Below are 57,671 nucleotides of genomic sequence, written 5' to 3' on the forward strand. Positions count from 1 at the left end.
AGACGCCGCTGACCGGATGTGCTGGGTGACATGTTCCAGATAAGGAGCGTTGGTTTGATCGCGACCCTGTAAAATGGCTGAGGTACTGGCCCGGCTCACAGCTCTCACGGCCTTGCCTGTTTGGCAGGCATAGATAGATACAACGGCCTAGGTGGAATCATGGAAACCGGACTGGCTTTCCCTATTGTTGAAAAGGCAAAGCCTTGGTCTTTCAGGGGTATTTTCATTAAAATTGGAATTGGAAAGAGGCGCAGAGAGGGACCGCCTGGCCGCGAATGCGACCCCTTGATCAGACCATTGCGCAGCGGGTCCTGATCCAAGGCTCTTTCACTTGCCAAAGTCCTGTTTCCGCTATTCGGAAGGCTTTCGCAAACAGGGAGGATATTATTTTGTGATCTGTTTCAGGAGTTTATGGAACTTTTACGATTGAGGCTGCGCTTTTGGAAAGTGCGGTATTTCAACATGGAGCGCCTGGAGCCTGAAACGGGCCCCGAAACGGGACCTCAAGATGGCCCTCTGGCCTGCCTTGATCAGGCACAGGCAAGAGGCGCATGCGCTAAGGTCAAAAACACTCAGAAGCTGAGTGTCTGCATTAAGGTAATCCTGTATTAAGGAGACTATGGTCCTGTGCCCGTATAGGTTTTTTTGAGGAGCGAAACATGAAGTTCGGAATTGCAGCAATTATGTCTGCGTCATTATTTTCTCTTTCGAGCACCGCAATGGCAGCCGAGGTCAAGGTAATGGCAGGTGATCTGCCTCCTATGGTTCAAAAAGACGGAACCGGGCGGGAAGCCGAAATCATTTCGACCGTGCTTGGGCATTGCGGACATACAGCGGTTTTTGTTGTGCAGCCTTTTACCCGTCATTGGCAGTCCTTTGAAAGTGGCACCGGTGATGCCGTTGCGACCGTGCCTGTTGGAATGCCAACTGCCGGAACGCAAACCCAATCTTATATTTCGTACCAGAATGGGGTTTCGTATTTGACCTCTTCCGATCATGAGGCAGCGTCTCTGTCTGACCTGAATGGCTGGAACATTGTCGCCTTTGAGGGCGCCAGCAATATTATTCCGGGCCTTGGCGGCGAAACTTCCGCGTTCAAATCCTATCGTGAAATGGCGGATCAGAAAACCCAGAGCAAACTGCTCTATGGCAAGCGCGTCGACGGTATCCTGGGCGACGGTATGCTGTTCGCTGAGTTCGCGCGCCAGCTGCAGGAGGCAGGGGCCTCTGCGGGTGTCGATGCAAGCCAGGCCATTGAATTTCGAGCAATTTTTGAGCCAAGCCCCTATGCTATGAGCTTTAGGGATCCGGCAATGGCAGCCGATTTTGATCGCTGTTTTTCTGAGCTGGATCAGGCCGGGACAATTGCCGAAATCAACACAAGGTGGACAGACAAGTATCGTGCCGCTTTGGGCGACAACTACATGTCTTACTAAGGGTGTACCGCTGTTCTTTGACCTGTTTGCATAAACAGAGATCTGAACAGCGGCGCCTTCTCTTTTAGCCAGAGCCACAGCAAGGCCAAACCCGGTCTGGAGCGTTTGCGAGCCGTCGCATGCTTTGCCAGAATGCTACGCAGACCAAACTATCGCAGCAGACCAGCCCCCACAATTGGAGCAGAAAATGATACGCCGGATAAAAAGCCTTTTGGTATGTCCATAAAGAAGAAACTGCTCCTGCCAATTTTGGCCTGCATCGTCGTTTCAAATGTCGCCTATACGGTTTTTTGGGCGTCAAAACACAGCAGCGCATTGATCGAGGCTTTTGATAAAGAGGTGCGATTGGCACAACGGTTCGTCAATCCGCCTGTTGCTGCTGCGGTTTGGGATTTTAACAGTGACGCCGCCCTCGGGGCCATTCAGGGTGTGGCCGAGATGAAAACTGCACTATTCGCCCAGGCGGTTGTGGACAATGCAAGTTTCGCCGAAGTCTTCGTGAATGAAGAGCGGCGCGAAGAGTTTACACAAGAAATTGCGACCATTCTGGCAGACGAGAGTGCTGAAAAAACGATAGAGATCAACAAGGTCGTCTATGTGAAGTTTCCGCTGGTACTGGCTGATGGAACCTTGGTCGGGCAGATGGTGATGGGTTTTGACATCAGCGGCATTCATGAAACCGTGTCATCTCTCTATATCCAATGTGCCATTATCGGTCTGGCTGTCGTGCTGCTGATTGGGGTGATTGTCTACCTGTCTGCGGCCTCCGCTACGCGTCCGCTGGATCGCATTGTTGACCGGATTGACACCCTGCGCAGTGGTGATTTGGAAAGCCTGGTCCCTGAAAAGCGCCGTAGTGATGAGGCTGGGGCGTTTGGCGGCTGCGGTTGTCGAATTTGTTGACGCCATGCGTGCCAATGCGGACATGGAAGAAAAATCCCGTGCCGATGCGGCTGAACAGGCCGGTGTGGTTGTTGAATTGGCAAATGGCCTGAACAACTTGTCCAAGGGCAATCTTTCGTACCGTATCAACAAAGAGATGAGCCCCCAATATACCTCCCTGCGCTCTGACTTTAACAAGACCGCAGAAACGCTTGATGATCTGATTGGCCGGGTTCTGGTCACCATTTCGCAGATGGACCAGCAGATTGGCGAAATGGCCTCCGGGACGGATGATTTGTCGCAACGCACCGAAAATCAGGCTGCAACTCTCGAAGAGACGGCGGCTGCAATGGACAGCATTACCTCAAGCGTCCGCACAGCGACCACGCAGACAAAAGAGGCGAAGGCACAATTCAGGACACCACAACCGAAGCGCTGCGCAGTGGCGACATCGTGAAACGTACGGTGCAGGCAATGAAGGAAATTGATGAATCCTCTGAACAGATCTCTGCGATCAACAGTGTGATAGATGATATTTCCTTCCAGACCAGTCTCCCGGCGCTGAACGCCGGGGTAGAAGCGGCCAGAGCCGGCGAAGTTGGCCGTGGCTTTGCGGTTGTTGCCTCCGAAGTACGCTCGCTGGCGCTCAAATCGGCCAATTCGGCCAATGAAATTCGTGAACTCATTCGAACCAGTTCGGAAAAGGTAAAAGTGGGTGTGGAATTGGTCGATGAGGCCGGTAAGTCTCTGGATGAGATCATTGCGAAAATCCAGTCGGTCTCCGCGCTTACGACCCAGATTGCAGCCTCCTCTGGCGAACAGGCCTCGACGATCTCTGAGATCAACGCAGGCATGATAGAGCTGGACCGGGTCACGCAACAAAACGCCAGTATGGTGCTGAAGTCGAGCGATCAGGGCAAAAGCCTCCAGCAGGCCGCCTCTGAGCTGGCGGAACTTGTGGCGGGGCTGAAACCTTCGGCACAGGGGGCTGTCACGGAGACGCAGGCTGACAGTGGAGCCGAGACGCACAGCGACGCCGGTTGGGGAGACGAAGGCTGGGACGATGGTTTTGACCCCCAGGGCTTTGATCAGGACAAAAAGGCGGGCTAAGCCCCGCCAGGCGGCGCAGCAGGAGAGCTGCTCGCGCCCGTAGCTTGCCTGTGGGTTGCCTGAGTTTGGGCGGGCTTGACCTGATAATCTCTCCAAGTCACGCGCTCAACTGAGCGCTCAGGTAAGTGCTTCGCCTAAGACTGCAGCGCGCGACGATATTGATCGGGCGCGCGCTGCTATTACGGTCTGTCAAAAGAGTGCCTGTAAACCCCACGATATCTGGGGGGCGACAAGGAGGCACTATGAAGCTGAGTTCAAACTGGAAAACCATTTTGTTCGGATCCTGGTCTGTCTGGTGCATCACCGCAGGCCTTATCTCGCTGATGGGTTTTTTCTTCGCCCTTGTCAGTCCCGGCCTTCTGGGGTGGAATTCACTATATTTCGCAATCACATCGGCGGTTTTTCAGGCCCTGGCTATTCCTGCCCGGCTGATCCTGCAGAGGCGGTTTTCGGGGTTGTCTCAATTTCGCAGTGACCTCAGCGGCATGGTGAAAACCCGCAGGGTGGGGGCGATCGCCGGCAGTGGTGTTGCGCTGGCGGCTGCGATCACCTTTATCGGCGGCTGGGAGGGTCTGCGCACCGAGGCCTACCGCGACGTGGTCGGAGTCTGGACCGTTTGCTACGGCGAGACCCGCGGCGTGCGCGCACAAGATCGCTACAGCGAGGTCGAGTGTGATGAGAAACTGGCGTTGCAGATCACGCGCTATGAGGCCGCGCTGGATAAATGTCTCCGGGTGCAAGTTCCTTTGGGGATGAAAATTGCTCTGGTCTCCTGGACGTATAATGTCGGGGCAGGGGCTGCCTGCAGCTCTACCTTGGTGCGCAAAGCCAATGCCGGAGATCTTGCCGGAGCCTGCGACGAGCTAAAGCGCTGGAACAAGGCGGGCGGGCGTGTCTGGCGTGGCCTCACCAGGCGACGGTTTTCGGAAATGGAAATGTGCCATGCTGCCCTGAGAGAGGCCGGCCTGAGAAACACTGGCCTGAGAGAGCCCGCATGATCCCGTTCTGAGCGCGCGCGCGCTTCCGGCGCTGACGCTCGCGCTCGCTCTGGCAGGTGCCGGGTGGTGGCTGATTGATGTGCTCTCCGACCGGACCCGGCTGCGCGGTGAGCTGCGGCAAACGCAACCCCGCCTGACGCAGGCCCATGCCGCGCTGGAGCGCGCCGCCGATGTCGCCCGCATTCACCGTGCGCATCTGTCCCGTGCGGCCAATGAGAGCCGCCGCTGGTCTGATCTGTTCCATGAATTACAACTGATGGAGGGCCGCGATGCGCCTTTGTCTCCTTTGCTTGGCGCCACTGCTGAGCGCCTGTTCGCAACCGCTCCCTGACCCAATTCTGCAGCCGCCCAGTGTGCCGCAGGATCTGCTGGAGCCTTGTCCCGGATACACGGGTCTGGTGCCGCGCACAGAAGGACAGCTCTCGGATGCTCTGCTTGCCGAAGCGCAGGGGCGGGCCTGTGCCAATGGCAGGCTTGCGCCCCTGGCTGAGATCCTGACAGACCCGGAACACCCGCAAGGCCATCCCTAGGCATTCACTGGTTCTCACCGGATGAAACCTGTTGCGACGGAAGGGAACTAGGCGCAACGCCTGCGCGCTGGCGATGAAGCCTTGACCTCGCTCACGCGGTGCTTAACCTTTGGGCAAAATCAAAGGAAAAGTTATGATTGGATATGTGACTGTTGGCGTCTCGGACATGGAAAAGGCCAAGGCGTTTTACTGCGATCTCTTTGCCGACCGTGGTGCAAAAGTAATTATCGATGCCGGACGCATTGCGATGATCGGAGCAACCCCAAAAGAGCCGATGATCTCGGTTTGTGTTCCCTATGATAGCAATGACCCTCAGCCGGGGAACGGAACCATGGTGGCGTTTCGGGCCGAGAGCAAGGAAGAGGCGGATGCGCTTTATGCCAAGGCAATTTCTCTGGGGGCGAGCTGCGAAGGCGCGCCAGGTCAGCGTATTCCGGACCGGTTTTACGGGGCCTATGTGCGTGACCCTGACGGCAACAAAATGACCTTCTACGTCTTTGGCTGATGCGCCGGTGATGCTGGCCGGCAAATTTGCCGCATTCGCGAAGATCTGATCGGGGCTGGACCCCGGACCGAAGTCCTGCGTGCATACCGGCGGGCTTTTGCGGGCCGCAGGGAAGGCGGCCTTGCTTGCCAGCGCCCTGGTTTGTGCCTAGGACTGATCCAGTCCTGCTCATTTGAAGTGATCCCTTTATGTTTGATCTTGGTGTTGTTGTTCTTGGGCTTTTTTGCCTGATTTTTCTGCTTGGTGTGCCCTATCTTCTGTGTCACATGCGCGGCTTAAGACGCGCGTCGGTGCTCTGGAGGCTGAACTGCAACGCCGCAACGCGGCTGCGGCTCAGGACCTGACCTCAGATGAGGCGCACAGCGCCAAGGCGGCGCCACCGGCTGCCAAACCCGCGACGCCCTGGGGCGAGGCCCAGTCGGTTCAGGCGGCCAAGGCGGTCCAGTCGGCCACTGAGACTGCTGAGGCTGCGGTGGCGGATGGGAATGCGGCGCAGATCCAGCCAGACCACAAGAGCCCTTCTGGTGATCTGACTGATACCGCGCCAGAGGCAGTGCTGCCTCCCCGGGCTTTTGTTTTACGGCAAGACCTCCTTGAGGGATTAAAGCTCTGGTTGCGGGAAAACTGGGTGCTGGCAGCCGGGGCAGCCTCGCTGGCGCTGGCCGGGGTGTTTTTGGTGCAATATGGCGCGGAACACGGCATGCTGACCCCGTTCTGGCGGGTCATGGCAGCTCTGGCCTTTGGCATTGCGCTTATCGCGGGCGCCGAGGTGATCCGACGGCGTTTTGGCGATGAAACAGAGGGCGCGGCGCAGTATCTCCCCTCGGCTTTGGCCGGAGCCGGGCTGATTACTCTGTTTGCCGGGTTGCTGTCGGCGCGGGTGATGTATGCGCTGATCGACGCGGGGCCAGGCTTTGCAGCGCTCTGTCTGGTTTCGGTGCTGGCGCTGGTTCTGGGCTGGTTCTATGGGGCCTTGCTGACCGCTTTGGGCATACTGGGAGCCAGTGCGGCACCGTTTCTGGTGGGGGGGCAGTCGCAGGTGCCCTGGATGCTCTATTACTATTTTGCCCTGATCGCACTGGTGGGGCTTGGCGTTGACACGATAAAGCGCTGGGCCTGGATTTCTGTCCTTGCGCTGGTGGCCCCGCTGACCTCATGCCTGTTGCTCTATCTGTCTGGGGCGGGTGAGCTGCATTTCCTGTCAGCCCTGCTGTTGATTGCGGCCGCCACCCTGATCATTCCGGAACGCAGCCTGTGGCCACGCCATCATGGAGCCGCGGTCTTTGATCTTATTGGGACGCCTCAGGGCAGGCTTCAGGGCGGGCGTAAGTATCCCGAGTTCCCAACCCGGTTGTCTGCGGCCATTGTCTGTGTGCTCAGTGCTGCGGCCTTTATGGTGGCGCTTCAGGCCGAACAAGCTGCCGCAGTTAGTCTCGCGATTGCGACATTGTCCGTTCTGTTGCTCGCCACGTTGATTTGGCTGCGCGCGGCGCCAGCCCTGTTTGATCATGCGCTGGTGCCCGGGCTGGTGCTCCTGGCTGTGATCCTGGTCGAAGGTCTTGGCTTTGGCCCGCTGTTCCTTGAGTTTCAGGCCGCGTTGCAACGTCCGCCCGAGACCGCGCCCCCGCAAACGGTTTGGGCTCTGGTCGCCATTGGCGCGCTGGGTTCGGTCCTGGCCTTTCAGCGTATGCGGTGGACATTGTTTGCGACCGATGCTGAAGGCGGCGCCAAAAGCGCGCAAAGATCACTGTTCTGGGCCCTTTCGGCGGCGGTTTTTGCCCCGGCGCTGGTCCTGGTTCTGGAGTTCTCCTGGGCGCCCGCTGTGGTGCATGGCACCTATCCCTGGGCTGTGGTGGTCTGGCGCTTGCGGCGCTGATGACGCTTTTGGCAGAACGCTGCGCCCGTGGCCTGCAACAGGCGCTGCTGGCCCCGTACGTGAACCTGCGCGTGGCACTCTTTGCCATTGCCGCGCTGACGCTGATCGCCTTTGCCCTTTTCCTGCTGTTGTCCAAGACCGCCTTGACGCTGGCGCTGGCGGTTATGGTGCTCCCTGGTGGTTCTGATTGACAGAAAGTTTGACCTGCCCGCGTTGGGGGGCTTTGTGCTGGTTGGCGTGGCGGGTATCACCTATCGGCTGGGGCTGGACCCGGGGGTCGCATTGGCGCTTGCGCGGGACTACACGGACCAGAACGTCGACTACGTGACGCCTCTTTTGCAGATCATTCTGGCCTATCTTGGCGGTCTTTGTTTGTTGAGCCTTGCCGGGATGCAGGCGCGCTTGGCGCGCGAAAAGACGGCGCTGGTGCTGGAAAGTGCGGCCGCCACTATTGGCGCGGTTTTCCTGAGCATTCTTATCCAGCGGCTGCTGCCAACAGAGATGCGCGACAGTCATGCCGGTCTGGGGCTGCTGGCGACGGTCTGGGCTGCCTCCTGTCTTAATCAACTCTATAGGTTGCAGGCAAGCGGTCGGTTCTCACGGTTGCTGCGCAGCCTGCTGGCCCTGATCTATGGCGGTGTTGCGCTGCTGAGCATTCTGGGGCTTTTTGTCCTGAGCAACCCCTTTCTGAGCTCGTCTGAGCGTGCTGTCGGGCCGCTGATCCTTGACAGTCTGGCTGCGGCCTATCTGCCGCTGGCGGTGGTCTTTGGCATCGCCGCCTGGCAGCTGCATGCGTTTCGCCGTTCGGTGCGCGCTGGCTGTGCCGTAGCGGCCAGCTTGCTGGCGGCCTTTTATGTCGCGCTTGAAATTCGCCGGTTCTGGCGGGGCGATGATCTGAGTCTTCCGGGCGTCAGTGATCCTGAGCTCTATTCCTATACTGTGGCCATGTTGCTGGCCGCTGCTGGTCTGCTGATTTTGGCCTTCTGGCGGCGCTCGACCGCTCTGCGCAAGTTGGCTATGGCCGGGGTGGTGCTGACCATTGCCAAGGTTTTCCTGTTGGATATGAATGGCCTGTCTGGGCTGACGCGGGTATTCTCATTTATGGGGCTTGGGTTGGCACTGGTGGGTCTTGCCTGGCTTAGCCGGGTCATGACGGCGCAATGGCAAAAGGGCGAGACGCCGGCACCTGAGCCATAAAAGACCTGTCTTGACCTGTCAGTCGAACCGGCCAGCTTGCCTACCAGTTCAACCTGCCGAGTGAGCTGTCCTGGCAGCCAGATTTCCGTACGGGGTTTTCTCTGGTCGCGAAGCGTAAGTCCCGTCTGGCAAGTCCTGTCTGGCAAGTCCTGTCTGGGAAGTCCTGTCTGGGGGCTTCCATATCGAGATCTCGCGCAACAGGTGCCTCTCCCAAAGAAGGGCCCGCTTGATATGGCGGGGGATTCTCTGGGAGAGGCGGTGTGTATATCTGGGCAAAGGTTACTTGCCAGCGTCCAGTGTCTCAAAGGTCAGACCCGCTGCGGTGCGCGGTGCAAAGCCTTGCCAATGGGTGTGGTCCGCAAGCTCTTTGTCGGCATCGTCTTTCGAGATGACACCATCTGCCGCGCGGGTGACAAGCTCCAGATAGCTGGCTTTGCCGGCATCAGATTTGAGGTGCAGATCCATAAAGGCGGTGGCGAAATGCTGGGTGATGTTGTTCATCCGGTTGGTATCCCAAACCGCATCCGCATAGTGGTCAAAGGGGGCATAGCCCAGGCTCTCCGAATGCGCCCAGCTTTCGATTGGCGCGGGCATGGGGGCGGCGGCATTGTGGTTTGCGTTCTCGAATGTCAGCAGGTGGCGATTGGTATTGACCATGCCTTCAAAGATCTTGCGCATCGCGGCATAGATCGAAACATCATCGACGCTGCCTGCCATCATCATCAGCGGCTTTTTGACGCCGGCCAGGCCAGTAGCATCCCAAAACCCGGTGTTCATGCCCCAGGGACCGATGGCAATGACGGCTTTGACGCGCTCATCCACAATGGCCGCATGGCTCTCGGATCCTGCCTGGTGACGGGCCAGCAGCCCGGCCGGGGTACCCCATGCGTATTTGGTCGAGGCTTCGGTGACGCCAGCGCCGGCAAAGATCAGCGCGCCATAGCCGCCCATCGAGTAGCCAATGACCCCGGTCTGGTTGGTGTTGATGATTGCGCCCAGGGGCCCCTCAAGCGCTTCCATCTGGTCGATGACAAACCGTTGGTCGATAGGGCGGTTCAGCAGGGTAGAGCCAAAGGCGGCCTTGTCGGAATAGGTGCTGTCGCGGTGATCAATCGAGACGGTGACATAGCCTTTGGTGGCGAGGTTTTCGCCCAGGTGAGACATCAGGAAGCGGTTGCCGGGATAGCCATGTGAAATCACCACCAGAGGGTAGCTTTCGCCACTTGGCAGGCGTGGCGTCGCGGGCGGCGCGGCCCGCAAGAGTGACCTCGGTCTTGCCATCGCGCAGGATGGCACGGTAGCTGCCGCCCGGCACGGTGCCGGCAGCGGCCGGATACCAGACCTCAACCGTCAGGTCGCGATCATAGACCGGCTGGGCTTCATCCGTTGTGTTCAGGATATCGTTCTGGCCCGGATTGGTGAACTCCAGCGTCTGCACGCCGATGGGATGGGCCCCAAAGGCGGCCAGTTCCGGCGCGTCCGGGCGGATGCGGTCGATACGGTTCTCTGCATTCGCCGCCGAGGGCAGGGCCGTGGCAGCCAGGGCGCCCGCAGCCAGTGCAAGGCCTATCCCTGCTGTGGTACTTCTCTTTGACATGTTGCTCTCCTAAATCTTTGTATCTTTGACTATTGCGGTACCGAGTGCTGGCGGGACTGCGCCAGTTTAGGGATGCGATGTAACAGCTTTGTCTGCTGCCGGGTGTCTGTGCTGCGCTCTTGCAGAGCAGCGGCCAGAGGCACGAAGGGGCACGAAGGGGTTCGAGCCAGCAGGTTAAAAGACCTGCCACGGCTCGCCTGCTAAGCCGCAGCGCAGGGCGCGTTGGACTACAAAATATGAGGTGGTCGCGCGTCACCTGAGAGCAGATGACTAGGCGGAGGGGCGTTTGGTCAAGATGCGGCAGGCCGCATAAGGGAGTAACGCTGCGTTTCACCTGATGGAATATTTCCGGGCCGACAGGTCTGAGATGCCTGTCTTATCTCACGCGACTGCTGGGACTAGGGCACAGCAGGTGCGGGGCGGGGGCAGTCATTTTGGCTGCTCTCCTGCTGGTAAGAGGGTGACATTTCCCTTGTTTTGGTGCTGTTATAATGGTCAAAAGTGATAATTTTGATCATACCAATGTTGCAGGTATTCCTATGGCACAGCCTCCTTTGAGACAGCTCCCTTTGACACAGGCTCCTTTGCGACAGACACCCTGGCTGGGGTTTGCTATCGATCGTTCCGCCACAACACCCGTGTTCGAGCAGATCTGTGCCGCCATCCGCAGTCAGGTGGCTTCTGGCGATATGGCGCTGGGCAGTAAACTGCCGCCAACCCGCGTTTTCGCCACCGAATTGGGGGTGTCGCGCTCCACAATCGTCACCGCCTACGAGCAATTGGTCGCCGAAGGCTATCTGAGCAGCCAGCAAGGGTCAGGCTATCGTCTCTGTGCATCCGGGGAGGTGGAGCTGGCGCAAAGGTCTGACAAGACCAGGAAGCTACCAGGTTCGGTGCTGCACCCACAGGTGCCTCTAACGGCTGACACAGCGTCTGAGGCCGCCAGATTGGCAGGCGAGAGGGCGCAGGACACGGGTGGTGGGCCTTCTGTCGCCCAGACTGATATAGGCCTGCGCCCCTTTCGCGCTGGCAACCCGGACATGCGGCTGTTTCCCTATCGGCAATGGGCCAAGACAGTGGCGCGCATCTGCCGCTCCAATCCGCAGCCCATGTTTGTCGGCAGCGGCGGCTTTGGCTCTTTGCCTCTGCGCCAGGCCATCTGTGATCATGTGGCGGAATGGCGCGGCATTTCAGCCCGTCCCGAGCAGGTCGTTGTGACGGCGGGGGCGACAGATGCGCTGGAGATCTGCCTGCATACGCTCAGCAAAGCCGGCGACAGCACAGCGCTTGAGGATCCGGGGTATAAGCCCCTGCTGTCCTTTATTCAGGGGTTGGGAATGAAACCTGAATATCTGCGAATTGACGAGAATGGTGCGGTTTTGCCCGCAGAGCCGACTGCCTCTCGTCTGGCCATATTGACCCCCTCGCATCAGTTCCCCCTGGGCGGCGCGATGTCTCCGTCCCGGCGGCTGGAGTTCATTCAATGGGCCGCCGAGACAGATGCCTGGATCATCGAAGACGACTATGACAGCGAGTTTCGCTACGCGGGTCGGCCAATCCCTGCAATGGCCGGTTTTGACCAGCTGCACCGCACGCTCTATATTGGCAGTTTCTCCAAGATCTTTTCGAATGCGCTGCGTCTTGGCTATCTGATCCTGCCCCAGTCGCTGGTGCAGCGGTTTCACCACGGCATTCAGCGCTTTGGCCCAAAGGTCAGCAGCATGCCGCAACAGCCGCTTGCGGAGTTTATCAACAGTGGTGAGTTTTACCGACATCTGCGCCGGGTCAGGCGGATCTATGCAGAGCGCCGCCGGTTCTTGCTGGAGCGGCTGCAGCAGGATTTCAACGCCTTTGGCTATTGTGTTGATCATCAGGCGGGCATGCAGGTGGTCTTTCACCTGACCTGTGGTCTGCGCGATGATGTGATATGTGCACGTGCTGCGGAGCTGGGGCTCACGATTGACGCGCTGTCGGGGTTTGTGCAGGGCGCAGTTGGGCGAGACGGGGGCTACAACGGGGCGAGCAACGGGGCCTACAATGGTTTGGTGCTGGGCTTCTGCGGCTACGATCAAACAGAGCTGGATCAGGGACTGCAACTCTTGCAGCAGATTTTTTAAGGAAACTCAAATGTAAGACGCCGCCGCGGGCCTGGATTTTGTTCGTTTTGTCGCGCGCGTTGCATCGGGAGGAGACATCGTCCTCTCCCGCTATGCGCATCGGGATTTGTTGACGTTTCTTCGATCATTTCCGTGACCTATTCTTTTCCGCAATTCGAGCTACTTTTTTTCTGTGCGGACTATGCACAGAAATGTGGAAATAAGAGAATCTTAGGACACCTCAGATAGGCAGGTATTCAAAATAGCTCCATTGAAGGACCTTACGAAAATGCCACAGATGTTGTTCCGGTTACCAGTGCGGATCTATGCCCTCTCAGCCCTCGCAGTTGTTTTGGCTGCAATGCTGACCTTTGTCTTGTTGTCCCGTGCCGTGGATAACGCCTATGAGATGCGTGCCAACGAGCTCGACAGTATTGTTGATGTGATGCTCAGTTCTCTTTCTGATCTGGATGAACAGGTGCAGGCCGGTACCCTTTCTCTTGAAGAAGCCCAGGAGTTGGGCAAGCAGCAAGTCGAGCTCCTGCGGTTCGGCTCGGCCGGCTATTTCTTTGCCTTTGACCGCAACAACTTAATGCTGGCACATCCGACTGCCAAGAAACTGATCGGCAAGGATCAGTCGGCCTATGAGGATGTGAATGGTGTCCGGATCTTTGAAGAGTACAATAAGGTCATTGATGCCAATGGTGCCGGTCCTTTGATCTACCACTTCAACAAACCGGAATCTGACGTCCCCGAAGCCAAAATGGGCTACGCCAAACTCTTTGAGCCTTGGGGGTGGGTTGTTGGGACCGGGGCCTATGTCTCTGACATCGAAACCGAGTTGGGCTTTATGCGCCTGACCGCAATCGCTGCCCTGGCAATCAGCCTCGCTATTCTTGCTGTGGGTGCTGCCGTGATTACCCGTAGCGTGACAAAACCTGTCAATGCGCTGAAACACCGGATGCACACGATGGCCGAGGGCGATACGGATGCCGATATCCCAGCCACCGAAAACAGAAGCGAAATTGGCGATATGGCGCGCCAAGGTGGATATTTTCCGCCAGTCTATGATCCGTCAAAAGGAGCTGGAAGGCGAACAAAAAGAGCGCGAGCGCGAACAGGCCGAAGTTGTGTCGACATTGAGCACCAGCCTGGCGTCACTGTCGCAGGGTGATCTGACCGTCAAGAATTGGCGATGATTTCCCGGCGGACTACGCTCAGCTGCGCCGTGACTTCAATCAGACGATTGAAACGCTCGGTGGTACAATGGCGAAAATGGTCGAAGCCACCACATCTATTCGGAACGGCGCCAATGAAATCAGCCATGCCACCGATGATCTGTCGCATCGCACCGAGAGCCAGGCGGCGACACTGGAAGAGACAGCTGCCGCGTTGGACGAGCTGACCGCCAGCGTGAAATCCGCCGCTGACGGCGCACGTAGCGTGGAAAACACCATGGAAGCCGCCAAGAAAGAGGCCGAAGTCAGTGGTGAAGTGGTGCAAAGCGCTGTCTCCGCGATGACCGAGATCGAGCAGAGTTCGAACCATATCAGCCAGATCATCTCGGTGATTGATGACATCGCCTTCCAGACAAACCTTCTCGCCCTCAACGCGGGTGTCGAAGCGGCACGCGCCGGTGAAGCCGGTAAGGGCTTTGCTGTTGTGGCCTCGGAAGTCCGGGCCCTGGCGCAGCGCTCTTCGGATGCGGCAATGGAGATCAAAACCCTTATTGGAGACAGCTCTAAACAGGTTGCACGCGGTGTGGATCTGGTTGGCAAGGCAGGTGAGGCCCGCGACAGTATTGTGGGCCAGGTCAGCCATATCTCTAAACTGGTCTCGGGCATTGCCGAAGGTGCTGTGGAGCAATCTACCGGCCTGAATGAGATCAACACAGGTGTGACCCAGCTGGATCAGGTCACGCAGCAGAACGCAGCCATGGTTGAAGAGGCGACAGCTGCTGGTCATTTGCTCAATACTGACGCGTCCAAGCTGGCTGATCTGATCGCAATCTTCAAGGTTGGGAGCACGGCGTCCGTAACTCGGATGCCACAGGCCGCAGCTCCGGCTAAAGCTCAGGCTCCGGCAGCCCCAGCAGCAGCGCCATCGGCGCATGGCGATGATGATTGGGATCTTGAGGCAGCGCCTTCTGCACCGGCTCAGGCGCAGGCCAGCTCTAATGGCAACGCCGCCAAGGATTTGTGGCAGGATTTCTGATCCGGCTATAGCCTGACAGATGAGGTGGCACAGCTGCTGTGCCCCTCCTTCTGTGGCCCTCACTGGACTAAATGCTAAAAAAGCGCCCGGCGAATTCGCCGGGCGCTTTTTTAATCTTTGAGGGGCACTCTCACATCCAGAGGGGGCGGGCCTCGTGCCTCACGCAGGTCTGGTGCCTCACAGTGTGTTCATCGGCCCCAGATATGGGAGACCAGATCCAGCCCCGATCAGAACCTGAGGTCGGGGCTGAAAGAGAGATCAGTCGATAATCGCATTCAGTGTGGCACTGGGGCGCATCACGGCGGCCTTTTTTGCAACATCGGGGTGGAAGTAGCCACCGATGTCTGCAGCAGGACCCTGGGCCGCTGCCAGTTCCGCCAGGATCTTGGCTTCACCTTCGGTCAGTGCTGCGGCGATCGGAGCAAAATACGCCGCGATTTCAGCGTCGTCGCCTTGGGCTGCGAGGGCATCGGCCCAGTAGCGGGCAAACCAGTAGTGGCTGTCGCGGTTGTCGGGCTCGCCGACTTTGCGCGAAGGCGACTTGTTGTGGTCAAGGATCCCCTGGGTCGCAACCTCGGCAGCAGCGCCAAGCACGCCCGCCTTGGCATTGCCTTTGCTATCGGCCAGGAAGTTCAGGCTCTCGCCCAGGGCGCAGAATTCTCCCATTGAATCCCAGCGCAGGTGGTTTTGCTCTACCAGCTGCTGCACGTGCTTGGGGGCCGAGCCGCCAGCACCGGTTTCAAACAAGCCACCGCCCTGCATCAGTTTCACGATCGACAGCATCTTGGCTGAGGTGCCCAGCTCGAGGATCGGGAACAGATCGGTGAGGTAGTCACGCAGCACGTTGCCGGTGATGGCAATGCTGTCCTTACCGGCGGTGATGGTTTCAGCGACTGGGCTGTTGCCTCACGGGGAGCCATGATCTTGAACAGATCGGCCTTGCCCGCAGCTTTCAGGGCTGGGGTGACGTATTTGATCAGCTCAGCATCATGGGCGCGGTTTGCGTCCAGCCAGAAGATCGCCTCGGTTCCGGTCAGACGCTGGCGGTCGAGGGCCAGTTCGATCCAGTTCTCAATCGGTGCCTGTTTGGCGGTGCAGGCGCGCCAGATATCACCGGCCTCTACCTCATGCGAATGCAGCGTCTCACCATTGGCCAGAACCACACGGATGGTGCCATCTGCTGCGGCCTCAAAGGTGGTGGGGTGGCTGCCGTATTCCTCAGCCTTTTGCGCCATCAGACCCACGTTGGCGACAGAGCCCGCCGTTGTGACGTCCAGCGCGCCATTGGCTTTGAAGAAGTTGATGGTCTCGTCATAGATGGTGGCATAGCAGCGGTCGGGGATGACACAGTTGGTGTCGCCCTTGTTGCCTGCGGCATCCCAGCCCTTGCCACCGGCGCGGATCACGGCCGGCATAGAGGCGTCGATAATCACATCGGATGGCACGTGCAGGTTGGTGATGCCCTTGTCGCTGTCGACCATATACATGGCGGGACGCGTACCGGTCACGGCGTCAATTGCGGCCATGATATCGGCGTTGTCTTTGACGCGGTCCAGCAGGTCGCCCATGCCAGAGTTTGCATTCACACCCAGCGCATCCATCTCAGCGCCGAATTTGTCAAACACGGGCGCCAGCCAGGCTTTTACCGCATGGCCAAAGATGATCGGGTCGGAGACCTTCATCATGGTGGCCTTCATGTGCAACGAGAACATGGTGCCGTCGGCCTTGGTGTCCTCAATGGCGCCCGCCAAAAAGCTGCCGAGGGCCTTGGCGGACATGAATGTCGCATCCGCAATGGTGCCAGCGTCCAGAGGCCAGCTGTCTTTCAACAGGGTGACAGCGCCATCTTTGCCAACAAACTCGCTCTTGGCGTTGCCGGCCTGCGCGGCCGTGATGGTGGCGGCTTTCTCGTTGGCGTAGAAATCATTGCCGGGCATGGACGAGACCTTGGTCTTGCTGTCCGAAGCCCAGGCACCCATCGAATGGGGGTTGTTTTGTGCGTAGTTTTTGACGGCGCGGGCGGCGCGGCGGTCAGAGTTGCCTTCGCGCAGATCCGGGTGCACCGCCGAGCCTTCCATGCCATCATAGCGCGCACGGGTGGCTTTTTCGGCATCCGTTGCGGGCTCTTCAGGGTAGGAAGGGATGTCATAGCCCTGGGCCTGCAGCTCTTCGATGGCGGCCACCAGCTGTGGCACCGAGGCCGAGATGTTTGGCAGCTTGATGACATTGGCATCGGGGGTTTTGACCAGCTGACCCAGCTCGGCCAGATCATCAGATTGACGCTGCTCGGCGCTTAGACCTTCGGGGAAGGCGGCGAGGATGCGTCCGGCCAGGGAAATATCCTTGGTGCCAACGCTGACATCAGCAGCCGATGCGAACTTGCGGATGATCGGCAGAAAGGACGCCGAGGCCAGCTCGGGGGCTTCGTCTACGATGGTATACAGAATGTCGGGGTTTGAATTTTCTGTCATAGTTCACAACCTTTCAGCGATAACGGAAGCTTTGTTGAGTTCGTGCAGCGGCGCTACATCTCAGAAGAAACTGAACAGACCACAGGCAAGAAACGGATTTCGGGCCAGGACCATTTATGGCTTTCATTTAGAGCAGGAGCGGCCCCGGTGCAATCGCTAGGATGCCCATTTGCATCGTCAGATTGACGCGGCGCAGCATTTTACGGCCCTTCTGGGCCTTTTCCCTATCCTTTTGGCGCAGCGGCTAGCGATTTTGCGCCGGGCCGCTCTGCCAAGGCGGCTTTGGGGAATCTGGTTAAAGCGCTTTAACCTTGAATGCATAGGGGCTGAAAAAGCTCCGCCGGTAATCTGCTGACAAGCCGCCGGTAATCTGCCGACAAGGAGACCCCACTGATGCCTGACACGCCGCGCCTCCCCAGCCTGCTGATCTACGCTCCGGTGCCTTTGCATCTGTATCAGGGCCGGTTTTACATCGAGTGTCAGGCCGTCAACGGGCTCCGGCTTTGGGCGCAGCATTTTCACCCGGTTACGGTCATGATGCCGGTCAGCGCAGAGGCACCTCCACAGGGGTGGGAGCCATTGGGGGGCCATCTGAAAGATCTGGCGGAGGTGAATATCGAGCCGCTGCCGATGGCCTATCGTCCGGATCAATTTGCCCGCGCCCTGCCACGCAGTTTGCGCAGGATCCGGGATTTGATTGCGCAGGCTGACTATCTTAGTTTTGCCATTGGTGGCCTGTTTGGCGACTGGGGCGCGGTTTCTTGCCTTGCCGCGCACCAGATGCGGCGCCCCTTTGCCGTCTGGACCGACCGGGTAGAGTCTGACGTGATGCGTCAGGCGCAAGAGCGGGCATATGACAAGGCACTGGACCAGACCACCCGGCGCAGCCGTCTGCGGGCGCGGCTGTATCACCGGCCGATGGCCTGGCTGGAGCGCGCGGTGATTTCGCGCGCCGATCTGGGGCTGTTCCACGGCGCCGAGACCTATCAGGCCTTTCAGCAGTTTTGCCGCAACCCGCAGCTGGTGCATGATATTCATATCGCCGAAAGCGACCACATCGGGCTGGAGGAGTTGACCCAAAAGATGGCGCGGGTGCGCACAGGGCCCCTGCGTCTTGTCTACGCCGGGCGGGCCGATGCGATGAAGGGGCCGATTGACTGGACCACGGTGCTGGAGCGGCTCAAGGTGATGGGCGTCGAATTTGAAGCGACCTGGCTGGGGGATGGCGAGGCGCTGCCACAGATGCGGGCGCGCATTGCGCGGGCCGGGCTGGCAGAGCAGGTGCACTTTGCGGGGTTTGTCGCGGATCGCGCCGCGGTGCTGAGCGCCCTGCGCCGGGCGGATCTGTTTATGTTTTGTCACAAGACGGCCGAGTCACCGCGCTGTTTGATCGAAGCTCTGACCTGCGGCACGCCGATCCTGGGCTATGGCGGCGCCTATGCGGAGGACCTGATCTCGGGCCATGCAGGCGGGGTTCTGGTGCCACGCGGCGATACCGAAGCACTGGCAGATGAGGTTGCCCGTCTGGATGCGGACCGCCCCCGGCTGGCACAGATGATTGCCAATGCCCGCAGCGATGGCATGCCGTTCTCGGATACGCAGGTTTTTGCCCACCGGGCCGCAATTCTCAAGGCTCATTTGCCAACAGACCAGTCAGATGCGGGAGGCCGCGCCAAACCAGATCCGCTTTGCGCCTGGGGCCAGGCCGCGCGCAGATGACTACAGTGATGGAATAACCTCTGGCCTCCCCTTTGAGCTGGCTTCGCAGGTGGCGCCGCTATTGCCGCCAGTTCAGCAACCGGCGCTCAATCAGGCTGATCACCGCGCTCATGCCAACCCCCAGCAGCGACAGGATGGCAACCCCGGCAAACAACCGCTCCAGATCATAGAGCGAGCCGGCCTCAAGGATATAGGCACCGATCCCATGTTCCGCGCCGAGCATTTCGGCCGCGACCAGCAGGATGATGGCAATGGCGAGACTGATGCGCAGGCCGGACAGGATGCCGGGCATGGCACCTGGCAGCACGATCTTGCGCACGATGGAGAACCACGACAGGTTAAAGCTCTGGCCCATGCGGATCAGGCTGCGGTCAACATTATCGACCGCGCCATAGGTGGCCACAACCGTGGGCGTGAAGGTGCCAAAGGCGATCAGCGCGTATTTTGACCCCTCGTCGATGCCAAACCAGATCACAAACAGCGGCAACAGCGCGATTTTGGGGATCGGGAACAGGGCAGCAGTCAGAGGCACCAGCCCGGCCCGCACATAAGAAAACAGTCCAATCATCACGCCCACCGCGACCCCAAAGCTGGCGCCAAGGGCCGCTCCGACCAGCAGCCGCATCAAAGAGACGCTGAGATGGGTCCACAACAGCCCCGAGGAATAGAGCTCGCCAAAGGTTTCCAGCACATCACTGGGGCGGGGCAGTGTAAGGGAGGTGATCCAGCCTTGCCGGGTGCCGATCTCGGCCAGTGCGATGAGCAGGACAAAAACGGCAGCGCCAATCCAGCGGTGAGCGACCGGGGCAAAGCCGCCGCCGCGAAAGTGTGACCTTGCGGGCGGTGGCCTGATTAGAGGCGGCCTGATTAGAGCTGGCCCGAGTAGAAGCGGCCGGAGTAGAAGCGGCCCGAGTAGAATCGACCTGTCCAACAGGGGCTTGGGGGGATTTTGTCTCAGACATGTACCAACTCCGCATCTGCCGCCCGGGCCTCTTCACGCATCAGCTGCCAAAGATATTTCTGCTGCTCTTCCAGATCGCTGTCGCCATACTGACGCTGGTCCAGTGGTTTATCCAGATGCACCACTTCGCGGATTTCACCCGGGCGGCGCGACATCACCACGATGGAATGGCCCAGACGCACCGCTTCGGCCAGGTTGTGGGTGACATAGACGGCGGTAAAGGGCGTGCGGGTCCAGAGACTGATCAGATCATCCATCAAAAGCTCGCGGGTCTGGCTGTCGAGCGCCGAGAGAGGCTCATCCATCAGCATCACCGCCGGGTTCACCGCCAGCGCGCGGGCAATCGCCACCCGCTGCTTCATGCCCCCTGACAGCTGTTTGGGCAGGGCATTGGCAAAATCGCTCAGCTTGGTGCGGGTCAGCACATCGGTGATGATCGCCTCGGCGCGGGCACCTCTGATGCCGTGATCCTCCAGCACCAGTGAGACATTGCCACGCACCGAGCGCCAGGGCAGCAGGGCAAAGTCCTGAAAAATATAGGTCAGCGGGTTGAGACAGTCCGCAGGCGGGCTGCCGATCTGCAGGACCTCGCCTTTGCTGGGCTGTTCCAGCCCGCCGATAAAGCGCAGCAAAGTGGATTTGCCACAGCCGGAGGGGCCGACAATGCAGACAATCCGCCCCGATGGGATTTCAAGAGAGATATCACGGAGCACCTCAAAATCATCATAGGAATGGCTGACGCCAGAGAGGCGAATATCCATAGGGGGCTCCGAAATTATCGCAGGGAATAAGGGGATACGTCAGGACGCATAGTCAGGACACATAATCAGGGCGCAGCAGTTGCCGCGCCCCGACAAAGCCGGGCGTTAGCCGAGCGTTTGCACGTAGCTGGGGTCAATCACCGTGTCGAGGCTGATGCTTTGGTCAACCAGACCTTCGGACTGGAACCAGCTGAGCTGATCCTGCAGTGAGGCGGTGTTCATCGCAGCCCCCTCGTTCAGGCGCATGGTGCCATTGATGATGGAGCCGGCCGCCTTTTCGCGCGGGCGATCCGCATAGACATATTTGTGGATCAGATCGACCATCTCCTGCACGCCGGCGTCACCATGGGCTTTGTCGATCATGGTGCTGTTATAGTCGCTGACACCTTTGGAATAGCCGACGAGGAAATCGCGGGTCATCTGCTGCTCGCCCGATGCGTTCTTGGCCGAGGTGAAAACCGTGGTGACCTGATAGTCGGGCAGGTAGTCCGAGACATTGCCGATGATATGCACCTTGCCTGAGCCCGCCAGGGGCTTTGCGAGATGCGGCACGATGGACCAGGCATCGATCTGGCCGGATTTCAGCGCGCCAATGATGGCGCCAACCTTTTGCAGCGGCTTGAATTTCAGCTCGATGCCTTCGGCAGCGGCCATTTTTGACCCCATATCGTGAAAGGAGGAGCCGGCCGAAGTGATGCCATAGCTTTTGCCCGCCAGCTGCGCCGGCTTGGTGACGCCCGCCTGAAAGGCCGCGTCCGAGACGAGGAATTTTTGCCCGTCAATGCCTGCTTCTTCAGAGAGCGCGCCGCCGATCACCTTGACCGCGCCTTTGTCGGCCAGCGAGACCAGACCACCGGACATGGCCGTGACCGCATAGCCACACCCCCCGAGGCAATCGCCACCGCCATAGGGGTTGCCGCCTGAAAGAATTTGAATTCCACATCCAGGCCCGCCTCGGCAAAATAGCCGCGCTCAAAGCCGATAAAGCTGCCGGAATGGCTGGTAAAACGCAGCGCACCCACGGTGATTTTGCGGCCCGAAGCCAGCGCCGGTGTCGCGAGGCTTGCAGCTGCTGCGGTGCCCCCCATGAGGGCCAATGCCTTGCGGCGGGTAAATAAGGTCATGTTTCTTCCTCCCTGGTGTCGTCTTTATATCTGAGCCCGCAGCGCCGGCTTTGTGGCGCTCTCAGGCTGTCAGCTCGGGGGTAATCAAAGCCTCCAGTCGCAGTAAAGCGTCTGAAGGCTCCCGCGCCAGCACCGCAGCAAGCAGGGCCTGATGCTGGCTTTTGCGCTCCTGGAAATTCAGCCGCCCCTCGCGCAGTTGCGCCAGCCGAAAGCGTCGGGACTGGTCGTAGAACTTTTGCTGCGTGTCCAGCAGCCGTGGTGAGCCCGAGGCCTCGCACGGGCTGTAAAAGAAGCCGCGGCAGGCATTGTCCCACTCCAGCGCCGCTAGATCGCTGAGATCCTGCTGCACCCCCGCTTCGCAATGGCGCATGGCGTGATGCGCCGCCAGAACCCGCCCCTCCCAGGCGACGTCTCCCAGCCTCAGCGCCATTTCCAGCGCCATTTGCTCGACCTGAATGCGCATGAACAGGATATCGCGCAGGTCGTCTTCGGTGGCCGAGGTCACACGAAAGCCGCGCTGGGCGGTTGCGGCCACCAGCCCCTCGGCGCTGAGCAGCCGCAGGGTTTCGCGCATGGAATGGTTTGAGCCGCCATAGCGCTGCCGCAGGGCGTTCAGTTTGAGCTTTTCATCGGGTCTGAGCAGGCCAAAGGAGATATCGCGACGCAGCACAGAGGCGAGCATGGCCACCACTGTCTCGTCCTCATCTTGTTTTGCACCAAAGATCATTTGAACCCGATTTCTGAAAATGTTGGATATTTTTGCCGCATATGTCCCCCCTCTGTCAATCTGTTGTCTGTTGTCTGTTGTCTGTTGTCTGTTGCGCGCTGCGTGGGCGCATCAACAGGCGACTTTGGCGCGGGGACGGCTCCTTAGGGGCCTAAAGCCGCTTTGACCCTGGGTTGCGGCTCTGCCACTCATGAGGCGCAGAGGTGCCCGGCTTACGCTATTGCCAGCCTGCGCCACTACCTGCCTGCGCCATTGACTGCTCCGGAGATTGAATGACCGCCTTTCGCTTTTTGCACAGCTCGGATTTGCACCTGGGCAAACGGTTTGGCCAGATGCCCGAGGAGGCGCGGGCTGCTCTGCAGCAGGCCCGGCAGCAGATCATCGCGCGACTGGCTGTGCTTGCGCGCGAACAGCGGGCAGAGCATGTGCTGATAGCAGGGGATATGTTCGACACCGAGACGCCTTCGGATACCGTGCTGCGGCAGGCGCTTGCAATGATGCGGGCGGCCTCTGATCTGCAGTGGTGGATCATTCCCGGCAATCACGACAGTGCCGCCGCAGAGCCGCTCTGGGCCGAAATGGCACGGCATGCTGCTGAAAATACACATCTTTTGATGCAGCCAGAGCCGGTCCAGATGGCGCCTGGGGTGCATCTTCTGCCTGCCCCCTGCCGACACCGTTTTGCCGGGCAGGACCTGACCCGCTGGATGGACAGTCACGTGACGCCCGAGGGAGAGTTGCGTATTGGGCTGGCCCATGGCGGTGTGCTTGATTTTGGTAGTGATGAGGCCAGCGAAGAAGTGATCTCACCAAAACGCGCCAGTACAGCGCGGCTGGACTATCTGGCGCTGGGCGACTGGCACGGGGCCTTTACCCTGGACGCGCGCAGCCGCTACAGCGGCACCCCCGAGGCGGATCTCTTTAAGCACGCAGGCCGCGGTCAGTGCCTGCTGGTTGAGCTGAGCCGCGCAGGCATTCCCCCAGAGGTCACCAGCCTTGAGACCGGGGTGTATCACTGGCAGGAACAGAGTCTTGAGCTGACCCCGGTCTCGGATGTTGCGGCTTTACTGCGGGCGCTTTTGCCCTCTGATCGGGCGGCCTGGCATCTGCATCTGCTGCGGCTCAGGGCCGAGGGCTGGATCACGGCGCCGCAACGTCTGACCTTGCAACAGGTGGTGGCCGAGGTCGCACCCGAATTCTGCCACTTCAGTCTGGATGAGACAGGCCTGCGCAGCGAGCATCAGCTCGAGGATCTGGACCTTATCGCCACCAACGGCGCGCTGCGGGTTGCGGCCGAGGATCTGATGCAGGCGGCCGAAGATACGGCCCTGGCGCAGGCCGAGCGGGACACGGCCTCGGCGGCGTTGAACCGGCTGTTTGCCTATGCGCAGGAGAGCGCGCCGCAGCAATCTGGTGCGGGCGCTGGTGCGGCTGCGCCGGGGGCGACGACATGAAAATCTGCGCCATCCGTTTGCAAAACATACGCCGCTTTACCGACCCGGTAGAGATCACCGGCATCGGTCCCGGCCTGAACGTGCTGGCGGCCCCCAACGAGCAGGGCAAGTCGACCATTTTTGACGCCCTGCATGCAGTCTTTTTCAAGGATGCAAAGTCCTGGGACAAGGACATCCGCGCCCTGGCGCCGCGTGCCGGGGGGGAGCCGCGCGTTGAGGTGGAGATTGATCTGGAGGGTCGTGGCTATCGATTGGTTAAGCAGTTTCAAAAGGCCTCGGGCAAGGGCGAGGTGCGTATCTGGCAGGGCGACAGCCTCTATCTGCAGTCCGATGCGGCAGAGGCCTGGCTGCAGCAGCTGATCAAATCGCCGAAAGAGGGCGGCCCTGCAGGTCTGCTTTGGGTGCGTCAGGGGCTGACCGATTTTGCCGATGCCAAGGAAACACTGGCGGCGCGGCAGGACCTTATGTCCTCGGTTGTGGGAGAAGTGGACACCATAACGGGGGGGCAGCGCATGGATGCGATCCGCCGCGATGTGCGCCAGTCCCTCGACCGTCTGGTCACCTCACGTGGTGCCAAAAAAGGTGGCGCTCTTGAGCTGGCAGCAACAGAGGTCGCCAGCCTTGAAGCGCGCGAACAGATGCTGGCAGCCAAGGTGGTTGAGCTGCGCGCGCAGCTGGATCAGCGGCAGGCGCTGCGGCGGGAAAAGGACCAGTTACAAGAGCCGGAGGTCCCGCAGGAGCTGCAGGCGCGCCTGCGACAGGCGCAACAGGATCTCGCCGCCGCGCAACAGTATCAGCAAAAGCTGCAAACCGCGCAGCAGGCGGTGCACACGGCACGTCTGGTCTTGGAAAGCCAACAAAGCAGTCTTGCGGCGCTTCGGGCACGGCAGCTTGATTGCGCCGAGGCAGAAGCAGCCTGCGCCGAGGCTGCGCAAATCCTGCAGCAGGTCACGCAGGCGCTGGAGCCAGCCCGGGCCCAGCAGGCCGCTGCTGTAGGCACGTTTGCGCAGGCGCAGCACGCGGCCAAATCCGCTGAGGCCTTGCTGGCGCAGGTGCAGCAGGCGGAGTTGCTGGCGCAGGCCGCCGGGCAGCGCCGTGCTTTGACCCAGACACTGGGTCAGGCGCGCAAGCTGCAGCAACACGTGAACGCGCTGAAGCCACTTGCGGCGCAGGGGCCTGATCTCAGCGGGATGGAGCAGGTCGAGACCGCTGGCGCAGCACTTGCTCTGGCGACGCAGGTACAGGACATGGCGGCCGCTGCCCTGCGTGTGAGCTATGACGCGGGCCAGGACGGGCGGTTGCGACTGGACGGAGAGGCTCTGGCGGGGGGCACACGGATTTCCTTGCCCAAGGGCGGTCGCCTTGAGGTGCCTGGGGTGGCTGTGATCGAGCTGTATCCGGGGCAGGGTGCCGGGGCTGATCAGCTGGAACAGGCGCAACGTGACCTCACGGCAGCACTCCTTGCGGTGAGTTGTGAAGACGTGGCACAGGCGCGCGCGGCGCATCGGGCGCGTCAGGAGGCGACACGTCGTCTGCAAGAGGCCGAGGTGCAGCTACAGGTGCTGGCTCCCAAAGGGATTGTGGATCTGATGCAGCAGCTTGATGCCTTGCCCGCTGCTCCACATGAGACTGAGGCGCCACATGAGACTGAGGCCCCAGACGAGGCTGAGGTCCCGGGCATGACTGAGGAGGCAGAGCCGGGCAGGCGCGAGCAGGCAGAGGCTGCGCTGGCCTCCAGTCGTGTCACGCTGGATCAGGCCGCGACAACGCTTGAGGCGGCCCGAAGCCAGGAAGCGCAACAACTGCTCTCTTTTGAGGGCAGCAATGTGCACCATCAGGCGGCCCTGCAACGTCTGGAACGGGCCAAAGCCGCGTTGGACGGACAGGATGATGTGGCCGGGGCGCTGACTGCTATGGAAAGCTGTCAGGCCGAATTGCATCAGGACCTGACAGCGGCAACAGCCCATCAACATGCCTTGCAACAGGAGGCTCCTGATCTGGAGGCAGCCCGTGCGCGGGCCCAGCGGGCGCAGTCGGCACAGGGGGCCAGCCGGGAACGGCTGCAGGAGTTGGGCCGTGATTTGGCCGTGCTGGACAGCCGGATTGCGATCACCGCTGGCGAGGCCATCGAGGAGGAGCTTGCCGAGGCGCGGGACCAGTTGGAGGCGGCCCGCAAGCGTCTCACGGCGGTCGAGGTTGAGGTCGCGGGGTTGCGGCGTCTGGATCTGGCGCTGGAACAGGCGCGCAGCGCTGCACAAGAGGCCTATATAGGCCCTGTGTTGCAAGAGCTGCAGCCGCTGTTGCGCCTGCTCTGGCCCGAGGCCCGTCTGGGCGTTGATGCCGGGCAGGTTCTGCCGGATCAGCTGCAACGCGCCGGTCATGACGAGGCCTTTGACACTCTCTCTGGCGGCACCCAGGAGCAGATTGCCCTGCTGGTGCGGCTGGCCTTTGCACGGCTGCTGGCGCGCGGTGGTCAGGCGGCTCCGGTCATTCTGGATGACGCCATCGTCTATACCGATGATGCCCGCATTGAGAAAATATTTGACGCGCTGACGTTGCAGGCAGATGAGATGCAAATTCTGGTCTTCACCTGTCGCCAAAAGAGTTTCCGCGCCCTTGGCGGCACCCAGTTGACCATCCGACCGGTCACAGGCTGACCAGTCACTGGCGCGGCCTGAATTAGCCCAAGACACCGGTCTGTCTCAAAGGGTCCTGGGAAGGACCGAAAAGGCCTGCTTGGCCTGATCGCAGTCGGGTCTAGTCGCGGATTTCTTCCGGCATCACACCCCAAAGTTTGTCCTTGGGGGCCCAGCCGCTAAAGCCGCCAACTGAGACAACACACCATGTCTGGGAGCATTCCCCCAGCCGCGCGACAACCCCGTATTCAAGGGCCGCCGTCACCTGTGCGGCGTCATCGGGCTGGGCATGCAGGGTGAGCATGTCTTCCTGCACCAACACCGTGCGGGCTCCGGACAGCAAGGCATAGTGCACCCAGCCTCCCGCGCCATCCTGATCCCGGACCCGGCGCCAGTGGCCGAATTCTGCAGTGATCTCCAGTGGCATGCCGCGCCGTTTGAAAACCCAGTCGATGCGATGGGTGAGGGAGGGGCCGCGCCGCACATTGCCCTCAGAGGCCTTCATCGAGACATAGCCGCGGCAGAGGGAGATTGGTCACAGCGCCGCGCTGCTCTTTGGCATAGGCCTGCGAAGCCATTGATGTGGCGGCTATAACCACACCGAGCGTCGCCGCAAGGCCACGCCAACCCGAGAATATTCTATTCACTGCCTGCTCACTTTTGCTCGCGGTTAAGCCTGTCTAACGTTTGCTTCCGAAATCCGGCACGGTTCTCTGGCCTGAAAGAGGCAAAAAGCCGCGTCACTTGCTTCGGTTCTGGCGGATCGGTTCTTGTGCCCGCATCCGTCCTGCGCCACCATGCCACCAAGGCATATGAATTGCAAAGCCAGGGGAGAGCAAAAGTGGCAAGAGAACGTCTGAGTGTTGTCGTTACGCGACGGTTGCCAGAGCCAGTGGAAACGCGGCTTAGTGAGCTGTTTGATGTACGGCTGCGCAGCGATGATACACCGATGAGCCGCCAGGAGTTGGCTGCCGCGATGAAAGAAGCAGATGTGCTGGTGCCGACGGTGACCGACAGTATCGATGCCGCCCTTTTGGGGCAGGCCGGTGAGAAGCTGAAGCTGATCGCCAACTACGGCGCCGGGGTCGATCATATTGATGTTGCGACGGCCCGCCAGCGCGGCATTCTGGTGTCCAACACGCCGGGTGTTCTGACCGATGATACCGCCGATATGGCGATGGCGCTGATCATGCGGTGGTGCGGCGCATCCCCGAAGGTCTGGCATTGATGCAAAAAGGCGAGTGGCAGGGCTGGGCACCAACCGCGATGCTGGGCGGACGTCTGGCTGGGCGGCGTCTGGGCATCCTTGGTATGGGACAGATCGGCCAGGCCGTCGCGCGCCGGGCCCGTGCCTTTGGCATGCAGATCCATTATAACAACCGTCGTCGCCTGCGCCCCGAGGTCGAGGCGCAATTGGAGGCCACCTATTGGGAGAGCCTTGATCAGATGGTGGCGCGGATGGATGTGATCTCGGTCAACTGTCCCTCGACGCCGTCGACCTTTCATTTGCTGAATGCCCGCCGTCTTAAGCTGCTGAAACCCTCGGCTGTGGTGGTGAATACCTCTCGCGGTGAGGTGATCGACGAACATGCCCTGACCCGGATGCTGCGCAATAATGAGATCGCAGGCGCAGGGCTGGATGTCTACGAGAAGGGAACGAATATCAATCCAAGGTTGCGCGAGTTGCCGAATGTGGTACTGCTTCCTCATATGGGTTCCGCAACCCTTGAAGGTCGTATCGAGATGGGTGAGAAAGTCCTGTTGAATATCAAGACCTTCGAGGACGGGCACCGGCCCCCGGATCAGGTTGTTCCGGCCATGTTGTAAGGACCCAGCCCCGCAACCCTTTGCTGTGTTGGAGATCTACATGAGAACTGTTTTGCTGACCTGTCTGGCTTTGTCTGCTTCGGCGGTCACCGCGCTGGAGGCTGCGGATGCCGTCGCACCCGAAGGGGCGAGTAAGGGCGCTCTCACTGTCACCTCCGAGGCGGTTGCCGCAGCCCTTGCTGCCAAAGAGTCGGGGCAGCCCGTTGAGGCGCAGAGCTGGATGATTGCCGCGGCAAACCCGCATGCGGTTGAGGCCGGGGCTGGCATCCTGCGTCAGGGCGGCACGGCTGCGGATGCCATGGTGGCGGTGCAGAGCGTTTTGGGCCTGGTTGAGCCACAGTCCTCGGGGCTGGGCGGCGGCGCGTTCCTAGTTTGGTATGACGCCAAATCCGGTGCTGTGACCACGCTGGACGCGCGCGAAACCGCGCCTTTGGCGGCAACGCCACGACTGTTTCAAGATGAAAACGGCGAGCCGTTGAAATTCTTTGACGCTGTGGTCGGCGGCCGCTCTGTCGGCACCCCCGGCACCCTGCCTTGTTGGAGGCGGCACGCCGCCGCTGGGGCAGTCACAACTGGGCCTCGTTGTTTGAGGCGGGAATTTCGCTGGCGGCTGAGGGCTTGCGGTTTTGCCCCGCATGGCCAGCTCGGTCCACGCGATGCTGAGCGTCTGGCGCGGTTCCCCGCAACCTCTGCGTATTTTCTGCCAGATGGCACGCCTTTGGCCGCGGGCGCACCCTGACCAATCCCGCCTATGCAGATGTGCTGCGCATTTTGGCCGCCGAGGGCGCCGAGGGCTTTTATACCGGCCCGATTGCCGCCGATATCGTGCGCACGGTTGCCACGGCTGCGGGCAATCCCGGCGTGTTGGCCGAGATGGATCTGGCGCTGTATCAGGTCAAGGAACGGCCTGCGAGCTGTGCCAGCTACCGCGCCTTTGAGGTCTGCGGCATGGGGCCACCCTCGTCTGGCGCCCTGACGGTTGGGCAAATTCTGGGAATGCTGGGGGGATATGACCTCGCAGCTTTAGGGGCTGAAAACCCGGACTCCTGGCGTTTGATTGGCGATGCCTCGCGCCTCGCCTTTGCCGACCGGGGCCGCTACATGGCGGATAGTGATTTTGTGCCGGTGCCTGCTGAGGGCCTGGTGGATGCAGAGTATCTGGCCGTGCGTGGCGCGCTGCTCGCCGGAAAGGTGGCTTTGACAGAGGTCGCGGCTGGCAAGCCAGAGTTCGATCATGCGGGGCCGCCACCGCTGTGGGCGGATGACACCTCGATCGAGTTCCCCTCGACCTCGCATCTGTCGATTGTCGACCAATACGGTAACGTGCTGTCGATGACCACGACGATTGAAAACGGCTTTGGCTCACGCTTGATGAGCAATGGTTTTCTGCTGAACAATGAGCTCACGGATTTTTCCTTCCGCAGTCATCGCGACGGGGTGCCAATTGCCAACCGGCTGGAGCCGGGCAAGCGGCCGCGCTCCTCTATGGCGCCAACGATTGTTTTGCGCGATGGCGCACCGGTTCTGGCAATCGGCTCGCCCGGCGGCAGCCGGATCATTGGCTATGTGGCAACGGCCATTGTGGCCTGGGCCGATTGGGGCCTGAATATCCAACAGGCACTGGCCCTGCCGCATGCTGTCAACCGCTTTGGCACCTATGATCTTGAGGCTGAAACAGCCGCTGCGGGCCTTGAGGGCGCGCTTGTGGATATGGGCTATAAGGTCAAAATCCGCGATCTGAACTCTGGCCTGCATGCGATTGAGATCGGTGAGACCCTGAAAGGCGGCGCAGATCCGCGCCGCGAGGGGATCGCTCTGGGAGAATAACCGGTTTGGGCCAGCGGGGGGCACCCAAACAAGCCGGGGGCGGAGACATTGCTTGTCTGCGCCCCTTTTTTACTCAATAAGTCTGCACGTGTTGTCATGACAACACGTCGGATGAGGGACAGCATTCAGCGCTGGTAAAGGGAAGAAAAAGGATCTGATCATGGTGCAAGCGACAGCATTGCCACGCAATGAGGCTGGAATAGAGGCCGCCATTGGCGTTTTGAAGCAGCAGTTTGGCGAACAATTGCAGACGGGTCAGGCGATCCGTGAGCAGCATGGTCACACCACCACCTGGATCACCAATCAGGCCCCCGATGCGGTGGTCTTTCCCACCTCAACGGCTCAGGTCGCAAGCATCGTCAAAACCTGCGCGCAGTTTGGCGTGCCGGTTATTCCCTTTGGCACCGGCACCTCATTGGAGGGCCATGTTAACGCGCCTGCGGGCGGCATCTGTGTCGACATGATGCGGATGGACCAGATCCTGGCGGTCCATGCCGAGGATCTTGATGTTGTGGTGCAGCCCGGCGTGACCCGCGAGCAGCTCAATACCTTTTTGGGTGATCAGGGGATGTTCTTCCCGATTGACCCCGGAGCCAATGCCTCGCTTGGTGGCATGGCCGCCACCCGGGCCTCTGGCACCAATGCCGTGCGCTACGGCACCATGAAAGACAACGTGATGGCGCTTGAGGTGGTGATGGCCGATGGCGAGGTGATCCGCACAGCCCAGCGCGCCAAGAAATCCTCGGCAGGCTATGATCTCACCCGGCTGATGGTCGGCTCTGAGGGGACGCTGGGGCTGATCACCGAAATCACCCTGCGGCTGCAGGGCATCCCCGAGGCGATCCGCTCGGCGCGCTGTTCTTTTCGCACCGTGGATGATGCCTGTCGCGCGGTGATGATGACCATTCAATACGGAATCCCTGTGGCCCGTATGGAGCTGCTCGACGAGATGAGCGTTGCTGCGGCCAACTCCTATTCCAAGCTCTCATTGCCGGAAACGCCGCTGTTGCTGCTGGAGTTCCACGGCTCTGATGCCTCTGTTCTGGAGCAGAGCGAGACCTTTGGTGCCATTGCCGAAGAATTCGGCGGCTTTGACTTTGAGGCCACCTCCTCGCTGGAGGAGCGCAATAAGCTGTGGCAGGCGCGTCACGACATGTATTGGGCCAGCCTGCAGATCCGGCCCGGTGCCAAGGGGATTTCCACCGACGTCTGCGTGCCGATCTCGCGGCTGGCGGAATGCGTTGGGGCCGCGCGGCAAAAGGCCGAAGATATGGGGCTGATCGCGCCGATTGTGGGCCATGTGGGCGACGGAAATTTCCACGCGCTGCTGCTGATTGACATGGAGAGCGCCGAGGAGCTGCAAAAGGCCGATGAGTATATCGGCTGGCTGAATGATCTGGCGATTTCGATGGATGGCACCTGTACTGGTGAACACGGCATCGGCCAGGGCAAACGGCCCTATCTGCAAAAGGAACTTGGCGCCGCGACCCGCTATATGGCGGCGATCAAGGTCGCACTCGATCCTGACAACATTCTCAACCCCGGCAAGATCCTGACCGACTAGATTCGGACCGACTAGATCCTGACTGACCAGATCCTGTCCTCTCTCAGGGCGCGCGGTCAAGGTGAGGCCTCAAGCTGAGCCTGGCCGCGCCGCCACAATTTTGCACCAGTTCCCGCTGTAGCCTCGGGGGCAGCTGGGGATGCAACTGGGGGAGCAGTCAGATGGGTATGCGCAAAGCATTGGGGATCATTGTTTTTTCAACGCAGGCCGTCGTGGCCTTTGACTACAATATGCAAAGCCACAAAGCCGGGCTGGCCCCGGGTGAGTTGAGCATGAAAGCCTATGCCGCCATCGTACAAAAGCGCTATGAGGCGCCAGACAGCGCTAGATTAGCGGCTCTTGATGCCCTCACAGATCCGGGCGCGCGCGCCATTGCCCGTCCGTTCGTAGGTCCGTTGACCAGTCCGCTAACCAGTGCGCAAGACATGAGCGAAGCGGCGCAGGCTGCATCACCGGATGCGCCCGCTGCGGTCTGCATTCGCCGGGGCACTGCGTTGTACTGCCAATAGGCGCGCGCTGACCGCAGCTTTATCAGATAAAATCATTCAATGACGCGCCTACTCCACAGTGGGGGCCCAGAGCCGCCTTTTGTGTTGCAGGTCCTGGGTTTTGCCTGGGTTTTGCCTGGGCTTTGCGCGGATTCAGCCCGAGTGGTGGCTGTTTGCACCTGCCTAACGAGCTTTCTCTCGCTGAAAGGTCGGTTTTGTCATTTTTTGGGTCGGATGGATTTAGCCTGCATTCCTGCGCTTTGGGCATAACCAAGGCAGCAAACCCCGAGTCACTTGTTCCGGAGAACGGCCTCATGAAAACTCACGTCAAAGCATTGGTCGTCGGCGGCGGCGCCGTTGGCACCTCAATCGCCTATCATCTGGCCAAAGCGGGCTGGGACGATGTCATGCTGGTTGAACGCGATGAGCTGACCTCTGGTTCGACCTGGCACGCGGCGGGCCTTTTGCCGTTGTTCAACATGTCCTATGCGACCACCCATATCCACAAATACTCGGTTGATTTCTACAAATCCCTTGAGGCCGAGACGGGGCTTAACGCCGGTTTTGCCGTGGTTGGCAACCTGCGCATGGCGCAAACCGATGCGCGCATGGACGAGTTCAAACTCTATGCCTCGACAGCGGAAACCTGTGATGTCAGCTACGAGTGGCTCACCCCGGATGAGATTAAATCGCGCTGGCCGCTGATCCGCACGGACGACCTGAAAGGAGCGATCTATCACACCGAGGACGGCTACATTAACCCGGCTGATGTGACCCAGGCCATGGCCAAGGGCGCCCGCCAGCGGCGGGGTGGAGATTGTGCGCAGGATGCAGGCCGATGCCTTTCACTGGACCGGCAGCCATTGGGAAGTCACCTGCACCAAGATGGTCGAGCAGGGCGGCAATCTGGTGGCCTCGGACGAGCAGGTGGTGATCACCGCCGAGCATGTGGTGACGGCATCGGGCAACCACGCGCAGCGCACTGCTAAAATGCTGGGCATTAAGATGCCTGCAGTGCCGGTTGAGCATACCTTTATCGTCATGGACAAAGACCCGGAACTGGTTAAATGGCGCGAAGCGGGCAACCCAGAGCATCCTGTGGTCCGCGATGCCGACTCTGAATCCTACGCCCGCGAAGAACGCGGCGGCTGGATCCTCGGTATCTATGAACACGGGGCGCCGGCGCGCTTTGAACACGGGGTGCCCGACAGTTTCCGCGCCGATCTGTTCCCGCTGGATCTGGACCGGATCGCCGAGCAATATATGGCCATGACAGAGCGGGTGCCGTCTTGCGCGGAATCCGGTCTCAAGGACGATTTCAACGGCCCGATCTGCTACACTCCCGATGGCAACCCTCTGGTCGGCCCGGCGCCGGGGTTGCGCAATATGTGGCTGGCCGAGGGCTTTTCGTTTGGCATCACGGCGGCTGGTGGCACCGGCTACTATCTGGCGCAGATGATGGTCGAGGGCGAAGCCGAGATCGACATGGCGAGCCTGGACCCCAAGCGGTATGCGCAGAGCTGGATGACGACTGAATTTGCCGCCCGCAAAAACGAAGAATGCTACGAGCACGTCTACATCCTGCACCACCCCGATGAGGAACGCCCAGCCGCGCGGCCGCTGCGGTGCTCACCTGCCTTTGACCGGCAAAAAGAGCGCGGCGCGCAATTTGGCTGGGTCAACGGCTGGGAACGCCCCAACTACTATGGCCCCAAGAATGCGCCTGCGCATTTTGACCATGACGCGCGCTCCTTCCGTCGTGGCGGCTGGTGGCAATACGCCGTGGACGAGGCCAAAGCGATCCGTGAGGGGGTTGGCCTGGTAGATGCCACGGCCTTTACCAAACATGTGGTCAAGGGCCCCGGTGCCACGCAGTTTCTGGATTGGTTCACCTGCAACAAACTGCCCAAAGTGGGCCGTATCAACCTGACCTATGCGCTGACGGCTGCGGGCACCACCCGCACCGAATACACCATCGTGCGCAACGGTGAGAACAACTATTATCTGGTCTCGGCAGGCGGCTGGAGTGAATATGACGCCGATTTCCTGCGCAAGGCTGCCGAAGACAAGATGGCAGAGTTCGGCTATATCGAGATCCAGGATGTCACCACGCAATGGGGCGTCTTTGCCATCGCCGGTCCCAAATCGCGCGATGTTCTGAAAGAGGTCATCGGTGACGCCGACCCGGAAACGGCCCTGTCGAACAAACGCTTCCCCTGGCTTTCGGCGCGCCAGATCGAGCTGGGCATGTGCCCGGTCAATGCGATCCGAGTGGCCTACACCGGTGAGCTGGGCTGGGAGCTGCACCACCCCATCGAGATGCAGAACTACCTGTTTGATCTGCTGGAAAAGGCTGGTGAAAAACACGGCATGAAACTGGTTGGCGCCCGGGCGCAAACCTGGCGGCGGATGGAGAAAAGCTATCGCGCCTTTGGCACCGAGCTGGGCCGCGACGCCACCCCCGCCGAGGCAGACCTGCCGCGCTTTATTGATCTGTCAAAAGAGTTCCACGGCAAAGAGGCCATGCTCGAGACCGGCGTGCGTTTCAAGTGTTGCACCCTGCTGATTGATGGCCCTGAGGATGCTGACCCCTGGGGCCGTGAGGTGCTCTATACGGAAGATGGCGCCACCCGTGTGGGGCGCCTGACCTCGGGCGGCTATTCGGTGGCCTTTGGTAAAAGCATCGGCATGGGCTATGTGCCGCCGGAATTGGCGGTTGAGGGCACCAGGCTGAAGGTGAAGCTGCTCGACAGATTATGGGATGCAGTTGTCAGCTGTGACAGCCCCTATGATCCCACGAATGCCACCATTCGCCAAAACGGCTGAGGCATAAAACATTGCGCATAAAAAAGGCCCCGGTTGCAGCACCGGGGCTTTTGTCATCTGCAGGCGCGAGAATAGGCGGCTAGGCGCCAGTCTAATTAGCTAGGCGCCAGTCATTTCGTCAAAGCAGGTCAGGGCCTTGGCAGCATACATCATGGCCGGGCCGCCGCCCATCTGGACCGACATCGCCAGCACGTCAGAGATTTCCTCGCGGGTTGCACCGGCTTTGATCAGGGTTTGCACATGCAGACCAATGCAGTCTTCACAGCGCAGAGCGACGGCAATCCCCAGGGCAATAAACTCTTTGTGCTTGAACTCCAGAACGCCGCCTTGCTTTACGGATTTTCCAAGCGCCCCAAAGGCCTGCGCCGTATCAGGGATCGCCTTGTTGAGGTTGCGCAAGCCCTTGCGGGTGTCGTCCATTTTGGTGAGCCAGTCCATTGGGTGTCCTTTAAACAGCGTTCAATTTTTTTGAATATGTAGGCAGCTCGGGCCCCAAAAGCATTGATCCATGTCATGCGATGCGCCGGGCCTAGGGGGGGCTTTTTGCAAAGACCAGCGCCAGATTATTGGCTGGCATCTCGATGACCTCGACCGGGCTTAGCCCGCTGTCCCCGGCCCAGTCCAGCACGTCAAAATCATCCTTGTAGCCGATAGCGGGGTCATGCGCCCTCAGCGAGGCGTGAAACTGTTCATCGCCGGGGCTGGTCAGCTCGCCGCCGCGCGAAAACGGGCCGTAAATCACCAGCCGTCCGGTGGGGCTGAGGGCTTTTGCGGCCTCACAGAGCAGGCACTGTACCTCAGGGGTGCTGATCAGATGCAGGAGATTGGAGAGCACGATCAGATCCTGAGGCTCTGTTGCGGCGCCCCATCCTGCGGCCGTAGCGTCCAGCGGTTTGGCCGGATGAATGTTCGTAAGGTCCGTCTCTGCCACATGGGCGTCGATACTACGGAGCCGGGTCGGGTCAGCCTCGGTCGGCTGCCAGAAAAACCCCGGCAGACAGGCGGCATAGCCGACCACATGCTGGCCGGTGCCACTGGCCAGTTCCAGAGCGCGCTTGCCCGCAGCGGGCGCAACCTGTTGCAACAGATCGCACAGCACCGCGAGATTGCGTTCGGCCGAGGGCGCAAAAAGTTTGCCGCCTTCAGCATTGGTCGCCGAACTGGCCGCAGAACTGGCCACTGAATTGGCAATCGAGGCGCAGCCGGGAACGGAGCGTACGGGCATCAGCGCAACCTCCGAGGCGAGAGGGCGGCGCGGCTTGCGGCATCCAGTTCTGACGGGCGTCCGCCAACCAGATCGGCCAACAGACGCGACGCTGCAGGCGCCGTCTGAAAGCCATAGCCGCCCTGCGCGGCGCACCAGATGAAATCGCTGTTGTCCGGATCCGGCCCCAGCACGAGTGCACCATCGGGCGAGAAGCTGCGCAGCCCGGCCCAGTTGGTCTCAACCCGTGTTACCGGTGTGGTGACCATTTCCTCATAGCGGGCCAGCCCTTCGGCCAGCACCATGTCATCGGCATAGGCATCATGCGGCGTCACCAGATCGGCATCTGCCGGCGACACCAGCAGCTTGCCTGCGTCAGGTTTGGCATACCAGCTTTCACCCACGCCCATCAGCATTGGCCATTTGGTGACGTCATGCCCGCCCGGAGCCGGCAGTCGCGCCATTGAGCGGCGGCGCGGTGCGATGCCAATGGGCATGATCCCGGCCATAGCAGCAATCTCATCCACCCAGGCACCGGCGGCGTTCACCAGCTGCGCGCTTTGATAGGTCTCAGCACCGGCGAGAACCTGCCAGCCGTCCTTGGTTTGGCTGATCTGGGTGACTTTGGCACGCAGCACAACTGTGCCCCCGGCGGCGCGCAGCACCTTGGCAAAATCCTGGATCATACGATCCGTATCAAGATCCTGCGCCGCCGTATGCAACCCGGCATGGGTGACGGTTTTTGGGTTCAGAATGGGAACCTGATCAAGCGCCTCAGCCAGAGTGATCGGCGCGAGGTCCAGATCCTTGATATCAGAGGCGAACTGTTGCTCCTGTCCGGCGCCCGATACCAGCATGAGGCCGCGTGGCGTCAGATAGCCTCCATTTGCCGTGTGATGATACGCAGCACTGGCCTTGTTCAGCGCGACCACAGCGGGCGGGCCGTAGTTCTCTTCAAACATTGCGGCCGAGCGCCCCGAGGCGTGGTAGCCAAGGGCCTCTTCCATTTCCAGCAGGACCACATGTCCGAGTTCAGAACAGCCGGGCGGCGGCACTGGCGCCTGCGATGCCGCCTCCTATGACAACAAAATCACATTTCATGCGCCCATCTCCTGTTCTTCGAGCCGGTCTGTCGCAGGGGCAGGGCGCGGGCTGAGCGCCGCGATAGCATCATAAAGCTCTGGTGTCATCTGGACATCCAGCGCCGCAAGGGAGGGCGCGATCTGCTCGGCGGTACGTCCGGATATGATCGGCATGGGAGCCGCAAGATGCGCCGCAGCCCAGCCCACCGCCAGGGTCGCAGGCGCCAGGCCATGTTCTGCGGCGAGGGCACTCAACCTCCTGGCGGCTTCATGCATCCAGGCCTGACCATAGCGGCTGTTGTATCGGGCATCCTCGCGGAGCCGACCTTCTGCGCCATCTGCCGCATATTTTCCGGTAAGTAATCCGCCCCCAAGGGGGGAATAGGGCGCAATGGCGATATCCTGGTCGGCGCACATAGGCAGGATTTCGACCTCGGCCTGACGTTTGACCAGCGAATACATCGGCTGCAGGATATCAATGGAAAGATCAAACTCAGCGCCAATCATCTGCGCCTTGACCACCTGCCAGGCGGCAAAATTCGAAAGACCCACATAGCGGATCAGCCCCTGCTGTTTGAATTCGGCAAAACACTCAAGCGTTTCGCGCAGTTCGGTCTCCGCATCAAAGCGGTGCAGATAGAGGATATCAACCCGGTCCAGACCAAGCCGCGCCCGGCTGGTGTCGAGCTGGGCACGCATATTTTCCGCCCCCGCACCGCCGGTATAGCCGACCTTGGTGGCAATTAGCAGCTTGTCGCGCGCGTCCTGGACCAGACGGCCGAGAATGTTTTCGCTGTCGCCACTCGTATAGACCCAGGCGGTGTCAAAGTGGTTGATCCCTGCGGCCCGGCAGGCTGCATACATTTCGGCCGATTGGGCCTCATCAGCGCGGCCTCCGAACTGCATGGTGCCAAAGGCAAAGCGGCTGGCAGGGGTTCCGTCGGGTGTGGGCAATATGCGTGTCATGGCAGCAACCTGACACGTTGCTGGTTCAGGGAAAAGAGCGAAGGTGCTGACGCCTGGACCTTTATGTACCCAAGCTCGAGGTCGGTTTATCTTCCGATTTCTTTTCGGTCTCGCCTGCTGAGAAAATCAAGAGGGCAAACCCCCTGTGCGATGTATTGTACGGTAGCCGGGTACAGTTTTGCGGGCTAAAATTAGCTCGGCTCATCCTAAAACGGTAGCAGACATAAAGAAGCAGTACTTTTAAAACCGGGCAGGGACCTGCAGGGGGCTGCGGGGGGGCTGCAATAAAAAAGGCCCGCCTGATGGGGCGGGCCTTTTCGGTGGTAACAGGATCTATCCGCTTACTGCGGGATGTCGCCGTCGATACCTTCGACATAGAAGTTCATGCCAGCCAGGGTGCCATCATCGGCGGTCTCACCAGCAGCCAGCCAGGCAGAGCCGTCCTGTTTGTTGATTGGTCCGGTGAAGGCGTGGTAGGAGCCATCCGCCAGCGAGGCTTTGATTGCCAGTGCTTCGGCTTTTACCTCGGCAGGAACCGCGTCAGAGATCTCACCGATGCCAACCATGCCGGCGCCGATGCCGTCCCAGGTATCAGTGCTTGTCCAGGTGCCGTCCATCACGGCCTTGGTGCGGGCGATGTAGTAGGGGGCCCAGTCGTCAATGATGGAGGAGACGCGCGGCTTGGGGCCGTACTCGGCCATGTCAGAGGCCTGACCAAAGGTGATCACGTTGCCGGCAGCCTGCGCTGCGGCCTGTGGCGCGGTGGAATCGGTGTGCTGCAGAATTACGTCGGCACCCTGTTCGATCAGAACCTTGGCCGCGTCGGCTTCTTTGGCGGGGTCAAACCAAGTGAAGGCCCAGACGATTTTGAACTCGACGTCGGGGTTTACTTTCTTGGCGTGGATATAGGCAGAGTTGATGCCGCGGACAACTTCGGGGATCGGATAAGAGCCGATGTATCCGATGATGTTGCTCTCGGTCATATGGCCCGCAATGGTGCCCTGCACCGCGCGGCCCTCGTAGAAACGCGCAGAATAGGTCGACACATTGTCTGTATTGCGTTTGTAGCCGGTGGCGTGCTCAAATTTCACCTTGGGGAATTTGGCCGCGACGTTGTTGGTCGGGTCCATGTAGCCAAAGGAGGTGGTAAAGATCAGATCCGCACCCTGCAGCGCCATCTGGGTGATCACGCGCTCGGCATCGGGGCCTTCAGCGACGTTTTCCACATAGACGGTTTCGACCTTGTCGCCAAATTCGGCCACAACCGCTTTGCGGCCCTGGTCGTGCTCATAGGTCCAGCCGCCGTCGCCCACGGGGCCAACATAGACAAAGCCGACCTTTGTCGGGTCTTCGGCTAGGGCTGCTGTGGCAAGGCCCAGTGCCACTGCGGCGCTGGTCATAAGATTGGTCAGTTTCATCAAAGGGATCCCCCGTTTCGTTTTCATTGTGCCCAAAGGACTCAGTCCCCGGACAAGTCGTAGGCCACGTGCTATGTTTCAGCGCGCAGCGTGGAAGTTGCGGCCCAAGGCAGCAGGCGCGCTGCTTTTATCGGCCGACAGGATAACAAGCACCAGAATGGTGATCAGATAGGGCGACATTGCCAGATACTCCACCGGGATGGCAACGCCTGCGGCCTGAAGATTAAGCTGAACAACGGTCACACCGCCAAAAAGATAGGCACCCAGCAGCACCCGCCAGGGCTTCCAGCTGGCAAAGACCACCAATGCAAGCGCAATCCAGCGAATTCCCGCCGTCATGCCTTCGGTCCATTGCGGCACCCGAATGAGGCTGATGTAGGCGCCGCCAAGCCCGGCGCAGGCACCACCAAACAGAATCGCCAGGATGCGAATGCGCACCACCTTGTAGCCAAGCGCGTGGGCGGCATCGTGGTTTTCCCCAACGGCCCGCAGTACCAGCCCGATGCGTGAGAACTTGATCACGGCCCAGACGGCGGCAATCAGCGCAATGGCCAGATAAAGCATCGGATCATGGCCAAACAGGATGGGCCCCACAACCGGCAGGTCGCTCAGCACGGGCAGGTCGATCTTTTGCATCTGGGGCGGCTTTACCCCGACATAGGATTGCCCCAGCAGAGCCGACATGCCGAGGCCAAACAGCGTCAGCGACAGCCCCGAGGCCACCTGATTTGCCTGAGCATATTGCGTCAGAATAGCAAAGAGTACTGAAAGCGTGGCGCCAGCCCCGGCGGCGGCGACAAAGCCCAGCAGGGGTGATCCGGTTTCCACGGCGGTGGCAAAACCGGCCACGGCACCTACGATCATCATGCCCTCAACCCCGAGGTTCAGCACCCCGGATTTTTCCACCACCAGCTCACCAATGGCGGCAAACAGCAGCGGCGTGGCTGCAACCATCAGCGAGGCAATGAGCAGGGCGGGATTAATTGCAGAAAGATCCATCACGCGACCTCCGGTTTGCCAAGCGAAATGCGGAAATTTGTCAGCAGATCAAAGGCCAGCAGGAAGAACAACAGCATCCCCTGAAAGACCTGAATAGCCGAGGAGGGCAGGTGCAGGTTCGACTGCGCAATATCGCCGCCAATGTATGTCAGCGCCATCAGCCCGCCAGCCAGCAAGATCCCCACGGGATGCAACCGACCCAGAAAGGCCACGATAATGGCGGTAAAGCCGTAGCCGACGTTGAAATCAATAGAGACCTGACCGGAGGGGCCTGAGACCTCAAACATGCCGGCAAGACCGGCGAGCATGCCGGATGTGCCAAGGCAGAACAGGATCAGGCGGGTGGGATTGAAGCCGGCAAAACGCGCCGCGCGCGGTGCCTCGCCGGTCAGACGGATATGGTAGCCCACCATGTGGCGGTTCAGCAGCACATAGGCAAAGATCACCGCGATCAGCGCTGCCACCACACCCCAGTGCATGCCAGACCCGGCAATCAGCTCGGCGTTATGGGCGCTGTCATATTGCTGCAGGTTACGCGAGCCAGGAAAACCAAAGCCTTCGGGGTTTTTCATCAATCCCAAGGACATAGAGGCAAGAAACTGCTCGGCCACATAGACCAGCATCAGCGATACCAGGATCTCGTTGGTGCCAAAGCGTGTCTTCAGATAGGCCGGAATAGAGGCCCAGAGCCAGCCGCCAAAGCCACCCGCGATCACCATCAGCGGAAAGATATACCAGGCCTCCAGCGGGTAAAAGGCAAGGCCAACCCCGGCGCCAAACAGCGCGCCCATGATGTATTGGCCTTCGGCACCGATGTTCCAGATGCCGGCCTTAAAACCCAGCGACAGCCCGATGGCGATCAGCACCAGCGGCGCGCCTTTGACCAACAGCTGTGGGCGGTAATAAAAGGCGAACTCGCCAAACAGCGGCTCCCAAAAGATGGGGCGAATGGCCTCGACCGGGTCCTTGCCAAGGGCAGCAAAAAGCAAACCGCCTGCAATCATGGTTGCCAGCACCGCCACCAGCGGTGTGGCCAGTGACCAGGCCTGTGACGGCTGCGGCCGTTTTTCGAGCCGGATCATGCGGCCTCTCCCTGTTTTCTCGTCGTGTTTTTGTTGTGCCAAAGATCAGACATGCGCCACCTCCATGCCATGGGCACCGCCCATCATCAGACCGATTTCCTCGACCGTGAGGCCCGCTGCAGGGCGTGGCGCCGAAAGCCTGCCTTCATTGAGGGCGGCAAAGCTGTCGGAGATTTCCATCAGCTCGTCGAGATCCTGGCTGATACAAATTACCGCGCAACCGCCTGCTGCCAGATCCAGCAGGGATTGGCGAATGGCAGCCGCCGCCGAGGCGTCCACCCCCCAGGTCGGCTGGTTCACCACCAGCACGTCGGGGCGTTGCAAGACCTCGCGGCCAATGACGAATTTCTGCAGATTGCCGCCAGACAGCGAACGGGCCGCATTTTCCGGACCCGGCGTGCGAACGTCAAATTCGTTGATCACCCGTTCGGCAAACTCCTTCGCCGCAGCCCATTTGAGAAAGCCGTTTTTGACCAGCCCCTCGCGAGTCGCCCCGGTGAGCATGGCATTTTCCGTCAGGCTCATATCGGGCGCGGCCGCATGGCCCAGGCGTTCTTCGGGGGCGGCCAGCACGCCAAGAGCGCGCCGGGCCACAGGCCCAAGCGTGCCAATGGGATCCTTGCCCAGTTTGACCGCGTCAGCCTCGGTCAGGGTCTCACCTGACAGCACCGACAATAGCTCATCCTGGCCATTCCCGGCCACACCGCCAATGCCAAGGATCTCGCCCCGGCGCACGGTCAGATGCACGTTGCGCAGCGCGGTGCCAAAGGCCGAGGGCGAGGGCACAGAGAGGCCCGAGATATCCAGCGCGACCTCGCCAAATGTGCGGTCGCCGCGTTCCGGCGGGGTCAGCGCAGATCCGACCATCAGTTCCGCCATTTCACTGGCCGAGGTCTCGGCTGGGATGCACTCGCCGACGTTCTTGCCCAGCCGCAGGATAGTGGCGTGGTCACAGAGGGCGCGGATCTCTTCCAGCTTGTGCGAAATATAGAGGATCGAGGTGCCCTCGGCGCGCAGCTTTTGCAGGGTCAGAAACAGGATTTCCACCTCCTGCGGTGTCAGCACCGAGGTAGGCTCGTCCATGATCAGCAGCTTGGGGTCCTGCAACAGGCAGCGGATGATTTCGACCCGCTGACGTTCGCCTGCCGAGAGATCCCCAACAGTGCGAAACGGGTCCAGCGGCAGCCCGTAGGTTTCCGAGACGTCGCGAATACGCGAGGCCAGGTCGCGCAGCTTGGGCGGGTTTTCCATCCCCAGGGCGATGTTTTCCGCCACATTCAGCGCGTCAAACAGAGAAAAATGCTGGAACACCATGGCAATGCCATCGGCGCGGGCCTGACGCGGCTCGCCCGGAGCATAGGGTGCACCACGCAGGGTCATCTCACCGCTGTCGGGTTTCACCAGCCCGTAGATCATTTTCACCAGGGTGGATTTGCCTGCGCCGTTCTCGCCCAAAAGCGCATGCACCTCGCCGGTGCCGATGTCAAAGGAGACAGAGTCATTGGCCACCACGCCGGGATAGGCCTTGGTCAGCCCTTTCAGGCTCAAAAGTACCTCAGTCACGCGCGCCGCTCCTCTTTCATCTCTGTCTCTTTTGTTGCGGCGCGCCCCAGTAGCTGAGCCGCCACGCCGACCGCAATCATCTGCGGGTGTTTGCCCAGCTCGGGGGTGCCGATGGGGCAGGTGATGCGGGCGATCTCGGCCGGGCCATGGCCCAGAGCTGTCAGACGACTGCGAAACCGCGCCCATTTGGTGGCCGAGCCGATAAGCCCTGCAAAGGAAAACCCATGCAATAGCAGTGCGTGGCATAACGCCAGATCCAGCTCATGGGAATAGGTGAGTACCAGATGTTGTGAATTTACCGGCGCGTGACGCAGCAAAAGCGCGGGCTCAGCGCCCGGAAGTCGTGTGACGCCTGCTGCAATATGCGCCGGGAATCGCTCGGGCGCGGTATCGACCCAGGTGATGGCCAGATCCGGCAGCGGTGACAGTACATCAATCAGCGCGCGGCCCACATGGCCTGCGCCCCAGATCCACAGGTCTGTCTGTGGCTTGTGTACCGGCTCCAGCATCCAGCCCTCGATGAGCTGCGGGGCAGGGCGCTGACCCTGATTGCGCAGCTGTGCCTGCATGCGGCGCAGCGCCAGCGGCACAGTCTGCGCCGCTTCCTGGCCCGCCTGCTGTGCCGCCTCCTGTGTGACGGGGCGTGCGATTATATCAGCGTCGAGCTGCGCCAGATCCGCCGCCTCATAGGTCTCGCGCAGCAGTGTCACTGATCCGCCGCAGCACTGGCCCAGATCCGGCCCCAGCGAATGGGTGCTAAGCTGCGGTGACGTGTGTTGCGCCCGCGCCGCCGCTGCGGCCTCAAATTCAAGCGCGCCGCCGCCAATGGTGCCGCTTTGGCCCTTGTCCCAGACCAGCATGGCAGCGCCCACTTCGCGCGGCGAAGAGCCCCGAATGGCAGCAATCACCACGCGGCTCACGCGACCATGCCGGGCAATGCAGGCCCGCAGATCATCGATATCAAACCCCATCATCAAACTCATCGCTCAGCCTCCGGGCCTTGCGCCAGATTTCTTCGGCAGTGGCCGGGGCATCCAGCACAGGATAGCTGTCGCCAAACTGTGCCACCGCATCGCTGAGCGCCAGCCAGGCGGAAATGCCCAGCATGAAAGGCGGCTCACCCACCGCTTTCGAGCGGTAAATGGTGTCTTCGCGGTTCTCACCGGCAAAGAGCGCCACATTGAACACATCCGGCCGGTCAGAGCAGGCCGGGATCTTGTAGGTGGACGGCGCATGGGTGCGCAGGCTTCCCTTGTTGTCCCAGATCAGCTCTTCGGTGGTCAGCCAGCCTGCGCCCTGCACATAGCCGCCCTCAACCTGGCCAATGTCCAGATCCGGGTTCAGCGAGGCCCCGGCATCATGCAAGATATCGGTACGCAGAATGCGGTTTTCGCCGGTGAGCCTGTCCACCACAACTTCGGTGATCGAGGCGCCATAGGCAAAATAGAAAAATGGTCTGCCCTGACCTTTGATCCGGTCCCATTTCAGGCTGGGGGTTTTGTAAAACCCGGTGGCCGAGAGGCTGATGCGCCCCTCATAGCACTGTTTTGCTGCCGCCTCGAAAGTGATCTCTTCGCCCGCCACATGCACCCGATCACCGGCAAATACCACAGCCTCTGCTGTGGTCTGGTAGCACTCGGCGAGATGGGCCGCCATGCGGTCGCGGATGGTGTCACAGGCGGCTTTCACCGCCATACCATTCAGGTCAGACCCGGAAGAGGCCGCCGTAGCGGATGTATTGGGGACCTTGGCGGTATCGGTGGCGGTGATCTTTCCCTTATCCATCGCGATGTCAAATCGGCTGGCGGCAACCTGAGCCACCTTTTGGAACAATCCCTGTCCCATCTCGGTGCCGCCATGGTTCAGATGCACAGAGCCATCCTGATAGACATGCACCAGGGCGCCTGCCTGGTTGAGGTGGGTAAGGGTGAAGGAGATGCCAAATTTCACCGGCGAGAAGGCCAGCCCGCGCTTGAGATTTGTCTGCGTCGCGTTCCAGGCCGCGATCTCGGCCTTGCGGGCAGCGTAGTCGGCGCTCTCCAGCAGTTGATCTGTCAGAGCGTGTAGCTCAAAATCCGTGACCTCCATGCCATAGGGCGTGGTGTTGTCGGCTGTTTTCACCTTGTCGGAAATACCTCGGGGGGCGGCCGCAGGCCGGGGGGCAGAGCCCCCATCCTGGGGTTTCACAGGTGATGTATAGTAGTTGCGCCGACGCAACTCGACAGGATCGATGTCAAGATCATAGGCTATATGATCCATCAGCCTCTCGATCCCGACCATACCCTGCGGGCCGCCAAAGCCGCGATAGGCGGTGGCGCTTTGCAGATTGGTCTTCAGCCGGTGGCTCTCGATGCGGATGGAGGGGATCGCATAGGCATTGTCGCTGTGCAGCATGGCGCGATCTGCCACCGGCCGCGACAGATCCTGCGCCCAGCCGCAATTGACCAGATGGGTGAATTCAACGCCGTGCAGTCGGCCTGTGGCATCATAGCCCGCCCGATAGCTGATCCGAAAGGCATGGCGCTTGCCGGTGATCACCATGTCATCATCGCGGTCATAGCGCATCTTGCAGGGCCTGCCGGTTTGACGAGCGGCCACAGCGCAGGCCACCGCGAGGGCGTTGCCCTGGCTTTCTTTACCGCCAAAACCTCCGCCCATACGCCTGATTTCGACCCGCACCGAATGCATTGGCAGGCCAATGGCTTCTGCCACCTTGTGCTGGATCTCGGTCGGGTGCTGGGTCGAGGAATTCACCAGCATGGCGCCATCTTCCTGCGGCAGAGCAAGGGCGGCCTGACCTTCCAGATAAAAATGCTCCTGGCCGCCCAGCTCGAATGTGCCCTCAATCTGGTGCGGTGCGGCGGCAATGGCTGCGGCGGCGTCGCCTTTTTGATAGATCCTGGGACCTTCTTCAAAGCGGCTATCGGCGGCCAGCGCCGCATCCAGAGTCAGCAGCGCGGGCTCTTCGGCCTAGCCGATCTGACCCTTTGCGGGTCGCAACCCGTGCGGCGCGATGCGAGCGCGCCACCACCAGAAACAGCGGCTGGCCCCGACAGTGGACTGTGCCGTCAGACAGCAGTGGCTCATCATGGATCGAGGGCGAGACATCGTTGGTAAAGGGCAGATCTTCCGCGCACAGCCCCGCAACCACACCGGGGCTGTCGTGAACCTGCGACAGATCCATTTTTGTGATGCGCCCCTTCGCAATCGTCGACAGGCCAAAGGCCAGATGCAGGGTGTCGCGCGGCAAAGGGACGTCGTCGACATAGCGGGCCTTGCCGGTCACATGCAGTTTGGCAGCATCATGGGGCAGGGGTTTTGCAACGCTCATGCCATCACCTCCAGAACCGATGGGCTGCCACCGTTGCGATCGTCAAAATACCGCAGCAGCATATTGCGGCCAGCCTCAAGCCGGTACTCTGCCGAGGCGCGCATATCGCTGAGCGGCGTAAAGTCGCTCCCCAGCGCGGCGCAGGCAGCTGTGACGCTTGCCGTGCTCCAGGCCTGGCCCAGAAGAGCGGCCTCCAGGTGCGATGCGCGTTTCGGCGTGCCAGCAAGGCCACCAAAGGCGATGCGCGCCGCTGTGACTGTGCCATCCGTCACAGTGACATTGAAGGCGCCAAGCACGGCTGAGATGTCCTGATCAAAGCGTTTTGACAGCTTGTACACGCGCAAGCGATCAGCCTGACGGGGAATGCACACGGCCTCGACAAACTCGCCCGCAGCGCGGTCCTGTTTGCCGTATTCAATGAAGTAGTTCTCCAGTGCGATCTCACGGCGGCTGTCGCCCTGGCGCAGGTGCAGCCTTGCGCCAAGGGCGATCAGCGCCGGTGGGTTGTCCCCGATGGGAGAGCCATTGGCGATATTGCCGCCCACAGTTGCCGCGGCCCGCACCTGCTGACTGGCAAAACGGCGGATCATTTCGGCATAAGAGGGGTGATAGGGGGCGATGGCCGCACGCATGCGGTTCATATCCACCATGGCACCAAACCGCAGATGCGTGTCGCTGATCGTGATCTGTTTCAGATCCTCGCAGGCCTCCAGAAAAATCATCTCGCCAAGATCGCGCAGCCCCTTGGTGACCCAAAGGCCCAAATCGGTGGCGCCCGCCACCAGACGTGCCTGCGGCTTTGCCTGATAGAGCGCGGCCAGCTCGTCCGAGGAGCGCGGCATATTGCTGTCTTTTGTCGCAATGGAGAGCTCGTCTTTGGTGATCCACTGTGGGACGGGCTGGCCTTCGGCGGCCTCGGCGGCGCGAATGATGGGCGCATAGCCGGTGCAGCGACACAGGTTACCGGCCAGCTGCACGTCGTGATCGGTGGCGCCGTTCTTATGTGCGGTGACCATCGACATCACAAAACCCGGCGTGCAAAAGCCGCATTGGCTGCCGTGATGGGTGATCATCGCCTCTTGCACGGGGTGCAGGGTGCCATCGGTATCAGCAGCACCCTCAATGGTGCGCACGGATTTTCCATTCAGCTGTGGCAGAAACAAAATGCAGGAATTCAGCGATTTCGCACCGGCCGTGTCGCTCACCATTACGGTGCAGGCGCCACAATCGCCCTCGTTGCAGCCCTCTTTGGTTCCTGTCAGCCCGCGCTCTTCGCGCAGGAAATCAAGCAGAGTGGCCGAAGGATCGTGATCCTTGAGCACAACCTCTTCACCGTTCAGACGAAAGGTGATTGTCATCGTGTGAAACCCGTCGCCTTACGTGATCCACCCATGATGCCAGTTTTCGATGCGACGTAGAAAGACTGGCGGGCCTTTTGCTGCTTGCTGCCCTTAGCCTAGGGAGCAGCAGCTTGTTCTGGCAAGAAAAAGCGACTCTGCCATGTAAGATTGCCGCAGCGCAACAATATTTCCGTATGCCGGGGCATGCCGTTAGTATTAAAGCATTTCCTGTCGTATGAGGCGCCTGAAACCGGCTGGGCAAAGTAAGACTTTCAAAACATGTTTGATAATGATGCGGGCCTTATTAGGTTTTTGTGATGAAAAATGCCTCGCGAAGATGCAAAACTGCTGAGTTTCGCAGCGCCACGAAAATTCCACAAAAATGCAGCCCGGCTGCGGCTTTGTGGTGGTGCCGCGTAAGATCGGCTCTTATCCTTGCTGCAGGGATGCGATAGCTTGCCAGCATGACCAATTCTCCGCGATTCATTCACCTGCGCACCCATACCGAATACTCGCTGCTGGAAGGTGCCTTGCGCCTGAAAAAGCTGCCGGATTTGTGCAAAGCCAACGACATGCCCGCAATTGCGGTCACCGATACCAATGCCATGTTCTCGGCGCTGGAATTCTCGGTGACCCTGTCAAAGGCCGGCATTCAGCCGATCCTGGGCTGTCAGGTTGATCTCACCTTTCAGCAGGCAGAACCGGGCGAGCGGCCCAGGCTGCCCGCGCCGGTGGTGTTGCTGGCGCAGTCCGAGCGCGGCTACGAGCATCTGATGAAGATCTCCTCCTGCCTCTATGTGGACAAGGGGCACCAGCTGCCGCAGGTGACGCTGGACGAGCTGGAGGGGCTGAACGAGGGGGTGATCTGCCTCACGGGTGGGCCCGAGGGCCCTGTGGGGCAGCTGCTTCAGCAGGGTCAGCGTCCGGCAGCCGAGGCGCTGTTGCAGCGCCTCAAGGCGATGTTTCCTGATCGGCTCTATGTCGAGCTGCAGCGCCTTCCCGGCGAGGATGGCCAGCCCGAGGCGGAAAAACTGACAGAGCGTGGCCATGTGGAGATGGCCTATGCGATGGATCTGCCCTTGGTGGCCACCAATGACGTTTATTTTCCGAAAACCGAGATGTATGAGGCGCATGATGCGCTGATCTGTATCTCGGAAGGCGCCTATGTCGACCAGTCAGAGCCGCGCCGCCGCCTGACCGCGCAGCATTATTTCAAAAGCCAGCAGGAGATGGTGACGCTCTTTGCGGATCTGCCAGAGGCCATTGAAAATACAGTCGAAATCGCCAAGCGCTGTGGCTTTATGGCCTATTTGCGTGACCCCATCCTGCCAAAGTTTGCCGATGACGAAGTGCTTGAACTGCGGCGTCAGGCCAATGAGGGGCTGCAAAATCGTCTGGCGGTCATCCCGCATGCGGTGACGCCCGAAAAATACCAGGAGAGGCTTGATTTTGAACTCGACATCATCGAGGGCATGGGGTTTCCCGGCTACTTTCTGATCGTTGCCGACTTTATCCACTGGAGCAAGGAAAACGGCATTCCGGTGGGGCCGGGGCGGGGCTCGGGTGCGGGCTCATTGGTGGCCTATGCGCTGACGGTGACCGATCTGGACCCGCTGCGTTATTCCCTGCTGTTTGAGCGGTTTCTAAACCCGGAACGGGTGTCGATGCCCGACTTTGATATCGACTTTTGCATGGATCGCCGCGAAGAGGTGATCAAATACGTGCAGCAGAAATATGGTCGCGACAAGGTGGGCCAGATCATCCCCTTTGGTGCCTTGTTGTCCAAGGCGGCGGTGCGCGACATTGGGCGCGTGTTGCAGATGCCCTATGGTCAGGTTGACCGCCTGTCAAAGATGATCCCCGTGGAAGGTGTCAAACCCGTCTCGATTGAAAAGGCGCTGGAGGACGAGCCGCGCCTGCGGGAAGAAGCCAAGAACGAGCCGGGTTTGACACGCCTTTTGACCTATGGTCAGCAGGTCGAAGGCCTGTTGCGCAATGCCTCGACCCACGCGGCGGGGGTGGTGATTGGCGACCGGCCATTGGATGCGCTGGTGCCGCTCTATCAGGATCCGCGATCCGATATGCCCGCGACCCAGTTCAACATGAAATGGGTTGAGCAGGCCGGGCTGGTCAAGTTTGACTTTTTGGGTCTGAAAACCCTTACGGTTATTCAGAACGCGGTGGATCTGATCAAACAGTCCGGGCGCGATCTGCATACTGCCGCCGACGGCACCCAGCTGTATGAGCCACCCGAAGGCGCTGTGAACGAGATCAACGCCATTCCGCTGGATGACGCGCCGACCTATAAACTCTACTCAGCCGCCAAGACGGTGGCGGTGTTACAGGTGGAATCCAGTGGCATGATGGATGCGCTCAAGCGCATGAAGCCGACCTGTATCGAGGACATCGTGGCGCTTGTGGCGCTGTACCGGCCGGGGCCAATGGAGAACATCCCGACCTATTGCGAGGTCAAGAATGGCCTGCGAAAAATCGAGTCGGTGCACCCTCTGATCGACCATATTCTGGAAGAGACCCAGGGCATTATCGTCTATCAGGAGCAGGTGATGCAAATTGCTCAGGTGATGGCGGGCTACTCGCTTGGCGGCGCTGACCTTTTGCGCCGGGCCATGGGTAAAAAGATCAAAGAGGCGATGGATGCCGAGCGGCCCAAGTTTGAAAAAGGGGCCGCCGAAAACGGTGTGCCTGCAAAAAAGGCTTCGGAGGTGTTTGACCTTCTGGAGAAATTCGCCAACTACGGCTTTAACAAATCACACGCTGCCGCCTATGCGGGTGGTCTCGTATCAGACAGGCTGGCTGAAAGCGAACCACCCGGTTGAATTCATGGCCGGCGTGATGAACTGCGATATCCATCTGACGGATAAGCTGGCGACCTATTTTGAAGAGGTCAAAAAGGGGCTGGGGCTGCCCTATGTTCCGCCCTGCGTGAACCGCTCGGAGGCGACGTTCAACGTGGTCAAAGGAGAGCTGGTCTACGCGCTGGGCGCGCTGAAAAACGTCGGCCTTGACGTGATGCGGCTGGTGGCTGAGGCGCGGCGCGAGGACGGCCACGAGCGTCCCTTTGCCACCCTGTTCGACTTTGCCCGCCGGGTGAACCTCAAGAAGGTAGGCAAGCGGCCGCTGGAAATGCTGACCCGTGCTGGCGCCTTTGATCAGCTGGATCGCAACCGCCGCCGGGTGTTTGACAGCCTTGAAGGGCTGGTGGGCTATTCCGCTGCGATCCATGAACAGAAGAACTCCAATCAGGTGTCGCTGTTTGGCGAGGCGGGCGATGATCTGCCAGAGCCCCGTCTGGCAGGCACCCCGGACTGGCTGCCCGCAGAGCGCCTCAACGAAGAGTTCAAAGCGATTGGCTTTTACCTTTCGGGGCATCCGCTGGACGACTATATGCCGGCCTTGAAGCGCAAGGATGTGCTGACCCTGGACGGAGGTCATGGCAAAGGCTGAGCGCGGCACTTTTATGGCCAAATGGCCGGGGTTGTGGCGGGGCGGCAAGAGCGCAAAAACCCCCGTGGCAACCGCTTTGCCTTTGCCCAGCTGTCTGACACCACCGGTGGCTATGAAGTCACCATTTTTTCGGATGTGCTGGAGAAAAGCCGCGAGTTTCTCGATACCGGCTCAAAGGTTGTAATCACCGCCGAGGCAACCATGGAGAGCGACCAGCTGAAACTGCTGATGCGCTCTGCCGGGCCGGCGGATGCGGCCATTGCCGATGCGGGGCGCAGCAGTTTGCGGATCTATCTGGATGATGTCGCGGCCATCAGCACTGTGGCCACCGTGCTGGAGGATGCCAAATCCGCAGCCCGCAATGCCAGCCCCGGCGCTGTCTACCTCTATCTGCAGGCGCCCGGCTTGCCCGGAGACGTCGAGATGGATCTGGGCCAGCCCTTTCCGATCAACCCACAGATCAAGGGGGCGATCAAATCGCTGCAAGGCGTGATGGAGGTGGAGGAAATCTGAAGCAGGCGGCCTGTTTCAGCCGTGTCTGAGACGGGTTTGTTGCACGCGGAGTATCGTCGCCCAGCATTGCAGCATAGGGCGACGACATCGTTTATAGGTGTTTCTGGCCCGGATACTCTGGTGCTCTGCGCCAGGTTTCCGCAGTTTAAAGTGCCGCAGTCCAGTTTTCCGCAGTCTGGGGCGTGCCGGTTTGCTAAATGATCTCATCCTCGTCGAACAGCGGCGCCTCTTCCAGCTGGGTCGCAAGATCTCCCACCGCAGCCTCGGCAATATCCGAGGATTTCACAGCAGCAACGTGGATCAAGGCGTCACCCTCATACACAACGGGCATGACAGCCCGCCCCACAATGATACCGCTGTAGCGGGTCACAACCTCGACCTCACCGTCGCCAAAGGGATCTGAAATAGCTGCGACAACCTCGTTCTCTTGCACCACATCGCCCTCGGCCTTGAACATGCGGAGCAGGCCACCGGTGGGAGCGCGCAGCCAGTGGCTGTCTGAACACAGCAGAGATTTCGCCTTTGGTCCGGCGATGCCAGCCAGGGGCAACATACCGGTGCTTTTCAGGACGCGCAAAATACCGGCAACACCGGCCCGCACCGACATTTCATCAAACCGCATCCCTTCGCCAGCTTCGTACAACAGGACATCGACGCCGATCTTTTTGGCCTCCTGGCGCAGACTGCCATCGCGCAGCGCGCTGGTCAGAATGACGGGTGCGCCAAACACATGGGCCAAATCCAAAGTGTCGCGATTGTTTGCCGAGACCCGCACCTGCGGCAGGTTCATCCGGTTGATTGCAGCAGAGTGCAGATCGATGCCCAAAGAGCAGCGCGCCACAATTTCATTGAGGAAAATATGCGCCAGGCGTGAGCCGAGCGAGCCATGGGGGGATCCGGGAAAACAGCGGTTCAGGTCGCGGCGGTCTGGCAGATACCGTGAGTGGTTGAGGAACCCAAAGGTGTTGACGATCGGCACCACAATAAGGGTGCCGCGCAATCGCTTCAGGTTTTTGCTGCGTAAAAGTCGGCGAACCACTTCGACCCCGATGACCTCATCGCCGTGGATGCCTGCGCTGACAAAAATCGTCGGCCCGTCCTGCCGCCCATGAATGACATGGGCCGACAGGGTAACGGGCGTATGATCCGACAGCGTACTGACGGGAATGTTGACGGTCTTCCGGCTGCCTGCGTCGACAGTCTCGCCGGCAAGTTCAAAACCTGGACGCTTCTTTTTCATCCCTTGCCTTTGGTCTTGGTTGCGTTGGGTTTGGCGTTTTTGGCAATGTAGTCGATGACCTTGCCCGCGATATCGAGACCGGTGGCCTTTTCGACGCCCTCAAGGCCCGGCGAGGAGTTCACCTCCATCACCACAGGACCATGATTGGCCCGCAGCATGTCTACGCCACAGACGTTCAGCCCCATAGATTTTGCCGCCCTGACGGCTGTTGAGCGCTCTTCTGGTGACAGTTTGATCAACTCGGCTGAGCCACCACGGTGCAGGTTCGATCTGAAGTCACCTTCCGCCCCGGTGCGCTTCATCGAGGCCACGACCTTGCCGCCAACCACAATGGCACGAATGTCGGTGCCGCCTGCCTCTTTGATGAACTCCTGCAGCAGGATATTGACGCCTGCGCCGCGAAAGGCCTCAACCACAGATTTGGCCGAACGCTTGGTGTCGGCAAGAACAACCCCGATGCCCTGTGTGCCTTCCAGCAGCTTGATCACCACCGGTGCGCCACCGGCAAGCTCAAGCACTTCTTCGGTCTGTTTGGGGTCATGGGCAAATGTGGTCACCGGCAGGCCAATACCGTCGCGCGCCAACAGCTGCATCGAGCGCAGTTTATCGCGTGAGCGGCCAATCGCGACGCTTTCATTCAGAGGGTAGACACCCTGCATCTCAAACTGACGCAATACAGCCATGCCATAGAAGGTCACCGAGGCGCCAATACGCGGAATAACCGCATCATATCCAACAAGTTTTTCGCCATTGTAGTACACTTCCGGACGCCGCGACGCGATGTTCATATAGCAGCGCAGCGTGTCGATGATATCCAGCTCATGCCCACGCTCTTCGGCTGCAGCCTTGAGACGTTTGTGGGTATAAAGCTCTGCATTGCGGGCCAGCATTGCGATTTTCATGGCTTTGGTCCTTTGAGGTTAAATTCGTCACTGACGAGATATGATTTACCTGGGTGAACAGCGATGTTGCGGCCCCGCAATGCGCGGCGCCCCAATATGAGCGGGAAACGCATAGACCCACGGTCGGTGAGGGAAATATCTATGTTCCATTTGCGTTTTGCCAGCACCATCGGTGTCCGGATCACAATCCTTGTTTCTGGTTTGCCGCTGGTATTGGTGATGTCGCGTTTTGTGAAAACGGGAAATTCACAAGTTCTGGCTGGCGTGCCTGGGATTTCAGGGCGGAGAAACCGCACCCATTTTACGCTTCCCTTGTAGAAGGTCTCAATGTCATCCGCATGCAGCGCCGTGGTCTTCGCTCCGGTGTCTACTTTTACGGCAAAGTTCAAAAGACCCAGGTCGGGCAGGCTGATATGCTCATGCCAGCCGATCACGGTGAGCCGCTGCTTAGGATCGGTTGAATGGTGTTCCATCGCCAAAGCTTTCGTGGACGGGCTATACTGTTGTATATTGGGGCGTTTCCTAAACAGATACTAGCGCAACCAAGCACGCGCCTCTCTTTTGAGAGGCATCAGCAGAATCTTGCCGCAACACGGGGTGTTAGCTGCAGCGTCTACAGCGCCACGCCCCGGAAACCTCACAGGCGGCCTGCAAGGCGGGCCTTACTTGGGGGGCTATACTGGGGGCCATACTGGCTGGGAATGGCAAGGCGGGGGGCAGTTGTGGCAACTCGCCCCCACCCCTGAAAAGTCAATAATGTGGCGGGGGCTCGTCCCCCAAAGACATGCGCGCCGCCGCCGGCCTGTTCGCGCCCGGCTTCACGTTCCATCAGCATCCGCACCCGCGTGCTGAGACGGGAAATTTCGTCCTGTTGACCGGCAACGACGTCGCTCAACTCTTCGACTGTGCGGGTAAGATGGGCAATTTGTTCTTCCAAAGCTTGCATCATGTTCTCCTTGGCTGCGCCACGTGATGCCACGTCATAGGGGGCTTGCGCTTGCCGGTCTATGGGCAACAGGCGCAGGATGGTATGCGGGTGCAAAGATTGCGCCGCTATGAGGAGAGCGACGATGCGGCAGACCGAGACTTCACACCCGTTGGTGAGCGTCAGCCATGCGCAGGGGGTCACCACCATTACGATCTGCCGACCAGAGCTGCGCAACGCGGTGGATCCGGCAACAGCGCGGGCGCTCTATGCCGCCTTTATCGCGTTTGAGGCCAACCCGGAGGCGCAGGTAGCTGTGCTCACCGGCGCGGGCGGCTATTTCTGTGCAGGGTTTGATCTGAAATCCGCCGGGGCTGGCGGCTCGGATGACTGGCTTGCCAGTCTGGACATTCCCGAGGGCTGGCGAGATCCGATGCACGACCCCCGTCCCGGTCCCATGGGGCCGACGCGGTTGATGCTGTCGAAACCGGTGATCGCCGCGATTGAGGGCCCAGTGGTGGCCGGCGGCATGGAGCTTGCCGCCTGGTGTGACATGCGGGTGATGGCCGAGGGAGCGGTCGCCGGGGTCTTTTGTCGCCGCTGGGGGGTGCCTTTGATTGATGGTGGCACGGTGCGTTTGCCACAAATTTTGGGCCAGAGCCGCGCCAATGATCTGATCCTGACGGGTCGCCCGCTTGAGGCCGCCGAGGCCTATCAGTGTGGTTTTGCCAATCGGCTCTGTGCACAGGGCCGTGCAGTGTCTGTGGCGCAAGAGCTGGCACTGGATCTGACCCGCTATCCGCAGGCTTGCATGCGGGCGGATCATTTGTCCGCGCGACAAGACCCTGCTGTTTTGGCGGCCGCCCTGCGCCGGGAATGGCGCTCGGCCTCGGCCTTTCTGGCAGAGGGACGCGCCGGGGCGCAGCGCTTTGCCTCGGGGCTGGGCCGCTCGGGCGATTTCTCAAAGATCTGAGCGCGGAGTCTGCGGTATGCGCAAAGGCACAGACCCCAGCAAGATAGAGGCCCAAAGATACAGGCCAAAGGATTTGTCACATCGTCCAGTTGTCGTGGCAGTGTTACCGACAAAAGCTAGGCAAGCCTGGGACCGAGGCCGCAGTGCCCAGAGGCCGCCGCTTGTGCAACCTTGCTCACAGGGGCGGCTTGGGCTAGACCGCGCGGCGAGTAAATGAGCAAAACCCACCCGTGAGGAGGCCTTTTCATGGCCAAGATCAAGAAACAGCCCCGTCCCAAAGCCGCAACGCCCAAGGGATTTCGTGACTATTTCGGCGAAGAGGTGACACAGCGTTCTGAAATGCTGCGCACCATCGCGGCTGTCTACCATCATTACGGGTTTGAGGCGCTGGAGAGTGCTGCGGTGGAAACCGTCGAGGCGCTGGGCAAGTTTCTGCCCGATGTCGAACGCCCCAATGCCGGTGTCTTTGCCTGGCAGGAGGTTGATGAGAACGACCCCGCCAGCACCAAGGGCGACTGGATGGCGCTGCGCTATGACCTGACAGCGCCGCTGGCGCGGGTTTATGCCCAGCACCGCAACGATTTGCCGGCGCCTTATCGCCGTTATGCGATGGGGCCGGTCTGGCGCAATGAAAAGCCGGGCCCCGGCCGCTATCGCCAGTTTTATCAATGCGATGCTGACACTGTTGGTACGGCCTCAATGGCGGCTGACGCCGAGATCTGCGCCATGCTGTCGGACACGCTGGAAACCGTTGGCATTCCGCGCGGCGACTATCTGGTGCGGGTGAATAACCGCAAAGTTCTCAATTGGTGTGCTCGAGGCCATGGGCCTTGGTGAAGATGCCGTGGCGATCAAAGATAACGTGCTGCGCACCATCGACAAGTTCGACAAAATTGGCGAGGCCGGCGTGCGTGAGCTGCTGACCAAAGGGCGGCTTGACGCCACGGGCGCCTATATCGATGGGGTTGGTCTCAGCGAGGATCAGGCCGCACCGGTTCTGGCCTTCCTGACCTCGAAGGCTGCGGATGTTACGGGCACGCTGGCAAATCTGCGCGCCGCTATTGGCGACAGCAAGATCGGTGCCGATGGCATTGCCGAGCTGGAACAGATCGGTGAGCTGCTGGCCGCGGGCGGATATGGCGCTGATCGCATCGATATCGACCCGTCGGTGGTACGCGGCCTTGGCTATTATACCGGTCCGGTCTACGAGGCCGAGCTGACCTTTGAGATCCTGGACGAGAAGGGCCGCAAGCGGCAGGTCGGCTCTGTTGCGGGCGGTGGACGCTATGATGATCTGGTCAAGCGCTTTACCGGCCAGGAAGTTCCGGCCACGGGTGTCTCTATCGGGGTTGACCGTTTGCTGGCGGCCCTGCGCGAAAAGGGTCGTCTGACCACCACGCCAACAGGCCCGGTTGTGGTTACGGTGATGGACCGCGACCGTATGGCCGACTATCAGGCCATGGTGACAGAGCTGCGTAACGCAGGCCTGCGCGCCGAGGTCTATCTGGGCAATCCCAAGAACTTTGGCAACCAGCTGAAATACGCGGACAAACGCAACTCCCCGGTTGCCGTGATCGAGGGCGGAGATGAAAAAGACCGGGGCGTCATCCAGATCAAAGATCTGATCCTGGGGGCAAGGATTGCCGAAAGCGCCACTCTGGAAGAGTGGAAAGAGCGCCCCAGCCAGTTTGAAGTGCCGCGCGGCGATCTGGTCGCCAAGGTGCGCGAAATCATAGAGAGTCAGGGCTAGATCATGCAGGATCGCTCCAAAACACTGGCGCTGGCTGCAAAGCTGCGCATGACCTTTGAGGCCGCAGGCGGGCAGGTGGTGGATCCGCCTCT

Annotated in this window: 34 protein-coding genes and 14 pseudogenes (1 of these 48 only partly in view); 25 read left to right on the forward strand and 23 right to left on the reverse strand. The window is 60.2% G+C overall.

All coding sequences use genetic code 11. The features are described 5' to 3' along the window. Positions 1-659: 659 nt before the first annotated feature. The 11 genes from B4968_RS13775 to B4968_RS24550 all read left to right on the forward strand — a co-directional run bounded on the left by B4968_RS13775 (position 660) and on the right by B4968_RS24550 (position 8,534). Entirely contained in the window at positions 660-1,436 is a 777-nt protein-coding gene (locus tag B4968_RS13775; protein WP_083099832.1) for a substrate-binding periplasmic protein, read from the forward strand. A gap of 132 nt (positions 1,437-1,568) precedes the next feature. Then, positions 1,569-2,339, forward strand: coding sequence for a HAMP domain-containing protein (locus tag B4968_RS13780; RefSeq protein WP_083099835.1), 771 nt, complete (start codon positions 1,569-1,571; stop codon positions 2,337-2,339). After that, on the forward strand, positions 2,311-2,775 hold the full coding sequence (locus B4968_RS13785) for a methyl-accepting chemotaxis protein (protein ID WP_083099838.1): 465 nt from the start codon (positions 2,311-2,313) through the stop codon (positions 2,773-2,775). Before B4968_RS13780 ends, B4968_RS13785 begins: the two co-directional genes overlap by 29 nt. After that, on the forward strand, positions 2,772-3,428 hold the full coding sequence (locus B4968_RS13790; RefSeq protein WP_083099841.1) for a methyl-accepting chemotaxis protein: 657 nt from the start codon (positions 2,772-2,774) through the stop codon (positions 3,426-3,428). Before B4968_RS13785 ends, B4968_RS13790 begins: the two co-directional genes overlap by 4 nt. Positions 3,429-3,670: 242 nt before the next feature. Then, positions 3,671-4,426: a lysozyme gene (locus B4968_RS13795; RefSeq protein ID WP_083099844.1), complete on the forward strand. Its 756-nt coding sequence runs from the start codon at positions 3,671-3,673 to the stop codon at positions 4,424-4,426. A gap of 79 nt (positions 4,427-4,505) precedes the next feature. Beyond that, complete coding sequence (locus B4968_RS13800) at positions 4,506-4,757, forward strand: hypothetical protein (protein ID WP_083099847.1); 252 nt, start codon at positions 4,506-4,508, stop codon at positions 4,755-4,757. A gap of 22 nt (positions 4,758-4,779) precedes the next feature. Continuing rightward, positions 4,780-4,956 carry a hypothetical protein gene (locus B4968_RS23540; protein ID WP_161492593.1) on the forward strand — a complete coding sequence of 59 codons (177 nt, stop codon included), beginning with the start codon at positions 4,780-4,782 and terminating at the stop codon, positions 4,954-4,956. Positions 4,957-5,089: 133 nt separating this feature from the next. Further along, positions 5,090-5,461, forward strand: coding sequence for a VOC family protein (locus B4968_RS13805; protein ID WP_083099997.1), 372 nt, complete (start codon positions 5,090-5,092; stop codon positions 5,459-5,461). Positions 5,462-5,720: 259 nt separating this feature from the next. After that, positions 5,721-7,337 (forward strand): DUF2339 domain-containing protein, encoded by a 1,617-nt coding sequence (locus B4968_RS24540; RefSeq protein ID WP_241525744.1) that lies wholly within the window; start codon positions 5,721-5,723, stop codon positions 7,335-7,337. Further along, the gene (locus B4968_RS24545) at positions 7,337-7,528 is read left to right on the forward strand and encodes a hypothetical protein (RefSeq protein WP_241525745.1); all 192 of its coding nucleotides are present in this window, start codon (positions 7,337-7,339) and stop codon (positions 7,526-7,528) included. The genes B4968_RS24540 and B4968_RS24545 overlap by 1 nt, the downstream gene beginning before the upstream one ends. Continuing rightward, positions 7,515-8,534: a DUF2339 domain-containing protein gene (locus B4968_RS24550; protein WP_241525746.1), complete on the forward strand. Its 1,020-nt coding sequence runs from the start codon at positions 7,515-7,517 to the stop codon at positions 8,532-8,534. Before B4968_RS24545 ends, B4968_RS24550 begins: the two co-directional genes overlap by 14 nt. Positions 8,535-8,813: 279 nt before the next feature. Here the strand turns inward: B4968_RS24550 and B4968_RS13815 are convergent. After that, positions 8,814-10,131, reverse strand: a pseudogene (locus B4968_RS13815) (alpha/beta hydrolase family protein). 569 nt (positions 10,132-10,700) lie between these two features. On the opposite strand from B4968_RS13815, the gene pdxR reads away from it, so the two are divergent. Together pdxR and B4968_RS23545 are read left to right on the forward strand one after the other, a co-directional pair. After that, positions 10,701-12,248: a MocR-like pyridoxine biosynthesis transcription factor PdxR gene (gene pdxR, locus B4968_RS13820; RefSeq protein WP_241525747.1), complete on the forward strand. Its 1,548-nt coding sequence runs from the start codon at positions 10,701-10,703 to the stop codon at positions 12,246-12,248. 268 nt (positions 12,249-12,516) lie between these two features. Next, positions 12,517-14,441 (forward strand): annotated as a pseudogene (locus B4968_RS23545) (methyl-accepting chemotaxis protein). Positions 14,442-14,699: 258 nt separating this feature from the next. On the opposite strand, the pseudogene B4968_RS13830 reads toward B4968_RS23545, so the two are convergent. Further along, positions 14,700-16,912: pseudogene (locus tag B4968_RS13830) on the reverse strand (NADP-dependent isocitrate dehydrogenase). Positions 16,913-17,305: 393 nt separating this feature from the next. Here B4968_RS13830 and B4968_RS13835 point away from each other — a divergent pair. Beyond that, positions 17,306-18,631 (forward strand): glycosyltransferase, encoded by a 1,326-nt coding sequence (locus tag B4968_RS13835; protein WP_083099850.1) that lies wholly within the window; start codon positions 17,306-17,308, stop codon positions 18,629-18,631. Positions 18,632-18,689: 58 nt separating this feature from the next. Here the strand turns inward: B4968_RS13835 and B4968_RS13840 are convergent, their stop codons facing one another. From B4968_RS13840 to B4968_RS13855, 4 genes and pseudogenes are all read right to left on the reverse strand, one after another. Further along, positions 18,690-19,499 carry an ABC transporter permease gene (locus B4968_RS13840; RefSeq protein WP_083100001.1) on the reverse strand — a complete coding sequence of 270 codons (810 nt, stop codon included), beginning with the start codon at positions 19,497-19,499 and terminating at the stop codon, positions 18,690-18,692. An 86-nt stretch (positions 19,500-19,585) separates the two neighbouring features. Continuing rightward, entirely contained in the window at positions 19,586-20,353 is a 768-nt protein-coding gene (locus tag B4968_RS13845; RefSeq protein ID WP_083099853.1) for an ABC transporter ATP-binding protein, read from the reverse strand. A 105-nt stretch (positions 20,354-20,458) separates the two neighbouring features. Next, positions 20,459-21,477 (reverse strand): annotated as a pseudogene (locus B4968_RS13850) (ABC transporter substrate-binding protein). 61 nt (positions 21,478-21,538) lie between these two features. Next, entirely contained in the window at positions 21,539-22,204 is a 666-nt protein-coding gene (locus tag B4968_RS13855; protein ID WP_083099856.1) for a GntR family transcriptional regulator, read from the reverse strand. Positions 22,205-22,476: 272 nt separating this feature from the next. Here B4968_RS13855 and B4968_RS13860 point away from each other — a divergent pair, with 272 nt between their 5' ends. Both B4968_RS13860 and B4968_RS13865 read left to right on the forward strand, forming a co-directional pair. Next, positions 22,477-23,658 carry a metallophosphoesterase family protein gene (locus tag B4968_RS13860; RefSeq protein WP_083099859.1) on the forward strand — a complete coding sequence of 394 codons (1,182 nt, stop codon included), beginning with the start codon at positions 22,477-22,479 and terminating at the stop codon, positions 23,656-23,658. Further along, positions 23,655-26,315, forward strand: coding sequence for an AAA family ATPase (locus B4968_RS13865; protein ID WP_083099862.1), 2,661 nt, complete (start codon positions 23,655-23,657; stop codon positions 26,313-26,315). The genes B4968_RS13860 and B4968_RS13865 overlap by 4 nt, the downstream gene beginning before the upstream one ends. 100 nt (positions 26,316-26,415) lie before the next feature. On the opposite strand, the pseudogene B4968_RS13870 reads toward B4968_RS13865, so the two are convergent. Then, positions 26,416-26,872 (reverse strand): annotated as a pseudogene (locus tag B4968_RS13870) (SH3 domain-containing protein). Between the two features lie 263 nt (positions 26,873-27,135). Between B4968_RS13870 and B4968_RS13875 the strand changes: the two are divergent. From B4968_RS13875 to B4968_RS13895, 5 genes and pseudogenes are all read left to right on the forward strand, one after another. Continuing rightward, positions 27,136-28,121 (forward strand): annotated as a pseudogene (locus B4968_RS13875) (2-hydroxyacid dehydrogenase). A gap of 298 nt (positions 28,122-28,419) precedes the next feature. Next, a pseudogene (locus B4968_RS13880) lies at positions 28,420-29,948 on the forward strand (gamma-glutamyltransferase family protein). Positions 29,949-30,108: 160 nt separating this feature from the next. Continuing rightward, entirely contained in the window at positions 30,109-31,512 is a 1,404-nt protein-coding gene (locus B4968_RS13885; protein WP_083099865.1) for an FAD-binding oxidoreductase, read from the forward strand. A gap of 161 nt (positions 31,513-31,673) precedes the next feature. Beyond that, complete coding sequence (locus tag B4968_RS13890) at positions 31,674-32,021, forward strand: hypothetical protein (protein WP_083099868.1); 348 nt, start codon at positions 31,674-31,676, stop codon at positions 32,019-32,021. Positions 32,022-32,314: 293 nt separating this feature from the next. Beyond that, positions 32,315-34,826 (forward strand): annotated as a pseudogene (locus B4968_RS13895) (GcvT family protein). A gap of 99 nt (positions 34,827-34,925) precedes the next feature. On the opposite strand, the gene B4968_RS13900 reads toward B4968_RS13895, so the two are convergent. From B4968_RS13900 to B4968_RS23550, 12 genes and pseudogenes are all read right to left on the reverse strand, one after another. Continuing rightward, positions 34,926-35,264: a carboxymuconolactone decarboxylase family protein gene (locus tag B4968_RS13900; protein WP_083099871.1), complete on the reverse strand. Its 339-nt coding sequence runs from the start codon at positions 35,262-35,264 to the stop codon at positions 34,926-34,928. Between the two features lie 91 nt (positions 35,265-35,355). Continuing rightward, complete coding sequence (locus tag B4968_RS13905; protein ID WP_083099874.1) at positions 35,356-36,051, reverse strand: DUF938 domain-containing protein; 696 nt, start codon at positions 36,049-36,051, stop codon at positions 35,356-35,358. Beyond that, a pseudogene (locus B4968_RS13910) lies at positions 36,051-37,131 on the reverse strand (NAD(P)/FAD-dependent oxidoreductase). The gene B4968_RS13905 and the pseudogene B4968_RS13910 overlap by 1 nt, the downstream one beginning before the upstream one ends. Then, the gene (locus B4968_RS13915) at positions 37,128-38,078 is read right to left on the reverse strand and encodes an aldo/keto reductase (protein ID WP_083099877.1); all 951 of its coding nucleotides are present in this window, start codon (positions 38,076-38,078) and stop codon (positions 37,128-37,130) included. The pseudogene B4968_RS13910 and the gene B4968_RS13915 overlap by 4 nt, the downstream one beginning before the upstream one ends. A 341-nt stretch (positions 38,079-38,419) precedes the next feature. After that, positions 38,420-39,496, reverse strand: a complete 1,077-nt coding sequence (locus tag B4968_RS13920) for a BMP family ABC transporter substrate-binding protein (protein WP_083099879.1) — start codon at positions 39,494-39,496, stop codon at positions 38,420-38,422. 78 nt (positions 39,497-39,574) lie between these two features. Beyond that, entirely contained in the window at positions 39,575-40,495 is a 921-nt protein-coding gene (locus B4968_RS13925; protein WP_083099881.1) for an ABC transporter permease, read from the reverse strand. Further along, on the reverse strand, positions 40,495-41,577 hold the full coding sequence (locus B4968_RS13930; protein WP_083099884.1) for an ABC transporter permease: 1,083 nt from the start codon (positions 41,575-41,577) through the stop codon (positions 40,495-40,497). The genes B4968_RS13925 and B4968_RS13930 overlap by 1 nt, the downstream gene beginning before the upstream one ends. Positions 41,578-41,622: 45 nt before the next feature. Beyond that, on the reverse strand, positions 41,623-43,140 hold the full coding sequence (locus tag B4968_RS13935; protein ID WP_083099886.1) for an ABC transporter ATP-binding protein: 1,518 nt from the start codon (positions 43,138-43,140) through the stop codon (positions 41,623-41,625). After that, positions 43,137-44,111, reverse strand: a complete 975-nt coding sequence (gene xdhC / locus B4968_RS13940; RefSeq protein ID WP_083100004.1) for a xanthine dehydrogenase accessory protein XdhC — start codon at positions 44,109-44,111, stop codon at positions 43,137-43,139. Before xdhC ends, B4968_RS13935 begins: the two co-directional genes overlap by 4 nt. Further along, a pseudogene (gene xdhB / locus B4968_RS13945) lies at positions 44,101-46,471 on the reverse strand (xanthine dehydrogenase molybdopterin binding subunit). The gene xdhC and the pseudogene xdhB overlap by 11 nt, the downstream one beginning before the upstream one ends. Continuing rightward, complete coding sequence (gene xdhA, locus B4968_RS13950; RefSeq protein ID WP_083099889.1) at positions 46,468-47,829, reverse strand: xanthine dehydrogenase small subunit; 1,362 nt, start codon at positions 47,827-47,829, stop codon at positions 46,468-46,470. Before xdhA ends, xdhB begins: the two are co-directional and overlap by 4 nt. 286 nt (positions 47,830-48,115) lie before the next feature. Continuing rightward, positions 48,116-48,277: a hypothetical protein gene (locus tag B4968_RS23550; RefSeq protein ID WP_161492594.1), complete on the reverse strand. Its 162-nt coding sequence runs from the start codon at positions 48,275-48,277 to the stop codon at positions 48,116-48,118. Between B4968_RS23550 and dnaE the strand changes: the two are divergent. Next, a pseudogene (gene dnaE / locus B4968_RS13955) lies at positions 48,276-51,789 on the forward strand (DNA polymerase III subunit alpha). The gene B4968_RS23550 and the pseudogene dnaE overlap by 2 nt on opposite strands. A gap of 193 nt (positions 51,790-51,982) precedes the next feature. Here the strand turns inward: dnaE and B4968_RS13960 are convergent. From B4968_RS13960 to B4968_RS13975, 4 genes and pseudogenes are all read right to left on the reverse strand, one after another. Continuing rightward, the gene (locus B4968_RS13960) at positions 51,983-53,029 is read right to left on the reverse strand and encodes a succinylglutamate desuccinylase/aspartoacylase family protein (protein WP_083099892.1); all 1,047 of its coding nucleotides are present in this window, start codon (positions 53,027-53,029) and stop codon (positions 51,983-51,985) included. After that, complete coding sequence (gene rimK, locus B4968_RS13965) at positions 53,026-53,931, reverse strand: 30S ribosomal protein S6--L-glutamate ligase (protein ID WP_083099895.1); 906 nt, start codon at positions 53,929-53,931, stop codon at positions 53,026-53,028. The genes B4968_RS13960 and rimK overlap by 4 nt, the downstream gene beginning before the upstream one ends. Next, on the reverse strand, positions 53,928-54,404 hold the full coding sequence (locus tag B4968_RS13970) for an ATP-dependent zinc protease family protein (RefSeq protein WP_083099897.1): 477 nt from the start codon (positions 54,402-54,404) through the stop codon (positions 53,928-53,930). The genes rimK and B4968_RS13970 overlap by 4 nt, the downstream gene beginning before the upstream one ends. A gap of 277 nt (positions 54,405-54,681) precedes the next feature. Next, positions 54,682-54,877, reverse strand: a pseudogene (locus B4968_RS13975) (SlyX family protein). Between the two features lie 124 nt (positions 54,878-55,001). Between B4968_RS13975 and B4968_RS13980 the strand changes: the two are divergent. The 3 genes and pseudogenes from B4968_RS13980 to B4968_RS13990 all read left to right on the forward strand — a co-directional run. Beyond that, positions 55,002-55,829 carry a crotonase/enoyl-CoA hydratase family protein gene (locus B4968_RS13980; RefSeq protein WP_083099900.1) on the forward strand — a complete coding sequence of 276 codons (828 nt, stop codon included), beginning with the start codon at positions 55,002-55,004 and terminating at the stop codon, positions 55,827-55,829. 246 nt (positions 55,830-56,075) lie between these two features. Then, a pseudogene (hisS, locus tag B4968_RS13985) lies at positions 56,076-57,579 on the forward strand (histidine--tRNA ligase). A 3-nt stretch (positions 57,580-57,582) separates the two neighbouring features. Further along, positions 57,583-57,671 (forward strand): annotated as a pseudogene (locus tag B4968_RS13990) (ATP phosphoribosyltransferase regulatory subunit); it runs 999 nt beyond the window's last position.

This window comes from Pseudophaeobacter leonis (assembly GCF_002087335.1).
GTDB lineage: Bacteria > Pseudomonadota > Alphaproteobacteria > Rhodobacterales > Rhodobacteraceae > Pseudophaeobacter > Pseudophaeobacter leonis.

Excerpts from the sequence above, each read along its gene's own strand:
- B4968_RS13780 (WP_083099835.1), top strand. The coding sequence starts at position 1,569 with ATGCTACGCAGACCAAACTATCGCAGCAGACCAGCCCCCACAATTGGA.
- B4968_RS13960 (WP_083099892.1), bottom strand. The coding sequence starts at position 53,029 with ATGAAAAAGAAGCGTCCAGGTTTTGAACTTGCCGGCGAGACTGTCGAC.
- B4968_RS13795 (WP_083099844.1), top strand. The coding sequence starts at position 3,671 with ATGAAGCTGAGTTCAAACTGGAAAACCATTTTGTTCGGATCCTGGTCT.
- B4968_RS13900 (WP_083099871.1), bottom strand. The coding sequence starts at position 35,264 with ATGGACTGGCTCACCAAAATGGACGACACCCGCAAGGGCTTGCGCAAC.
- B4968_RS13865 (WP_083099862.1), top strand. The coding sequence starts at position 23,655 with ATGAAAATCTGCGCCATCCGTTTGCAAAACATACGCCGCTTTACCGAC.
- xdhC (WP_083100004.1), bottom strand. The coding sequence starts at position 44,111 with ATGGGGTTTGATATCGATGATCTGCGGGCCTGCATTGCCCGGCATGGT.
- B4968_RS13970 (WP_083099897.1), bottom strand. The coding sequence starts at position 54,404 with ATGGAACACCATTCAACCGATCCTAAGCAGCGGCTCACCGTGATCGGC.
- B4968_RS13805 (WP_083099997.1), top strand. The coding sequence starts at position 5,090 with ATGATTGGATATGTGACTGTTGGCGTCTCGGACATGGAAAAGGCCAAG.
- B4968_RS24545 (WP_241525745.1), top strand. The coding sequence starts at position 7,337 with ATGACGCTTTTGGCAGAACGCTGCGCCCGTGGCCTGCAACAGGCGCTG.
- B4968_RS13885 (WP_083099865.1), top strand. The coding sequence starts at position 30,109 with ATGGTGCAAGCGACAGCATTGCCACGCAATGAGGCTGGAATAGAGGCC.
- B4968_RS13860 (WP_083099859.1), top strand. The coding sequence starts at position 22,477 with ATGACCGCCTTTCGCTTTTTGCACAGCTCGGATTTGCACCTGGGCAAA.
- B4968_RS13980 (WP_083099900.1), top strand. The coding sequence starts at position 55,002 with ATGCGGCAGACCGAGACTTCACACCCGTTGGTGAGCGTCAGCCATGCG.
- B4968_RS13775 (WP_083099832.1), top strand. The coding sequence starts at position 660 with ATGAAGTTCGGAATTGCAGCAATTATGTCTGCGTCATTATTTTCTCTT.
- B4968_RS13920 (WP_083099879.1), bottom strand. The coding sequence starts at position 39,496 with ATGAAACTGACCAATCTTATGACCAGCGCCGCAGTGGCACTGGGCCTT.
- B4968_RS23550 (WP_161492594.1), bottom strand. The coding sequence starts at position 48,277 with ATGCTGGCAAGCTATCGCATCCCTGCAGCAAGGATAAGAGCCGATCTT.
- B4968_RS13855 (WP_083099856.1), bottom strand. The coding sequence starts at position 22,204 with ATGATCTTTGGTGCAAAACAAGATGAGGACGAGACAGTGGTGGCCATG.
- B4968_RS13890 (WP_083099868.1), top strand. The coding sequence starts at position 31,674 with ATGGGTATGCGCAAAGCATTGGGGATCATTGTTTTTTCAACGCAGGCC.
- B4968_RS13925 (WP_083099881.1), bottom strand. The coding sequence starts at position 40,495 with ATGGATCTTTCTGCAATTAATCCCGCCCTGCTCATTGCCTCGCTGATG.
- rimK (WP_083099895.1), bottom strand. The coding sequence starts at position 53,931 with ATGAAAATCGCAATGCTGGCCCGCAATGCAGAGCTTTATACCCACAAA.
- B4968_RS13915 (WP_083099877.1), bottom strand. The coding sequence starts at position 38,078 with ATGACACGCATATTGCCCACACCCGACGGAACCCCTGCCAGCCGCTTT.
- B4968_RS13930 (WP_083099884.1), bottom strand. The coding sequence starts at position 41,577 with ATGATCCGGCTCGAAAAACGGCCGCAGCCGTCACAGGCCTGGTCACTG.
- B4968_RS13905 (WP_083099874.1), bottom strand. The coding sequence starts at position 36,051 with ATGCCCGTACGCTCCGTTCCCGGCTGCGCCTCGATTGCCAATTCAGTG.
- B4968_RS13835 (WP_083099850.1), top strand. The coding sequence starts at position 17,306 with ATGCCTGACACGCCGCGCCTCCCCAGCCTGCTGATCTACGCTCCGGTG.
- xdhA (WP_083099889.1), bottom strand. The coding sequence starts at position 47,829 with ATGACAATCACCTTTCGTCTGAACGGTGAAGAGGTTGTGCTCAAGGAT.
- B4968_RS13845 (WP_083099853.1), bottom strand. The coding sequence starts at position 20,353 with ATGGATATTCGCCTCTCTGGCGTCAGCCATTCCTATGATGATTTTGAG.